Genomic DNA, 57671 nt, shown 5'->3' with positions numbered 1-57671 from the left:
TGGTAGCGTCCCCCGCCACCAGTTTGGCCCCCACCACGCCGACTTCCTGGCGCATGCCGTGGTTGAGCATCTGCTGCAACCAATCGTTATCGAGCACCGCAGCGCCTTCGTCCAGCCACAGCAGGAAATCACCACGGGCCTGCCCGGCGGCCTGGTTGCGCATTTGCACAGGCGCCATGCCGGCAGGGAATCGCAGGCAACGAATGGCATCGGTGCCAAGCCGGGCAACGTTGTCGAGCCAGCCGTTTATTGCCGGGCCGGCATTATCACGCGCCAGCAGCAGCACCTCGTAGTTTCGATAGGTTGTCTTCTCCAGAATGGTTTCCATGCAGCGCTGCACCCGCTCGGTGCTGTTGCCCTGGAGCAGGATCAGGATGCTGACCGGTGCGTCGCCGGGGGCGCCATAGTCCAGATCATAACGCCCGGGCAGACGAGACCCGATGCGCGCCTGTGCAAAACCGCGGGCATGCAGATGGCGCTGGATGACCCCGCGCTCGTCCGGGCAGTCGCGCAGCGACGGGGCATCGCAGACCAACAACGGCTCGCTGATATGCCCCAGCCCCTCGAAACCGGCAGACTCGATCAGGCGCAGGATGTAATCCAGCTCGAATGCCTGGCCCGCCTCCTGGCGGAAGCCGCCCATTTCCAGCCACACCTGCCGGTTGAACAGCCAGTGGCGTGACAGGCTCGCCGGCAAACTGAGCAGTAGATCAAGGTTTAGATCAGGGCGCAGCACAGCGCCCATTTCTGACCCATCGGAACGCAAACCCTCATCACCATAGACGGCCCGACAGCCCGGCGCCGCCAACAGGTCAAGCGCGGCAATCAGCAAGCCACTTGCAGTGAACTCACTCCCCGCGTCTACCAGCATGAACCAGTCAAATTCACCCGCCTGAGCTGCCTGGTTCAGCTGATCGCTCAGGCTGGCATCGGTCAGACGCACGAAATGCAGCTTGTCCTGCGCCGAAGTCGCGGGAGCCTCGCCCGGCGTCAGCGCCACAATTTTCAAAGTGGAATAAAGGCAGTGATCGCTACCCAGGCTTTGCAGAGAAGCTTTCAATGCATCGGCGCGCCCGTCAGCGTCCACCACGATTACCCCGATCACAGGGCCACCCTGATGGGCGCGCAGACGCTGTTCGATCAGGCGACTCTGCATGGCATCCGGAACGCGTTCGGCCAGCCAGGTTTGCAGTGTCAACGCCTTGGGCTTGCCACCCAGATGCTCCAGCATTTGCTGGCGCCCGCGCTGTACTTCTTCGCTGCCAACGTCGCCATGGCGCGCATACAACTCGCGATAAAGCGCTGGGTAATCTTTCAGTGCCTGCTCGGAGCGTCGTGCAGGTGCATTGTCGTCCCGCCGCATACGGACTTCCACCGTCTCGCTGCGCACATGATGAAAGGCGCTTCGCGCGCTCAGGCGCATGAGGAAATCCCAATCCTCCAAGCCTGCCAGCGACTCGTCGAAGTCGCCCACGGCAAGTGCAAGCGCGCGTGGGCAGGCAAAGGTGTTGATCGGGATGTAGTTGTTTACCAGCAAACGCTCCCGGGAGTAGGCCTCGTGTGGATAGCGTTGTTCACGCGCCACCTCGGTCCGCTTGCCCGCCGCAATCGTTTCCTGAATGAACACTGCATCCGTGTACACCACACTGTCGGGGTGGGTATCCAGCGCTTTGGCCAGTGTTTCAAGGTGGTCAGGCAGGTACAGGTCGTCATCGTCCAGATAAACGACATACCGGCCACGGGCCAGATGCAAAGCGGTATTACGGGCAGCGGCCGGGCCGCGATTGCGGCCTTGGCGGATGTACGTGATCGAGAAATCGTACTCAGCCAGCAGCGACTCGACCGGCTCGCCATTGTCATTGACCAGGATGACGTCAAAGTCCTTGAAGGACTGATGCGCAATGCTGTTCAGCGCATCCTTGAGCAATTGCGGGCGGTTGAAGGTTGTCAGGATAACAGAGAACAACGCCTGCTCTTGCTGCCGCGCTTGTTCTTCCAGGCGCTCGCAAAGCCGGCGTGCCCGGGCCCCCAGCTCGGAACCCTGCTCGTCAGGATACAGATCCAGACGCCGCTTGAGGTGCCCGGCCACCTCGCGCTCACGCCCGTGAAGATGATGCTGCGCATTGCGCTCGAATACCCCCTCGACAATGGCAAGGTGCCCCATCAATGGCTCGCTGGAGGCATAAAACCCGCTCGAATACTGCGCACCATGCCAGCGATAGCTGACACCCGGCATATCGACGTAGGCGAAATCGGGGTAACGCTCCGCCATCTGCACGACCATTTCCCAGTCGCCGGCACCGTAGCTGTTGCCTGGATTCCAGACCCGGCAAAAAATCTCACGCCGGTAGATGACGGCCGAAGGCGTCATGTAGCTGTCGTAGATGAGCAGATCAGCGACTTCATTACGCCCGCCGACATAGTCGCCATTGCGGTAGCCGGGGTGACGAGGCTGGTTCAATGCCTGCCCCGAACCATCGACCCAGCGAATGCCGGTATAGCCAACCGCCACGTTGGGCTGGCTCTCCAGCGTAGGCAACAGACGCGACAGATGGCCCGGATTGAAATAGTCGTCGGCGGAAAGGAACGTGAAGTAACGCCCCTGCGCGATACGCAGGCCATTTCGCCAGTTGTAACCCGGGCCGTAATTGTATCGGTTACGGATGTATCGCACTTTCGGGTTGCCCGCGAATGCCGCCATTACCTCGGCGGTATCGTCCGTGGAAGCGTTGTCCAGCACCAGGATCTCGATATTCTCCACACCCTGATCGAGCACCGACTGAACACACTGGGCAAGATAGCGCCCATAGTTGTAGGTCGGAATAACGACACTCAGCAGCGGCTCGAACTGCCGTACGGCAGCAGCATCATCAGCGATTGCAGTGGTGACTTTATAGAGCCAGAAGTCCGCCGAACAATGGTAATTCCTGGAATGGTCGCGGTCTTCAGCTTCTCGCGTCAGTGGCCACGCTTGCGCATCGGATCCGGGCGCATCGGGAAGTTTCAAGTAATCGATGTGCACCCTCGAAGTACTGACAGGCTCTCCCTTCGCCGGAATCAGAACCTTGCTGAAGCAGGTATCGTCCTGTAGCGCCCCAAATTGCTCGGAAGAACGTAGCAGCAGATAACGCCGCACCTGTGACGGCAACGCGAACAAGGCATTGGCTTGACGAGGGTGGGCAATCAGAAAGACGCCGTCGCACTCTCCGGCGGCTTCGGTAGCTCGCTCGAACACCAGCCCATTGCTCAGGCCATAGGCCGCCAGGGGCTGCAGCGGCAATTGCCGTTGTAGTTCTTGCCAGTGCGCATCGGACAGCAGGAAGGCCTGCTCATCGTCCAGGCAAAACCCGGCAACCAGCACTCGCCAAGGTTGCCCGGTACAACGCCCACCCGCGATCAAAGCCCAATTCGTCATGCTGTCACTTCCCCCAAAAAATGTTGCTCGCTTGCGTCAAGCGACACGGCGCCTGTCGGCACGAAGCCTCTATGCCCTGAATCACGCAGATTCCGTCAGCTCTTTCCACGACACGATGCGTGCCGGCGCCGTGAGATGTTGGCGGACAAGCGCTTCGATGTAATGTTCATGGTCCCGCTCGGAGCTGATGATCACGACATCGTCCTGTTCCACTTGCTCACTCATCCAGGCCAAGGGCTGGATGGGCACGCCGAGCATTTGCGTGCCCTGGCGATTGAGGTTGGAGTCTATACAGGCGACGACCTGTCCACCTTTGTTTCTGGCTTCAAGAATCAGCAATGCGGCGATGAAGGCGCTACCAAAGATGATGATCCTGCGCCCCTCCAGGCCGGCCAGAATGCTCGAGCCTGGGTTTTCAACGGTTTTGCGCGTCCATTTCAGAAGTTGCCGGGTAGCGCTGGCATGCCCGGAAACCGACAACTTGTCCAGCGGGCACACCTGGTCCCCCAGCAACAGAAGCTGGGCTAGCAGGAAGACTGGCAAGCCCGCCAGAAAGGCGTCGGGGGCTTGCTCCAAGTTGCGCAGCAGGCTGTCGGCCGTTTTACCAATCTTCTTCAGAATGTGCTTGTCGATTGCCTGACCCACCTGGGTGGTAATGGCTTCCTGAATCGCGAAGCGCGCCACGTAGGCATCAAAATGAAGGGCCTCTACCTCCAGACCAGGCACGCCCCTGGCAATGTGCTTCAGGTCTCGATAGAGAGCGACCCCTGGTAGCGACAGGCTTGCCACATGGGAGAACTGCCTGGTGTGCAGCCGACGGCGCAGCAACGGCTGATCGAGGAAGCCGATAGCATGCCGGCGGTTGATACGCGCCGGCATCAGCACGTCCTCGATGCCTGCCGTCTCCAATGTTTTCTTGTGGGCAGCCGCGTCGCCGAGGCACGCGTGTACCGCATAGAAGCTGGGCAGTACGGCCCGCTCCAGCATCACGCCGCTGGGCATAGGCCACAACCGCTCCTTGAGAAAACTGCTGATGTATTCCCCTGGAGCGAAGACTCGCTCCGATTCAGGCAGGGTGTGCTCGCCGACTAGCGCATCCCCATCCTGATCAATGTCACTGACGCGAGTCCACACCAGCCGCACTTCTGGATGGCAATCCATGAAACGCATCTGCCGTTCAAGCATGTCTCGCTCCATGACATCATCGTCATGGGTCACGATCACCCGTCGCCCAAGGGCAAGGTGATAAGCCGAACGGCAGTTGAACTCCACACTGGAGATGTTGCGGGAATTCCTGACGTAGCGGATTCGCGGGTCCTGCAAGCGCAGGATAAACTCCGCAGTCCCGTCACTGCTGCCATTGTCGAGTACCAGCAGCTCGAAATCCTCATAGCTCTGGGCCAGGACGGCAGCGATGGACTGCTCGAGGTAGTGCAGTCGATTGTAGGTCAGCAGCGCAACGGTCAGCGACGGAATGGCTGGGTTCATGGCAACGACCGCACCAGATCAGGGATCTCACGGTGCTTCTGCCCGTGGAGAAAGACAAAGTTGGTTTCCTGGGTTTCCTCGTCAATGCCAGGGCACGGGCGTAGCCCCTCTTCGCTCAGGGTGTAAGCCTGGTAGCCAAGACCATCGAGCCGCTCCACCACCTCGTTAGGGTGGTAATCGAACTTCCTGGCCCACTTTCTCAACAGCTCGATCAGAATCACCGGTTTGTGTTGAGCGAGCATCGCCTCGCCACCCTGGATCACCATCAACTCCGCCCCTTCCACATCGCACTTGATGATCTGGGGCGCCAGCTCATGCTGCGCGCAGAAGCTATCCAGCGTCGTGGCCGGGCAGGACACCTTCTGCAGGCTTTCCTGGCGGCCCGGTTGCCCGGCCAGGACCTGGGAAGTGGCGCCGGAGCAGTTGGGCGTGTAGAGAAACTCCAGCGTCGCCTGCTGGTTTGAAAAGGCCAGCCGGTGCGCCTCTATGTTGAACAAGCCGTTGTGGCGGATGTTGCGCTCGAGAATCTCATAGGTATGGGGGATTGGTTCGAAGGCGTGAATCCGCGCCGACGGGCAATGCCGAGCCAGCGCCAGGGCATACCAGCCGCAATTGGCGCCGATGTCCAGAATCACCGCGTTTTCCTGGGTGATGGCTTTGAGGAACTCGGTTTCCTGTGTTTCATAGGCACGGAAGTTCATCAGGGTACAGGGCACCAGGTGCTGGTCCTGGGGATCCAGAAACAACTCGACCTGCTGCGAGCGGGAACGCACGAAGATGCCCTCTGGCAGAATGCGCAAAGACTCCACATCGGTACCGGCGATAAACTCAGGGTACTCGAACAGGCTGGCGTGCCGCGCGTGAATGGCCTCGATGTAATCCTGCTTGGCAGAGCCCCCGGCCTCATAGGCCGTACGGATGTGGTTGAGCGTGTTCATCGGCATTACCGGGCTCCGGTTGCGAGGCTGAGGATTCTGCCGCGCCAGTGATGTTGCTGGGTCAGTGTGTCGCGGATCTCTGCAGCGTAAGTGGTACTGGCAATGAAGACCGTGGCCCCCTGGTGCTGCGCCAGCTCATCGGGGCCGGTAATGGTCACACCGAGCAGGGATTTGCCCTGCAGGTTCCTGTTCCGGTCGACGATGCCGCAGACGTTGGCCTTGCCCAGCCGGGTATCGCAGAGCAACCGGCTGGTAAGCGCGCCAGCGCCCCAGATCAGCACCGGCTCAGCACTGGCCTCCAGTTGCTGGGCCAGCGCTTCCACCGGGCGCAATACCTGCCGTGAAAGCTCGACATAACTGAGCAGGCTGGCAGCCGCCACAGCATCAACCGTGAAACGCTTCGCTGCCGGGCTGGTCTTGCGGTACATGGCCAGCAGGTAATGGTTGTCGTAGAAATCGTTGTGCTGGGAGATCACCGTCACTTTCTCGAAGCCGTTAGCCGCCAGCAGGTTGTCGAGGCTGGCAGCACTGAAGAAGTTGATGTGTTCCAGTGCAAACTCGAGGAAGGGCTCAGCCGGCGGCGTCTTGCCGAAGGCTTCGGCATCGGGAACAGCGATGAACAGATAGCCGTCATCCGCCAGCAGCGCCGCAATCTTCGCCAGGCTGTTGCGCAGGTCGGCAATATGCTCCAGCACGCCGCAAAGACTGATCAACTGGAAGCGCTCTTCAGTGACGAAAGCATCCACGGTCGCGCTTCTGATCTCTACTCCGTAGATTTCGTGCGCCAGCTTGGCTGCAGCTGGGCTGGGCTCCATGCCTAGTAAGCGCTGGAAGCCTGCCTGTTTGAAATGTGCAAGGAAATGACCCATGCCCGAACCGATATCGAGAATGCGAGCGTCGCTTGCCAAGTCTGCATGTTGCTGGACGAAGTGGAAGAAATCGCCATGAATACGTGCCAACCCGGGCGGCAGGTCGGTATGCAGGTGATGCTCGACGTTCTGATAGAACTGATCGAGCGCCGACTGATCCGGAATGTCGCTGGCGTAGGCAAAACCGCAGTTGCGACAGGCCACCACATCGTAATGGACTGCCTGGGGAAGCCCCGGGAACAGAAAATGCTGACGGTGCAGTTGCTCCGGATGGCTTGCGCCACAAATTTCACACGCTCTCATATCGCCTACCCTGAACTTTACGAACGGCCTTGCCAAAACGGAAGACGCAACAATAACTGGCCAAAAGAGCGGTCTTAGCCCGCCTGTGTATTGAGGCGAGAACGGTACCAACTTTGAGAAATATCACGGATCTGGGCAAGCCTCACAAAGGCCTCGTCCGGAATCCCGGCGCAAATGGCAAGTTGCTGTTCCAGGTTAAACATTTCTTCGGGTGAGTAACGGGGAACTCGCTCCTCGCCGGCCACCTGCACGTCAGGCGCGGGCTCCCAGCAGTCAATAATCGAACCCGCTGCATCGATATTGCCGTCCAGCCCAAGCGCGCGCAGCGTCTGAACGAATCGCGCATACGCGTCCTGATACTGCGAAAGCGTTGCGGTGTAGTCACAGCGTGACAAGAAGAAGTTGATATCCATTGATGCGGGCAGTTCATGTTCCGCCACAAACGGCAGTGAAAAAAACTCGCACATTTCCCGCACCCTTGAATCGTGCGCAATGAAAACGGCAGGTTTTCCGGCATGGATCGCCGGCGTCAAACCGTGCATTCTGGCCCCGAACACAAAATCCATCGACCCGAGGAATTCCTTCCACAGGCTGTAGTTTGTAAAGTAGCGAACGCGCTTTTTTTTCAACAAGGCAAGCACAGGCGCCAAGTCTTTATAGAACCGCCGCGCCGCATGGATATCGGCCCCGCTGACCTTCCCGGGGTAATAGAGCGCCTGCGCAAGCAGGCCAAAGACCTGCTCGACATAGTAATAATCCTGCTCACTGGCCAGGCGAAGAAAGTCGTCGATCCGGCTATGCCGATTGCCCTGGTAGTTCGAGTAGCACACCGCAACCTTTTCAGGGTTGCTCGGCACCTCCATCAAGGATGTGCGCAGCGCAGGGCCATTCAAGTAGAGGGATGGGCAGCCTAAGGGAACGGCATTCTTGATCCCGAGGCTATTCAGCACGTCCGCTGAATAATAGCCGCGCGTCCCCACCACCGGCGATCTATCGGCGATCACACTCAGATAGCGGACCACCGCAGGGGAAAGCTGCTTGTGGAACCCGGGCTGATAATCGTACTCCCTGGCTTGAATGGATTCGCCAAGACTGAAAAAAGGAATCTTCAGTTTTTCGATAAAGTCCGTGACGTAGGCGTAAGGATAACCATCCTGGTCATACGGAGGCGGCGCAATCCTGCAAGGGATGAAAAATATCACCTTGGAAAATCGCTCATTGACCTCTTCTGCGGTCATCCGAAAGTTCCAGGCCTCAAAATTGCGCCCCGAAGTCAACAGCGCGCCGGCATGGGCGTAAACAATGTCCCCAATATTGATAAATTGGGAATGATACTGGTAATTGGCCCCTGTCTTTCTAATCCCCTCAGGCGGGGGGAGGTAACCAATCAGAGTCGGACGCGAATCGGGAGCGTTCATGTATTGGCCTGCAAGAGTCTGGTTAAACCCACATCCAGAGATGTGAGTGGCGCCCACCCCAAAGCGCGGATCTTGTCGATATTGAAATGCCCAGCGCTTCTCACGGCGGGCGCCGGACCACTGCGCGCCTTCGGCCTGACCATGAGCTGCCCTGCCTTACCGGCTGAGGCAATCAACTTTTCGGCCAATTCCAGGATGCTGGTTTCCTGCGTTTCACCAACGTTATAGGCATGGCCTGCTTCACCCTGAAACAGAATGTGGAACAGCCCGAGCACGGTATCGGAGACGTAGCAGAACGGACGCGAGGCGCTTCCATCGGAATCCAGCTGGATATCCCGATTGTGAAGTACATCGGCAAGCAGATCGGAAATCGCCCGGCCATCATCCAGACGCATACCCGGCCCATAGCAATGGGAAATTCGCGCGATCCTGGCATCCACACCGTACTGGGTGTGGTAGGCCCGGCACAGGGTTTCGGCCAGGCGCTTGCTCTCGCCATAGCAGGCCCGTGGAGCCAACGGGTCTTCACGGCCAAAATCACCTTCCGCGATCGCATCGGTTTGCCAGGGATTGTCGCCGTACACCGCACCGCTGCTGAGGAACAGGAAACGTGCCTGCTTTTCCAGGGCCAGCTCAAGCAGTGCCCCGGTGCCATCGGTATTGGCGCGAATCGTATCGACCGGGCGCTGCAGATAGTCCTTGGGGCTGGCAGGGCTGGCGGCATGGATGATGAAATCCAGTGGCGCAGCAAGGCCGCAGGGCTGGGTGACATCCTGGATCAGAGGCGTCACTTCACCAGGCATATCCAGCCAGGGCATGCGTTGACGCAGTTTTTCCAGGTCCCGAGCCAGGGCATACACATGCAGGTTCGCCTGGGGCTGAAGGCGATTGAGCCAGGCCAGGGCCTCGACTACATGCCCCCCGATAAAACCCGAGGCGCCGGTGACCAGGATGTGACGACCGTACAGGGCCTCCCAAGGCAACGGGGCGGCGAGAATACCGCTCAAATCCCCGCCGAGAATGGAATCAGGCGTCTTCATAGATGCTATCCAGACCGATGATACGCTGCGCTGCAATCCCGAGGTTGAGCAGGTGCTGACGGATTTCTGCGGCGAAGCGGATGGAGCAGATGACGATGGGTAATTCCGCATGCGCTTGCGGGTCGTAGGCACACACCACGTGTTTACCCAGGCGTTGCCCCCATTTCGCTTCGGATGAGTCCAGCAAGGCGTGGATATCCAGCGACTCGGCTAACGGTGCCAGGTAATTGAGGTAGTCGCCGCCAATTCCGTACACCAGGAACGGGCCGCCGGTTCTTTCACGAAAACGCTGCAGCAGAAGCTGCTCGCGGCGCTCTGCCCCAAGTTGCAGGCGGGCGACGATGCGGATCGAGTCCGGGTAGACCGGTGATTCGTAATGCCCCACGGACACCCCATCACAACTAAAGCCGCAACGTGCAAGCAGCAGGGTCAGCGACGCCGGGGTGAACTGGTGCAGGTGCTCGAGATTGCGATCACTGGCCAGCAGCGGATGCCCCGCCTGGTTCGGCACCTCGATCAGCACACGCCCGTCTGCACCAAGAAGACTCGACCAGGCCGCAAGCTCCTGCTCGGGTCGGGCGATATGCTCCAGCACATGAAAGGACACGATCAGCTGGTACGGCGCTGCCTCGATCTGGCTGGTCGGCGTATGGAAGACGCGGTCAAGCTTCTGCTCGGCCAGCACCCTGTCTTGCGACAACTCCACACCCTCATAGGTGACGGCAAAGCGCGCCTTGATCTCACGCCCGAGTTCACCTTCCGCACAGCCGACTTCGAGCACACGCTCCCTGCCCGTCTGCAGCAAGTCAGAAACCGCAGCGACGCGCTCACGCATCTTGCGCTTGAACCAAGGTGTGTTCAGATCGTTACGTGCAACCAGGGTTTCATAGTAGCCCGCCTGGTCCATCGGCAGCCGCCAACGATGCCCGCACAGCCGGCAGGGTGTGTACGCAGGGCTGGGCAACTGCATCTCGATGGATCCGCAGCAGGGGCATGCACTGGCTGTCGTGGTTGTCATCATGCGCGCACCAGGCGTTCCAGCAACTTTTGCGGCGAAGGCAATGGCTGCTCATGACTGGCAAATTGACCATAACCCCAAGCGACGGGCCAGAACTCGACACCATTGGCAGCCGCTGCACGACCGTCTGCGACGGTATCGCCAATGTAGAGAGCCGATTGCGCTGCAATGCCGCCATCCTCCAGCAAGGCAGCGATCATGCCGGCCTTGTCCGAATAGCGATCAGGGTAGGAGTCACTGGCATACACTTCGCTGAACAGCCCTTGCCAACCTAATGCCGCAATGATGCGCTGGGTTGGCAGCAACCGCTTATTGGTCGCGATGGACAGACTGAAGCCCTGCTCATGTAGCTGTTCCAAGGCCGCCTGGCACCCGGCATAGGCGGCCGTTTCCAGGCAGGCTTCGGCGTCGTAGATGTCCTTGAACGAAGCGCTCAGGGCATCCAGCAATGCTGCGTCGCTACTACCGCTGAGTGTCGCCAGCGTCTGGCGCAAGGGTGGCCCGATCAGGCTGGCGTCTATGGGGCACATGGCCTGCAGGCCGTGTGCTTTCAGCACACGGGCAAAGCAGGCCAGAATGGCCGGCGCGGAGTCAACCAAGGTGCCGTCGAAGTCGAACAGGACGTGGCGCTTCATCACTTGACCTGCTGCCGAACCTGGCGCGATACCGGGGCGATGTTGCCAGCCATTTCTTCCTCCAGTACCGCCAGCGGCAGCAAGGGCGACATATCCTCCAGCGGCATGGAGGTCATCGAACCATCGGCCTGCGGAATCGCGGCGACTTTCGGGCTCAATGCCTCATCCTTCATCAACAGGACTTCCAGAATCATCGGCCGCGGCATTTGCATGGCCTCGGCCAGGCCCTGGTCCAATTCGGCGGCATCGCTGATACGCTTGAACGGCAAATGGTAGGCACGCGCCAGTTCTTCCAGGTCCGGCATCCACAAGCCTGCTTCAGGGCCTGTGCCGACATAGCGGCTTTCGAAGTAGTTGCGCTGGGTATTGCGGATCGAGGCATAACCGCCGTTGTTCATCACCACCAGGCAGATCGGCAGGTTGAAACCGCGAAGCGTGGCCAGCTCCTGAATATTCAGTTGCAGGCTGCCATCACTCTCCACCGCCACCATCGGCTTGCAGCCGTTGGCGAAGCAAGCACCAATCGCAGCTGGCAGGCCGTAACCCATCGCACCCAGACCCGAGGTCAGGAATACACGCTGGCCTGGACGATTGCGGAATACGGTGTAGAACACTTCGACCGCCAGCCCGGAGCTGCCGGTGCTGACCAGCGTATTTTCCGGCACTGCATTGGAAAGCGAGTCAGCAAACTGGAAGTGGCTGATCGGCCCGCTGGCGGCGAAGGGCTTGCCGTCGTTGACGCCATAGCGTGACTTCCAGTCGCGGCAACGTTCCAACCATTGTGGCCGGCTGAACGAAGCACCTTTCAGAGAAGCAGCCAGTGTGTCGACGAAGCTGGCGGCGTCGCAGGTAACGGCGACATCGATATCCATGTCGAGCTTGGCGATCTCGTTGGCATCCACATCAACGACGATCTTGCGTGCATTGCGCGCAAAGTCTCGTGGTGCATAGGCGGTGATGATGTTGTCCAGACGACAGCCGAGGGTGATCAGCAGGTCGGCATTCTGTACCGCGAAGTTCGGTGCACGCAGCGCTACCACACCTGGCCGGCCCACATACAATGGGTGCTCATGCGGCAGCAGGTCCATTGCATTCCAGGTCGTCACCAGCGGCACGCCCATGGACTCGATCAGATCACGAAAGGCTGCGGCCGCGCCGCTCAAGCGAACACCATGGCCGGCGAGGATCAGCGGTCTCTCGGCACCCTCAAGCAAGCTGCGGATCTGCGCCAGCGTTTGCGCCTCCAGCGCTGCAACGGGTGCAGCGGCCTCGTCCCACCCCACCAGGTTGTCGGGATCGATCGGCGCGCCCTGCACGTCCAGCGGTACGTCGATCCACACCGGGCCGGCACGGCCGTCTCGTGCCACAAAGACCGCGCGCTCCAGCTCCCGGCGAATGTCTTCTGGCTGCTGGATGGTTACCGCGTACTTGGTGATCGGCTCGACCACACTGACGATGTCCACTTCCTGCACGCCTTTCTGCCGCAGGGGCGCGCCACGCAGCAGGTCGGCACGCTTGACCTGGCCGGAGATGACCAGCAACGGCACCGACTCGATCCACGCGCCCGCAACGGCAGTCACGGCGTTGGTCGCACCCGGGCCGGTGGTGACCATGGCCACACCGATATTCTCATTGATACGGCAATAGGCTTCGGCAGCAATCGCGGCGGCCTGCTCATGGTGGCAGGCCACTACATCCAGGTTGGGGTGCTTGCCGACCGCGTCGTTGAGGTGCATGGCACCTCCGCCCGGCAACAGGAAGACGTGCTCCACCCCCAGATCGGCGATGAAGTCAGCAATGTAGTCAGCAACACGATAGGGGGTAGGCACGTCAGTCCATCCAATAGCTCAAGAGGGTTTTACGGTCGCGATTGGCATTGATCGCTTCGTCGGTATAGAACGAATCATTGCTGAAATGCGTGGAAGACAGCTCTTCGATGATTGCCCCTTCCTGACTGTGGAAGGCATGGCGAACACCTGGCTCGACAGTGACCACATCGCCCGGGCGGCAGGCACGACTTACACCGTCCAGCTGCAGCGTCAGCTCGCCATGCAGGACGTGGAAGGTCTCTTCCTTGCGCTGGTGATATTGCTCCGGGTGCTGCTGACCCGGCAGGAGCATCAGCAGCTTCTTGCAGTAACCCCTGTTGACCACCGTGAGCATGGTCAAACCGACCTCGTCGAAATGATCCAGGCCATAGTGGTGGGATATTTCCAGGTCGACCCGGCCCGGCACCACCACGTGGCTGCTGCTCAGCTGCGCCCGAACGCGCTGGACAATCTCCCAGACCTTGTCACGCACATCGCGCCGCGTGCTGTTCTGCGTGCTCAGCGCTGCATGCTCGGGAATATCCGCCTGGGCTGTGAAGGTGGCGTATTTCGACCAGTCATTGGCAGTGATCTGCCCATCCTGCGGCGGGAAAGCGAAATACACATCGTCTGCCTGTACCACCTCGCCCGCGGCAATGGCCCTGCGCGCAAATACGCCACGACGCAGGGAGCGCAGGCTGGCGACTTCACTCTCGTTTACCGGCAAACGCTGCTCGCCTTCACCGCAGAGCAGCAAGGCATATTGCGCGGCTTCCAGCCAGCGTCGAACCTGCTCCGGGCTTGCCGAATAGGCGTTGAGCGGGAACTGCTCGGTGGGCAAGCCGACGTGCTTTTCGAAAATGCGCGCGCCCTTGGCGAGTGCAATCTTGACGATATCGGTATTGTCCGGATTTTCATGCGTTGAAAAGCCCACGCGCACACCCGGATAACGCCGGCGCAGAAAATCCACCTGCGACAGATGCATGTTGGCATCGGCGGTCGGGTACTCGCCTACACAATGCAGGATGGCGAAGTTCTTTTCCCGATGGGCAAGGAAACTGACCAGGCGATCGAGCTCTTCCAGGGTCGATCCGGCAGTGGAAACGATCAGCGGATGCTGAGTCTGTACCACGCGTTCCAGCAATGGCCAGTCGCTCATGGAGCAACTGGCGATCTTGATCGCATCCAGCTGCTGCTCTTCGATCACCTCCACCGATGCCTCATCGAACGGCGTGGACAGGCAGAGGAAACCGTTGGCACGGATTTCCGCCACCAGGCTATCGAACTGCTCACGGGACAGGCGCGTCTCGCTGAAGCGCTTGATGTACTTCACATCGTCACGGCCACGCATCGCCGGGTGAATGAAGGTGTCCAGATCACGGTATTGCAGCTTGAAAGCGAAGCGGAACGGAAATGCCTTGCACACCTCGGCAAAGGCGCGGATCAGCGCCACGCCATGCGCCACATCGCCCATGTGGTTGTTCGCCATTTCCAGGATGAACAGCGGTTTGTCGAACAAGGTACCCGCGCTGGCGGTAGGGGTGCTCATCATTGGGATCCTCGGTTGAGCCAGGCTTCGATGTGACTGGCCGCATGTTCCAGGTGGGCGTCGCTCAAGCCCGGCCACAGGCCGATCCAGAACGTGTCGTTCATGATCTTGTCGGTTACCGGCAACTCGCCGGAAACCCGGTAGTTCAGCCCCTGCATGTAGGGCTGGCGGGTCAGGTTGCCGGCAAACAGCAAGCGTGTGCCCACGCCCTGTTCATCCAGGTAGCGCACCAGCTCGACGCGGTTGATTCCACAGCCATCGCGCAGGGTGATCGGATACCCGAACCAGGAAGGGTCGCTGTCGCGGGTGGCCTGCGGCAGGATCAGTTTGTCCGCACTACCGGCCAGTCGGTCGCTGAGCCAGGCGAAGTTGCGCTTGCGCGCGGCAACGAAATCATCAACCCGGTCCATCTGCGCCAGGGCGCAGGCGGCCTGCATGTCGGTGATCTTCAGGTTGTAGCCCAGGTGCGAGTAGGTGTACTTGTGGTCGTAGCCGTGCGGCAGGTCACCCATTTGCCAGCAGAAGCGCTTGCTGCAGGTGTTGTCCTCGCCCGGCGCGCAGTAGCAATCGCGGCCCCAGTCGCGGTACGACTCGATGATGCGCTTGAGCAACGGCGAGTCGGTAAACACCGCACCGCCCTCGCCCATGGTGATGTGGTGCGCCGGGTAAAAGCTGAGGGTGCCGATATCGCCAAAGCCGCCAACCATACGGCCCTGGTAAGTGGAACCCAGGGCATCGCAGCAGTCTTCGATCAGCCACAGGCCGTACTTGTCACACAGGGCGCGCACAACGCCCAGATCGAAAGGGTTGCCCAGGGTGTGGGCCAACATGATGGCCTTGGTCTTCGGGCCGATGGCCGCTTCGATCAGCGCCGGGTCGATGTTGTAGGTGCCCATCTCGACATCGACGAACACCGGTACCGCGCCGAACTGCAGGATCGGGTTGACGGTGGTGGGGAAGCCGGCAGCAACGCCGATCACCTCGTCTCCCGGCTTGATCGCCCGGTCGCCGAGGCGTGGCGAGGTCAGTGCGGAAAACGCCAGCAGGTTTGCCGACGAGCCGGAGTTGGTGGTGAGTACACAGCGACGCCCCAGGTACTTGGCCAGGCGCTTCTCGAACGCCTCGTTGAAGCGGCCGGTGGTCAACCAGCCATCCAGCACGGCCTCGGTCATGGACTGCAACTCGCCGGCGCCGATCACCTTGCCGGAGGGCGGCACGCTGCTCTGCCCTGCGACAAAAGGTTTGGGTGCCATCTGCAGCTCGGCATAGCGCCCGACCAGTTCGGCAATCTGTTGGCGCAACTGCTGCGCCGTACTGTCACTCATGGGTTCCGCCTTGGTGAGCCGCGATCTGCTCGCGGGTAACGATGTTCATGTCACGCCCTGCGCGCCAGGCCAGGTGCCAGTCCAGGGTATGTTTCAGGGTGTCATCCAGCGACCAGCGCGGCAGCCAGCCAAGCTGTTGACGTGCTTTGCTGGAATCGAGCGCCAGCAGGCCGGCTTCATGCGGCTGGGCATCGCCGGCAATCGACCAGCGCGCCTCGCCGGGCCAGCGCTTGGCAAGCCGCTGGACGATGTCGCCGACAGTGGCCAGCCCTGCGCTGTCAGGGCCGAAGTTCCAAGCGGTTGCGTGTGCCTCGGCATCCGTGAGCAAGCCCTGCGCCAGTTGCAGGTAGCCCATCAGCGGATCGAGCACGTGCTGCCAGGGGCGTGTGGCATGGGGATAACGCAGGACCACTTCTTCCCCGCCCTGCCAGGCGCGGAAAATGTCCGACAGCAAGCGCTCGGCAGACCAGTCCCCGCCACCCAGCACATTGCCGGCGCGCGCCGTTGCCAAAGCCACGCCGGCGGAACGCAGGAAAGAGTCGCGGTAGCTTGCGCACAGCAGTTCGACGCAGGCCTTGCTGCTGCTATAGGGGTCGAAGCCGCCCAGGGCATCCTGCTCGCGGTAGGGCCAGGGCCACTCGCGGTTGTCGTAGCACTTGTCAGTGGTCACCACCAGCACCGCACGTACCGAGGGCGTGGCACGCACGGCCTCCAGCAGGTTCAGCGTACCCATGACGTTGGTAGCGTAGGTGTCGGCCGGCGCCCGGTACGACTCGCGCACCAGCGGCTGAGCCGCCAGGTGCAGCACCAGTTCGGGTTGGAAATCCTGCAGGCCACGGGCCAGGGCCGAGGCATCACGGATATCGGCGAAATCACCTGGAATCTGCTGTTGCAGTTGCGCGACCTGCCACAGCGATGGCGTAGTGGCGGCAGGCAAGGCGAAACCGCGCAGCTCGGCGCCAAGCTGGCGCAGCCACACGGCCAGCCAGCCGCCCTTGAAACCGGTATGCCCGGTCAGCAGGACGCGGCGCCCTGCCCAGAATGCCGGGCTCAACGCCATAGCTGCCATGCTGCGTCGCCGTTCTTCCAGTGTGTTTCAAGCAGCGTGCGATCACGCAGGGTATCCATCGGCTGCCAGAAGCCACGGTGCAGGTGGCTCATCAACTGGCCGTCTTCGGCCAGGCGGCGCATGGGCTCGTCTTCCCAGGTAGTGGCATCGCCCTGGATGTATTCGAGCGCGGCCGGTTCGAGCACGAAGAAGCCACCATTGATCCAGCCACCGTCGCCTGCCGGCTTTTCCTGAAAGCCGCGCACCTGCTCGCCGTGCACATCCAGGGCGCCGTAACGGCCCGGCGGTTGTACGGCGGTAACCGTGGCCATCTTGCCGTGCTGGCGGTGGAATTCGATCAGGCGCGGAATATCGACGTCGGACACACCGTCGCCGTAAGTAAGGCAGAAGGTTTCATTGCCAACGTAATCGCGAACTCGCTTCAGGCGGCCACCGGTGGCGGTGTTTTCACCGGTATCCACCAGCGTCACCCGCCATGGCTCGGCGTGGCGGTTGTGGATATCCATACGGTTTTCCGCCATGTCGAAAGTGACGTCCGACATGTGCAGGAAGTAATTGGCGAAGTACTCCTTGATCACGTAGCCCTTGTAGCCCAGGCAAATGACGAAGTCGTTGATCCCGTAGTGCGAGTAGATCTTCATGATGTGCCAGATGATCGGCTTGCCGCCTATCTCGATCATCGGCTTGGGGCGCAGGTGGGATTCTTCGCTGATGCGTGTGCCCAGCCCACCGGCCAGAATGACTGCTTTCATTGTACTGTTGGTCCGCATTGGTCGGAGGGGCGGCGACAAAAAACTGGCCCTTGGCCCTTTATGCTAGGCAAAGCAAAACGCATGCCTGCTTTAGGATCGCACTGGGTGCGAAATCGGTTTTGTTACTGGGGAGTTTCCGAGAAGGCTCAACCCACGCCGGGGCCGGCCCTGACCGACTGGCGAGCGGGGAAGAATAAATAATGGAGGGAATTTTGCTTGCCTCTTCGCGGGTAAACCCGCTCCCACAGGTGTCGCGCAATACTTAAAACTTGCGCCATTGCTGCGGGAGCGGGTTTATCCGCGAAGAGGTCATTTCAGGGGTGCCACCAGGCGTCAATCCTCCGCCTGGTCCTCGCCACCCTGGCGGCTCATGCCGTACTTGCGCATCTTCTCGACCAGGGTGGTACGGCGAATACGCAAACGTTCAGCCGCGCGGGCAACGATACCGTTGGCATCGTCCAGCGCCTGCTGGATCAGGCCCTGCTCCAGGCTACCGAGGTAGTCCTTCAGGTCCAGGCCTTCAGGTGGCAGCATCGCAGGGTTGCTGAAGTTTGGCGTGTGGCCGTTGATGGCCACGCGTTCTTCCAGATCGCTGCGCAGGCTGTCGACCATCTGCTCGTCTTCGTCATCAACGTAGCGGAATTTCTTCGGCAGCTCGGACACGCCAATCACCCCGTACGGGTGCATGATCGCCATGCGCTCGACCAGGTTGGCCAGCTCGCGCACGTTGCCCGGCCAGCCGTGCCGGCACAGCGACATGATCGACGCGGAGTTGAAACGGATGGAACCGCGCTTCTCGTGCTCCATGCGCGAAATCAGCTCGTTCATCAGCAACGGGATGTCTTCCACCCGCTCACGCAGCGGCGCCATCTCGATGGGGAACACGTTCAGACGGTAGTACAAGTCTTCGCGGAAGGTGCCGTCCTCGATCATGGTCTCGAGGTTTTTGTGCGTCGCAGCGATGATGCGCACGTCGATGCTCTGGGTCTTGTTGCTACCCACACGCTCGAAGGTACGCTCCTGCAGCACACGCAGCAGCTTGACCTGCATCGGCAACGGCATGTCGCCAATTTCGTCGAGGAACAGCGTACCGCCATTGGCCAGCTCGAAACGCCCGGCGCGGCTGGTGATCGCCCCGGTAAAGGCACCCTTCTCGTGGCCGAACAGTTCGCTTTCCAGCAGCTCGGCCGGGATCGCGCCACAGTTGACGGGTACAAACGGCGCTTCGCGGCGCTTGGAATGGTAGTGCAGGTTGCGCGCCACCACCTCCTTGCCGGTGCCCGACTCACCCAGGATCAGCACGCTGGCGTCGGTATCGGCCACCTGCTGCATCATCTGCCGCACGTGCTGGATGGCACGGCTGGTGCCGACCAGGCTGCGGAACAGGTTAGGCTCGCGCTGACGGCCGCGCTCGCGCGCCTGGTCGTACATCTCGCGATAAACCTGGGCACGGTGAAGTGAATCCAGCAACTGGCTGTAGCTTGGTGGCATTTCCAGGTTGGAAAGCACCCGGCGGCGAAGGTCTTCCGGGAACTCCGCAGAAGAAATTTCACCTAATAGCAGCACCGGAAGGAACTCATCCCACCCGGCCACTGTCTTAACGAGCCCAAGGAGATTGCCCGGAGCGTCTACGCTGCCGATGAGCACGCACAATATTTCACGGCTCGAAGACAACGACTCGACCGCTTGCTGCCAGTCATGGCTCGAGCAAGCGAGGTTTTCTTCACCGAGGAAATTCAGCACCACCGCCAGATCGCGGCGGCGCGCGCTGTCGTCATCAATCAGCAGAATCTTGGTTTCACGCCACATGCAATAGCAACTTCCCTAGTCATATCGCCGCCCTGCAGGGGCATGCTCGACATCATTCCGACTGAATGGTCAGTGTTCGGACGTCTGGAATTCGAGAACAGACACTAGTAAAGTCAAAAAGGCCCACACAGTCAAATTTATGGCGCCTTTTGTCAAGTTGTGCGCATCTTAACTGAACAGATGGTAAACCTTCGAAGCATTTTTCGCTTGGTTGATCTGCATCATCTCTTCGGCAATTGCCTGGCGTTCCCCGGTTGTCACGTCGATCAGGTTGCGGTAGACCAGCAGCACCCCTTCCAGCTTCTCGCGCAGCAACGCCTGGTCCACCGCGTGGGTTTCCAGCACCTCGTCGATGCAAGCGCGGCACGCCACATCCAGCTTGGCAATGGCTTCCCAGTCACGCTCGCTCAGGGCGCCGACCAGGGCATCACAGGTGTCATCGAGGCGTTGCAGTGCGGTCACGGTAATCTCCTTGCCGTCAGCTGGCAGGCTGGGCGTCGGCAATGCCGTCCCAACCGCTTTTCACGGTAATCAGCAGCTGGGCAACTTCGTCGATAATGCCGGCATCGTTGTCGACATTGGCCTGCATGAGCCGATTAGTCATGTAGACATAGAGCGCGTCGAGTTTCTCGACAGTCTCCGGGTTTTCACTTTTTTCGGGCTGCAGGCCGTCGCGAAGGCCGATGATGATGTCGATCGCCTTGCCGAGCATCAGGCCCTTTTCCGCGATGTCGCCACGCGCCATGGCACCCTTGGCCTGGGCCATGCGATCGAGGCCACCTTCCATCAGCATCTGCACCAGGCGGTGCGGCGTGGCTTCGGAAATCTGGGCATGGGAATTGACCTTCTGGTACTGACGAAGGGCTCTCATGGGATTCATCTTGCGACCTCGTGACGGGCAGGCTTAAGGGAGAGATATTCCTTGTATCGGGCAGGCAGTGAAAAACTTTACCGGCCGATGACATGAAGCCGGGCATCATGCCCGCACTTCATGCAATGTTCACGTTTTAATCGTCACTGCTCGACTTGTTCAGCGCATTAAGGGTACTGAGCACGGAATTCTGCTGCTGGCGCAGCTGGGTGACCAGCGTATCCATGTTGTTGTACTTGTCCTGCAGGCTCTTCTGCAGGGCTTCCATCCGGGTATCCAGGGTGTCCTGCTCGCTCTTGAGCTTGGTCAGGCTTTCAGTCAGGACCTTGGAGCGCTCGGCCAAAGTACCGGTACTGGCTTTGGCAAACGGCTCGGTCACCTTTTGCAGGCGCGCCAGCAGGCCATCCTTGCCATTGAAGATGCTGGTCAGGTCCGCGGCATTGGTGGAGGCAACCTTGTCCCATTTCTTGTCATCCAGGCTGAGCGCACCGCCATCCTGGGCAGAAGTGACACCAAAGGCAGCGAGCGATTTCAAGGTACCGTTGCCCGACACCGCATTGAGCTCTTCACGAATGGAGGACATCAACGTACGCATTGTGGCATCACCGGTCAGCGCCGCCGACGTCATGGTGCCATCAGCGTTTTTGGTGACCTTGGTTTCAGCATTCATGACTTTGAGCAGGGCGTTGTAGGTATCAATGAAACCCTTGAGGCCCGACTTCAACGTAGTAGAGCTGGTAGTCAGCGAAAGTACCGTCGCTGTTACCTCGCCACTTGTCGCGTTTTTAGGCGACGTACCCACCAGCTTGATGTTGAGACCACTGACGGCATCGGTGATGTCGTTGGTCTTGGACTTCATGGCAATACCGTCCAGCGTGTACTCGGCGTCCGCCGGTTCATCGACAACGGTATAGCCAGTATCAATGCCCGAATTGCCCGAAAGGGTGATGTCGGAGTCGTCACCCATTTTGGTCGAGGTGATGATCAGACGCGAACCCGTGGCGTCGGTCAGTACGTTGGCACTCAGGCCTGCCGTACTGAACTGACTGTTGATGCTATCGCGCACCTGCTGCAGCGTTGCGCCAGCAGGAACACTCAAATCGTAGGCCTTGCCATTCTGGGTCATGGTCAACGTGGTCGGACTGCCAGTGGCGTTGACTACAGAGCCGGCGCCATTTGCGTAGACCTTCGTTGACACCTTCGACGCAGTCGCCAGCTTGTCGACAATCAACTTGAACGAACCGTTGGCAGCCCCGGTACCCATGGTGACGGTGGCAACCTTCTCATCCGAAGACTTCAGGCTAAGGCCACCGAAACTGTTGGTGTCGGTCATGTTGGTCAAGGCGCCGCGGAAGGCATCCAGCGCCGACTGGATCTTGCCGATAGAGGACAACGTGGTGGTTGCCTTCAGCGTTTGGGTATTGATCTGCGCCTGCTTCGGCGCCTTCTGCGCGGCCACCAGGGAATCGACGATCGCCTGGGTATCAATGCCCGAGCCAATACCGCTGACTGTTGTACCTGCCATCATTGCTCTCCTTGTTCAGTAGCTGCCGGATCCTTGGCGGATAAATCCATCAATCGGCCGACAGCAACAAAAATCATGCCAGCCTATGCCTGATCATCGAACAGCAGGCTGCTGGCTTCACTGAGGCTCTGCGCCAATTTCAGCGCAGTTTCCGACGGAAGCTGCCGGATCACCTCACCGGACTGGGTGGCAATTACCTTGACCACAACCCGACCAGTGGAATCATCAATGGAAAAATCCAGCTGACGCTGGCTTGACTGGACGAAATCACGGATCTCGCCAACCGCTTTTTCCAGGTCTTCGCGCGAGTGCGGCTGGTTATCGGGGGCCGCAGCGTCCTGCACCTTGGCAGGCAATGCCGGATCCCGATCCCGATCAGCGACTGGCGCCTGGGGTAACACCGACGGATACACCTGGCTCAGCTTGACACTCATGTCCATGTTTCGAACTCCTCATGTCAAAAAGGGTGAAAGGGCACGTAAACGCGCCCTTTCACCCTTTACTCAGGCGCCTGAATTACTGGAGCAGTTTCAGGACCGAAGATGGCAGCTGGTTAGCCTGCGACAGGATCGCAGTCGAAGCCTGCTGCAGAGTCTGCTGCTTGGTCAGCTCGGCAGTTTCCGAAGCGAAGTCCACGTCCTGCACGGTGGAGCGGGCAGCGGTGGAGTTCTTCTGGATGTTCTGCAGGTTGTCGACGGTGGTTTGCAGACGGTTCTGGGTAGCACCCAGGCCCGAACGGACGCTGTCGATCGAACCGATGGCCTTGTCGATAACGGCCAGAGCGTTCTGGGCGTTGGTGGCCTCGGTGACATCGGTGTCGGCGATGGTGGTCTTGGCCGAAGACTTGGAAGCTGAACCGAACAGGTCAGTAGCGCCAGTACCGGTTGCACCGTTAGCCACCGAGTAACCTTTGGCAGAGTCCAGAGAAATCTGGCCAGTAACGGTCGATTTGTCGTTAACGGTAGCGGAAAGCGTGGTCAGAGTACCTGGGAAATCACCGTTGCCGTCGCGTGCCCCCACCGAGATGGCGTCTGCGCCGGCCTTGGAGGTGAAGGCCAGGTTCTCGCCAGTGTCCGACTTCACCGACAGGCTCTTGGTCGATTCGTCGTAGTTAACGCTGATACCCAGCTTGGCGGCGTTGGACTTCAGCTGATCAGCCAGGCTTGCGGTGTCAGTAACACCGATGAAGCTGACGGTGCTACCGCCTACAGTCAGGTCAAAGTTGGCTGGAGTAGCTGCAGCGCCACTGGCAACAGCCAGTTTGACTTCGGTGCTGGCAGTAGCAGTCAGGCCACCGATGGAGCCATTGAGTTTGGCAGCGATGTCTTTGGCCGAGGAGCCCGCATCATAGCTGACGGTTTTGCTCTGACCGTTGCCAGTGACAACCAGATCAGCTGCGGCCACACCGCTGGCGCTAGGCGCGATAGTGCCCGACTTGATCTGCTGCGAGCCGATGCTCTTGGCCGAAACGTTGTCCAGCGCCAGGTTGATGGTTTCGTTGGCGTTGGCGCCGACCTGGATGGCCTTGGTGCCGTACGAACCGTCCAGCAGCTTCTGGCCACCGAAGGTGGTGGTTTCCGAGATACGGTTCAGCTCAGCGGTCAGAGCCTGGTATTCGTCGTTGTTCGACTTACGGTCGTCGTTGCTCAGCGAGCCAGTAGCCGAGGACAGGGCCAGGGTACGCATTTTCTGCAGGATGTCGGTCGAAGCCTGCATTGCACCTTCAGCGGTCTGAGCGATCGAGATACCGTCGTTGGCGTTCTTCACAGCCTGGCCCAGGCCATTGATCTGGCTGGTCAGACGGTTGGCGATCTGCAGGCCGGCAGCGTCGTCTTTAGCGCTGTTGATACGCAGACCCGAGGACAGACGCTGCATCGAAGTGGTCTGAGCGTTGCTAGCCTTGGTCAGGTTGCCCTGGGTGGTGATCGACGCAATGTTGGTGTTTACAGTTAAAGCCATGACGAAATCCTCGTTGGATGGGTACTGCGGCTTCCGGCCTTGGCAACCGCCGGACTGGCCTAGAGAACCTTCGTAATAGTTATCGTCGGGTGCGCGGGATGCTTGAGGGGTTTTTCGAAAAAAAAATGCTGGCATGGGGCCAGCCCCGAGAAATCAAGGGGTTAAGGGCAGTTTATTGGCGTCAAAAACCACTCCAAATCCAGCTTAATTTCACCAGCCAGCCACTCCATCTGTGGGAGCGGGCGCGCCCGCGAACACCGGCAAAGCCGGTGCCATCCACTGAGTCGCCTTCTTCGCGGGCATGCCCGCTCCCACAGAAAGCGGCGCCAAGCCACAGAATTTTGCAGGCAAAAAAAAAGCGCCGGGCGGGGGCCGCCGGGCGCTTTTGGGGACTGCTGGGGGATCAGTCGCGGTACAGGATGGCCGAGCCCCACGACAGGCCCACGCCAAAGCCGCTGATCGCCACACGCTTCCAGCTGCCGTCGAGCATGTGCTTCTGCAGCAGCAGCGGCACACTGGAGGACACGGTATTGCCGGTTTCCAGCATGTCCTTCACGAACTTCTCCGGGTGCTGCTCTTCAAAGCGCCGGGCCACGGCGTCGACAATCGCCGCACTGCCCTGGTGGATGCAGAAGGCGTCGATATCGGACGAGGTCAGGCCGCTGGCATCCAGCAGCTCGTGCAGGTGCGCCGGCACCTTGACCAGGGCGAAGTTGAACACTTGGCGGCCGTTCATGAAGAACTTGCCGTCAGTGACTTTGAGGTGCTCGGCACCGGAGCCGTCAGTGCCAAAGCGCGCCTGGCCCAGGTTCCATACCGCGTCTTCACCCATCCAGGTGGCTGTGGCGGCATCGCCGAACAGCATGGTGGTGTTGCGGTCTTCCGGGTCGACGATCTTCGAATACGGGTCGGCCGTGATCAGCAGGCCGTTTTTCAGCCCTGCCGCTTCCATGAAGCCTTTGATCGCGTACAGGCCATACACATAGCCGGAGCAACCCAGCGACACGTCGAACGCCGCCACGCGGGTCGACAGGCCGAGCTTGCTCTGGACGATGGCGGCGGTGTGCGGCAGGCCTTCTTCATCACCGTTCTGGGTGACCACGATCAGCGCATCGATCGACTGCGGATCAAGGTCAGGGTTGCTGGCAAACAGGGCCCGGGCGGCTTCTACGCACAGGTCGGAAGTTTCCTGCTCTTCGGCCTTGCGCGGCAGGAACGACGCGCCGATCTTGCCGAACATGAACTCTTCGTCCTTGCCGAACTTCGCACCCTGGACGTAGTTGTCCAGGCCAGCGGTAGGCACGTAACTCGCAATGCTTTTGATGCCAATCATTCTGGCTTCCCAATGAAAACAGCCAAAGACCACCACTCGATGAATTGAGGGCGCCAAATACCGGGGCGCGTCACCGCCAGAGGTTGAAGGCAGGGCTCACCTGCGCACCGGTAACAAAATGCTGCAACAGCTGCTGCATAGAATACAGGGAAGATGATCGTTTTGACTCATTGGTCACATTGAAATGCTACGAAAGCCGTGCCGAGGGTGTGAGAAACCGGAATTTTCGCGGGCATGAAAAAGCCGGGGCCGCTTTGCGCCCCGGTTTCAGCAAGACAGATCAGAGCTTGTTGAACAGGCTCAGCTGCGAAATGCGCGAGAAGGCCAGCTGCGAGGCCTCCAGCATGGCCTGCTGCAAGGTCAGGGTGATGGCCGCCTGCGACATGTCGGTGTTGCCGATGGCGTTCTGGGTGGTCTTGTTGGCCAGGCCCAAGCTGGTGTTCTCCTGGCGCTGGATCTCCAGCGAATTGCCCCGGGCGCCGATCGAACCACGAGTGATATCGACCTGCTCACGGGCACTGGCGAGGTTGGCGATCGCCGAGGCCGCCGCATCCTTCAGCGCATTGGCCTGGCCTACACCCGTTACCGGCGTATCCAGCGCAGCACGCAACTGGCTGAGGGTTTCCAGCACATTCTGGTTCTGGTGCGTATTGGCGGTAACCGCGAACTGGTCACCCGCCTCCGGCGAACCGCTCACCTGATACGTGACACCCGCCACCGTCAGGGCTGGTGCGGTGTAGGTACCCGTGGCTACTGCCTTGCTGTCAGCCGTCAGCGGCTGGGCGTAGAGCTCGTAGGCGCCAGGCCCGGTGAACTTGATCACAGCCCCATTGCTGGGGAAGGTGCTGCGATAAGCCGCTTCGTCGGTCACGCTGCCGCTGGTGACCTGGGCGCTGGAGGTGTTGCTGGCGTTGCGGGTGGTGTTGAACGAGTCCGGGCGCGCCGCCAGGGAAAACTCGCGCCCTGCCACCGCGGCGTCGGCATCGGCGCCCTCCTCCACGGTAACGGTGATTTCAAACTCGACGCCACGCAGGGCAATGCTGTTGGCGCCTTCGGTCTTGCTGTCGAAGGTACCGTTGGTGGCGGTTTCAGAGGTGATGTCCCTGCCACTTGCATCGGTGATGGTGTACTGGGTCGCGCTGGTGAAGGTCAGCTTGTACGGCTGGCCGGCAGTAAAGCTGTTGTTGTAGCTGGTACTCGAGGTCATCAGGCCAGACGATACCCCGACCACGCCATCGTCAGTGGCGGGCACCACCAGGGTCGACTGCGTGCGGCTCTTGTTGCTGGCGGAATCGAAGATGGTGAAGCCGGTGTCGTTGGTGGCCAGATTCAGGGTGTCGGACACCTGCAGACTCAGCTGGGTCTGGTCACCGTTGTAGCTGTAGGTGCCGTCGGAGTTGCGCACATAGGGTGGCGTGGTGCTCTTGGAGCCGCCGAACATGTAGTCGCCGTTGGCATCGCGCGAGTTGAGCAGGCCGAAGATGTTCGCCTCGATCTCTTTCAGCTCGGTACTGATGGCCACACGGTCAGAGTCGGTAACCCCTGGGCCGCCAGCACGGATCGCCAGCTCGCTGGCGCGCTGCATGGCGTCGTTGATGGTGGAGAGTACGCTCTCCTCCTGCAGCAGGGCGTTGCTCACCGTGTTGATGTTGCCGCTGTACTGGTCCAGCAGCGACTGCTGCTGTTGCAGCAGCAGCAGACGCGCCGCGCCGACCGGGTCATCGGCCGCGGTCTGGATGCGAATACCCGACGTGACCTGATCGTTGGTCTTGTTCATGGTGGAGAAGTTCTTGGAGTAGCTACTGGCGCTGGCCTCATAGAACTGAGCAGTGGAAATACGCACGAGAGTCTACTCCTTACAAGGCATTGATCAGGGTGCTGAAGGTTTCTTGCGCCGCCTTGATGATTTGCGACGAAGCCGTGTAGTAGTGCTGGAATTTCACCAGGCTGGCCGCCTCGTCATCGAGGTTGACGCCAGATACCGCGCTGCGGCTTTCGCTGGCGGACTTGAGTACCGCCTCGGTCGCCGTGGTGTCGATGGTCGCCTGGTTGGCTTTGGCACCCACGCGCTCGACCAGCGATGCATAGGCCGACGTGAAGCTGGTGCCACCGCCGGAACCGGTGTTCACCGTCGACTTGGTCTGCAGGCCCAGCAGCGCCGTGGCGTTGCGGTTGTCGGCCTTGCCGTCGGCATTGAACGACAGGGTAAAGCTGTCATTGGCCGCCGGGCTGCCGCCGATGGTGGTCTCGACGCTGAACGTGCGCGGGTTGCCGCTGCCATCGAGAATCGGCTGCCCGGCAGCATCCAGCATTGGCACAGCCACCGACAGCTTGTTGTCGGTACCCGGGACCACGCTACCGGTGCCGATCTGGGTGCCCTTGGCATCGAACAGCTTGTAGCCTTGGGAGCCACCACTGGCGGCGTCGAACACTACGCGCACCGGCATCGAGTCGCGAATCGACTGCTGGATCAGTGCGGTGTCGGCACCGCCATAAATATCCAGCGATTCGCCCAGCGTGGGCTGGGTGATGGTGCCGGTACCGCTGTTGCCACTGCCTGCCGCCGCACTGATCGGCCCGGCGAAGGCCAGCTTGTTGGCATCAGTCAGGGTGGTGGTGATGCTGCCGGCTGCCGCACGGGTAGGGATCACCTTGAAACTGTCGCCGGCCGCCAGGCCACCGCCTTTCAGCGACAGGCTGAAGCCGTCGATCACCGGCGCCGGGTCGGTGCTGAGGTCGAAGCTGCCCATGTCGGTGCCGTCGGAGCGGCGCACGCTGTACTGGTTGGCGCTGGTGAACTTCACCTCGTAGTCGTAGGTGGTCAGCGCACCACTGTTGGCGATGGTCACGTCCAGGTTGCCGGAGCCGGTGCTGTTGTTCGACGAAGCCAGGCTGCGCTGGGCAACGGCAGTGGCGCTGTTGATGCTGGAGAACAGCGAGCTGCCAAACTGGCCATTGGCATCCAGGCCCTGCCCCAGCTGGCTGTTGATGCTGTCCGAGACCACCAGGGCAACACGGCCCAGCTCGTTCATGGACGGTATCAGCACGTCCTGGCGGTAACGCACCAGGCCGCCGATCGCGCCACCGGTCACCACCGAGGTCACGTCGGAGCTGAACGACTCATAGTTGATGCGCAGGCTGGCCTGGCTCTTGTCGGCAGTACCAGGCTGCACCGACAAGGTGTTGGCCTTGTTGCCGGTAACCAGCGACTGGCCGCTGCCCAGGTACACGTCGTAGTTGCCGTCACGTTCCTGTACGGTCACGCCGACCAGCTCGTTGAGCTGGCGCACTGCTTCGCTGCGCGCATCCAGCAGGCTGTTGGGCGTGTTGCCGGTGCCCGAGGCCGCCGCGATCTGCTTGTTGTACTCGGCGATGCTGGCGGTGAGCTTGTTGACCTGGCCAGCCATGGTGTCGAGCTGGGAGTTGATCGTTTCGTTCTGCTGGGTCAGCTGAGTGCTCACCGCGTTGAAACGGTTGCTCAGGGTTTGCGCCTGGGTCAGCAACAGCTGCCGGGAGGCAACGTCACCGGGCTTGGCCGCCGCCGTCTGCAGGGCCGAGAAGAACGCGGTAAGGACCGAGCTGATACCGGTATCGCGGTCGGCCAGCAGCTTGTCGATGCTGGTGATCTGGTCCTGGAAGGCAACCGAGTCGGCCTGCAGCGAGGTAGCGGTCTGCAGCTGGTTGTCCAGGTAGGAGCTGTAGATGCGGCGCACGTCCGCCAGCGTGGTACCGGTACCCAGGAACCCCGCGCCGATGTTGTGCGAGGGCCCCGCCGCCTGAACCGTCTGCTGGCGCGAGTAGCCACTGGTCGCGGCGTTGGCGATGTTGTTACTGGTTACCGACAAGGCCGCCTGGCTGGCACTCAGGCCACTCAGGCCGATGGAAATCAGGCTCGACATGATTTAGTCCTTTTATAGATTCGTGGTTCTGCCAGCCATGGCGTATTGCGGGGTTGACTGCATTTGCTGGGCGATGCTGATGATCTTCTTCGCATAGCCCGGGTCGGTCGCATAACCTGCCTTCTGCAGCTCTCTTGCAAACTGCTCAGGGTTATCGGCCGAGTCCAGCGCATCTTGATAGCGAGAATTGCCCTGCAGCAGGTTCACCAGGTCGTGGAAGCTGTCCTGGTACGAGTCATAGCTGCGGAACGCTGCGGTTTCCTTGACGAACTGGCCATCGCGGAACTCGCTGGTGATCGCCCGTGCCTGCTCACCCTGCCAGTTGCCGGTGGCCTTGATGCCGAACAGGTTGTGGCTGCTGCTGCCATCGGTATTGCGCATCACCGATTTGCCCCAGCCGGTTTCCAGCGCGGCCTGGGCCACCAGGTAGCGTGGGTCGATACCAATGCGCTTGGCCGCTTGCTCGGCCATCGGCAGCATGGTGGCGACGAATTCGTCACTGTCGGTAAAGGCCTTGTTCGGCGCCAGCGGCGGCTGGGCCACGGCGCGGCCGACAATGCGCAGGCCGTTATCCGGCACAGCGAAGGCTTTGGCCACTTGCTGGCCGTCACGGGCCGGCACAGCGGCGTTATTGGCCGTGGCGGCCGACGGCACGATGCCAGCCAGCAGGCGGTCGGTAAGCTTGCTCGGCAAGGCCAGGCGCCGCGAGTTGAGCGCAGCGACGTCGTTGCGGGTAGCGGTCGATTCCGTCGCATGCACCGGCTCCGCCACCCTGTTGCCCCACAGCGCCGGGCCACTGCCGTCGGCACGCGGGAACGGGCTGGTGTTGATCGACGCACTGCGGCCCTTGGTCAGCTGGCGCACCAGCACATCCTGCAGACCGATACCACCACCTTCGCGGGACATGCTCACGGCCAGCTGCTGGTCGTACATGTCGCGGTACTGCTTGACCGTTTCGGTGTTCATCGGGTTGTCATCAGCCAGCACGTCGCTGGCCTTGCGCGAGGCCTTGAGCATTTCGCTGATGAACAGCGACTCGAACTCCTGGGCCACCTTGCGCACGTTGGCTTCGCTGTCGCGGTCACCGTGCTTGAGCGCACTCAGGCGGTTGAGGTCGGTGTAGGCGCCGCTGTCGGCACTGCCGGAAACCTGGCTTTTGATGTTCATCCGCGCCGTCCTCAGATCACGATCAGGTCGGCCTGCAAGGCGCCGGCCTGTTTCAGGGCTTCGAGAATGGCCATCAGGTCGCCGGGCGCTGCGCCCACCTGGTTCACCGCGCGGACGATCTCATCCAGCGTGGTGCCCGGGCCGAACTTGAACATCGGCTTGGCTTCCTGCTCGGCGTTTACCCGCGAGCGCGGCACCACGGCCGTCTGGCCATTGGAGAAGGCCCCCGGCTGGCTGACGATCGGGTCTTCGGTAATGGTCACGGTCAGGCTGCCGTGGGTCACCGCTGCCGGCGACACCTTGACGTTCTGGCCGATGACGATGGTACCGGTACGCGAGTTGATGATGACCTTGGCCACCGCCTGGCCCGGGTCGATTTCGAGGTTTTCCAGGATCGACAGGTAATCCACGCGCTGGCTGGGGTCCATCGGCGCACTGACCCGCACCGAACCGCCGTCCACAGCCTGGGCCACACCCGGGCCGAGCAGGTCGTTGACCTTGTCGACGATACGCTTGGCGGTGGTGAAGTCGGGGCGGTTGAGGTTCAGGGTCAAGGTGTTACCCTGGTTGAAGCCGCTCGGCACTGCCCGCTCGACACTGGCCCCCCCGGGGATGCGACCGGCCGACGGAACGTTGACGGTGATCTTCGAGCCGTCACGGCCTTCGGCGTCAAAGCCCCCCACCACCAGATTGCCCTGGGCGATGGCGTAGACGTTGCCGTCGATACCCTTGAGCGGGGTCATCAGCAGGCTGCCGCCACGCAGGCTCTTGGAGTTACCGATCGACGACACGGTAATGTCCACCACCTGGCCGGGCTTGGCGAACGCCGGCAGGTCGGCATGCACCGACACTGCCGCGACGTTCTTCAGTTGCACGTTGCCGGAGCCGGCCGGCACCTTGATGCCGAACTGCGACAGCATGTTGTTGAAGGTTTGCAGGGTGAACGGCGTCTGGGTGGTCTGGTCACCCGTGCCGTTCAGCCCCACCACCAGGCCGTAACCGATCAACTGGTTGGAACGCACGCCAGAAATGCTGGCGATGTCCTTCAGGCGCTCTGCGTGCGCACCGAAGGCACAGGACAGGAGCAGGGTTGCGGCAATCAGCTGCCTCACGTTGAACATGGTCATCCGTACTCAGAAAGGCCAAAGCGGGCTGATGAAGAAGCGGTCCAGCCACCCGGGCTGGCTGGCATCGGCGAACGAGCCGGTACCGGAATAGGTGATGCGCGCGTCGGCCACACGGGTGGACGGCACGGTATTGTCGGTGGCGATGTCGTCGGCGCGGATCATGCCGGCAATGCGCACCAGCTCTTCGCCGGTGTTCAGGGTCAGCCACTTCTCGCCGCGCACGGCGATGATGCCGTTGGGCAGCACTTCGGCCACGGTCACGGTAATCGAACCGGTCAGGGTGTTGCCTTGGGTGGCCTTGCTGTCGCCCTTGGTGGCGCGTTCGCCGTTGTAGCCGGCCTCCAGCGACAGGTCACCGCCACCGAACGGGTTATTGGTGTTCGGTGTGCTGCCGAACAGCGAGGTCAGGCCGATGTCGGCCTTGCTGTTCTTCTGGATCTGCGAACCTGCGTTCTTGCTGGCCGACGTTTTCTCGTTGAGGGTGATGGTGATGATGTCACCCACCCGGAACGCCTTGCGGTCGCTGTACAGGTTCTGCTCGAAACCGGCCTGGTAGATGGAACCGTTGTTGGCCGCTGCCGGCAACGGGGTGCGCGGCAGTACCGGCGCGTAGTACGGGTCGTTGGGCTTGGGCGTCGGGCCGACGCAACCTGCCAGCAACACCGCCCCCCCCAGGGCGAACACGGACAACAGACGATTCATGGTGCATACCTCACGGGTGTAACGAAGCGACAGGGCTTAGAGCTGTTGGGTCACGAACGACAGCATCTGGTCGGCGGTGGAGATGACCTTGGAGTTCATCTCGTAGGCGCGCTGGGTGGTGATCATGTTCACCAGCTCTTCCACGGTGCTGACGTTGGAGTTTTCCAGGGTCTGCTGCTGGGTGGTACCGAAACCGTTCAGGCCCGGGGTGCCCACTTGCGGCGCGCCACTGGCGGCAGTTTCCAGGAACAGGTTGTCGCCGATGGCCTGCAGGCCAGCCGGGTTGATGAAGTCGGCAGTCTGGATGTTGCCGATCACCTGCGCTGCAGGGTTGCCGGCCGTGGTGATCGACACGGTGCCGTCCTGGCCGACGGTGAAGGTTTGCGCGTCGTTCGGCACGACAACGGCAGGCTCCAGGGCGTAACCGTTGGCGGTGACGATCTGGCCGTCGGAGTTCAGGTGGAAGGTGCCGTCACGGGTGTACGACACCGTGCCATCCGGCTGCAGGATCTGGAAGAAACCACGGCCGTTGACGGCCATGTCCAGCGGGTTTTCGGTGGTCTGCAGGCTGCCGGCGACGAAGCTCTTCTGGGTGCCGACAATGCGCACACCGGTACCGACCTGCAGGCCCGAAGGCAGCTCGCTGTCCTGGGTGGACTGGGCGCCGGGCTGGCGGCGGATCTGGTACAGCAGGTCAGCGAACTCGGCACGGTCACGCTTGAAGCCGGTGGTGGAGACGTTGGCCAGGTTGTTGGAAATGACCGTCAGGTTGGTGTCCTGGGCGGACAGGCCGGTTTTAGCGACCCAAAGAGCCGGAAGCATGTAGTTTCTCCTCGTGCGCCTGTTTTACGGCACCCGTTCAAAAGTGATTAGCCGATTTGCAAAACCCGAGCCATGGCTTCGTCGCCTTCCTTGGCCGTGTTCATCATCTTGACGTGCAGTTCGAACTGGCGGGACAGCGCCAGCACCGAGGTCATTTCCTCGACAGCGTTGACGTTGCTGCCTTCCAGGAAGCCCGCCACCACCCGCACGTTGACGTCGGCGTCGGCCGGCTGGCCAGAGGTGGTGTGGATCAGACCGTCCAGGCCTTTGGTCAGGCCTTTGGTGTCCGGGTTGACCAGCTTTATGCGGTCGACCTCGGCCATCACCCGCGGGTCTTCACCCATGGAGCGAATGCTGAGGGTGCCGTCGGCGCCGACCTCAACCTTCTGCTCCGGCGGGATGGCAATAGGGCCACCGTTGCCGATCACCGGCATGCCGTTGCCGGCACGCAGCACGCCGAGGGCGTCGATGTTCAGGCTGCCGGTACGCACGTAGGCTTCACTGCCGTCCGGTGCCTGCACAGCGATGAAGCCCTTGCCGGTCACGGCAACATCCAGGTCACGACCCGTCTCGACCAACGGGCCTTCGCTGAAGTCGGTGGCCGGGCGCTCGGTCATGGCAAAGGCGCGCGCCGGAAAGCTGTCGCCGAACACCGGCATCGAACGCGCCTGTTCCAGGTCACGCTGAAAGCCGTTGGTGGAAATGTTCGCCAGGTTGTTGGCGTGGGCCTTTTGCGCCAGCGCGTTCTGGCTGGCGCCGGTCATGGCCACATAAAGCAACTTGTCCACAGTATCTCCTCTGCGCGTCGCTGCCGCGCTGTCACTGGGCAGGTTCGAAGCAATAATCGAACCAAGTCTGAAACCGCCTGTTTACGGGGGTTTCAGCGCGGCAAGGGGCAACAAACGTCAGTTTGTCGGCGGATGTTTGCCGCCTGCGGCAAGGGCTTGTCAGAAGGTGCGGCACGCGGCGTTGTTGTAGGGGCCGGAATGGCGGACCCAACCCTCCCCCGGATTGCTGGCCGAGCACAGGTAGCGGCCGGTGGCCAGGCTTTGCCATTGGTAGAACGGGGCGGGAGCGGCCGAGAGCGGCAAGGCCATGGCCAGGAGGGCGGTAAGCATTAGCCGTTTCATGGGTGTGAACCTTGAAGAACCTGGGGCCGCTTTGCGGCCCATCGCCGGCAAGCCAGCTCCCACAGGGAATTGCAACCTCCTGTGGGGGCCGGCTTGCCGGCGATGGGCTGCAACGCAGCCCCAATTACAGACAAAACCACACTAGCAGGCGACCATCAGGTCATCTGGATGATGGTCTGCATGAGGGTGCTTTCGGTGGAAATGGTCTTGGCGTTCGCCTGGTAGTTGCTCTGCGCCTTGATCAGGTTGACCAGCTCGCCGGTCAGGTCGACGTTGGAGTCTTCCAGTGCGCCGCCGGTGATCTGGCCCAAGGTACCCGTGTCCGGGGCGCCGATCACCGGCACGCCCGAGGCGTAGGACTCTTTCCAGTTGGTGCCACCAATCGGGGTCAGGCCCTGCAGGTTGGCAAAGTTGGCGATAGCCACCTGGCCGATCACCTTGTCCTGGCCATTGGTGAAGTTGGCGAACATGTTGCCGCTTTCGTCGATGGTCAGGCCCGACAGCTCACCGGTGGCAAAGCCGTCCTGGCTCTTCGCGGTGGTGGCGGAGGCGGCGTTGTACTGGGTGGTACCGAGCATGTCCAGGTTCACCCCCGCAACGTTGGCGGTAGCGCCGTTGGCACCCCATACACCGGCGGCGTTCTTCTGTGCCGGGATCCAGTTGCTGAGGGTGAAGGTCTTGTTGGCGGCGATGGTCATGCCGCCGGCTACCGGACCTTCCGTCATCGAGGCGGTGTCCAGGGTGCCGTCAGACTTGAACGGCAGCTTGTTGGACAGCGGCGTGGTCGAGGTCGGATCGGCCGGGTTGCGCCCGTCGATAGTGGTGTACATGGTCCAGGAGTTGCTGGTGGCGTCCTTGACGAAGTACTGGTTCAGCTGGTGCGCGTTACCCTGGCTGTCGTACACGTCGGTATTGAACGTGTAGTTATAGGTGCCGGTATTGGTCGGATCGAACGGCGTCTGGGTGGGTGCAGTCGCGGTGGAGTTGAGGTTGACGTTCTCGGAGATGCGACCGGTCGGGTTCGGCGTCAGGTTCGAGGTGTCGATCTGCAGGTTGGTCAGCACACCCTGGATGATCTTGCCATTGGCATCCACTGCATAACCTTGCAGGTTGGCCCCCGACGAGCTGACCACGTAGCCGTCCTTGTCGCTGTAGAAGGCACCGGCACGGGTGTAGATCTTCGAGCCGTTGTCGTTCATCACGAAGAAGCCGTTGCCATCGATGGCCATGTCCAGCGCCTGGCCGGTGCCATTGATGTTGCCCGGGGTGAACATCTGCGACACGGCGGCAGTCTTCACGCCAGTGCCCACCACGTTCTTGCCGGCACTGGTGCCGCGAATGGAGTTGGAGTACTGGTCGGCGAACTCGGCGCGCGACGACTTGAAGCCGGTGGTGGCAACGTTGGCAATGTTGTTGCCGGTAACGTTCAGGGCCTTGTTTGCTGCATAGAGGCCGCTAAGGCCGATATTGAAAGACATGTGTAACTCCTGTCGTTTTGCTCAGGCCCTAGATGCCGATGCTTTGGATTTTGGAAAGCGCAACACTGCCCAACCCGGCCAGGTTGAGTGTCATCTCCGAACCGTTGGTGCCCATGGTCACGCTGGTGACCGAGGCGGGCAGATTGGTGGTCATGGCCGTGGCCGTGCCATCGATCGAAGCAGTGGCCTTGAAGGTGTAGGTACCGGCTGGCGCTGCTTCGCCGTCGTCGTTCAGGCCATCCCAGGTAAAGTCGATCTTGCCGGCTTTCTGAGTACCCAGATCGAGGGTGCGCACTAGCTTGTCGTCCTTGTCGTAGATGCCCACCGAGGTGGCGGTGCTCGACGACGTCAGGTTGACAGTGCCTTTCATATCCTTGCTGGTGTCGACCACGGCCTTGTCGGTCTGGACAATCACATTGCGCCCGACCAGCGACGAAGCCTGCAGCGCCTGGGAGGATTGCAGCCCAGCCGCGATGTAGGTCACCGAGTCATTGAGCGACTGCATGCTCTCAAGGCTGCTGAACTGCGCCAGCTGCGCCACGAACTCGCCGTTTTCCTGCGGATCGAGCGGGTTCTGGTTCTTCATCTGGGTAACCAGCAACTGCAGGAAAGCATCTTTGCCCAGCGCGCTGCCGGCAGCACCGGTACTGCTGTCGGTCTTCGACGTCTGCTTCTGCAGCGATGTCAGGTACGCGCTGCTGACGTCAGAGGTTGAATTGGTAGTGGTCATGTCGGCTTCCTATCACTGCCCCAGGGTCAGGACTTTCTGCATCATGCTCTTGGCCGTGTTCATCAGCTCGGCGTTGGTCTGGAACGCACGGCTGGCGGAGATCATGTCAGCCATCTCCTCGACCACATTGACGTTCGGGTAGTAGACGTAGCCGTCCTTGTTCGCTGCCGGGTGGTTTGGCTCGTAGCGAGCCTCCAGGGTGCTCTGGTCTTCGACGATGCCTTTAACCTGCACGCCCTGCCCTGCTTCACCCTGGTCGTCGAACAGCGACTGGCTGGTGCCAGCCTGCGCATCCTGGAAGGTGGTGGCGAACACCGGGTGGCGAGCGCGGTAGGTCTGATCGATGCTCGACGAGACGGTTTCGGCGTTGGCAATGTTGGAAGCCACGGTGTTCAGGCGCGTGTTCTGCGCGCTCATGCCGCTACCGGCAATGTTGAAGACGCTGGAAAGGGACATGGTCATTCTCCCCGCAGGGCCGATACCAGCCCCTTGAATTTGCTGTTGAGCAAGGTGAAGCTGGCCTGGAAGCCAATGGCGTTTTCGGTGTAGTTCGATTGCTCGATCTGCGCGTCCACGGTGTTCTGGTCAATCGATGGCTGCAGCGGCGTGCGGTACTTGAGGGTATCGTCGGCCGCGATGGCGAGGCCTTCGGCTTCGATGTGGCGGCTATTGGTGCGGTCCATGGCGAAGCGGCCGCTTTGCTGCTTGTCGCTTTCGGCGGCCAGCACAGAGGCGAAGTCCATGTCACGCGCCTTGTAATTGGGCGTGTCGGCGTTGGCGATGTTGTTGGCCAGCACTTCGGCGCGCTGGGCGCGGAAGCCCATGGCCTTTTCGTGAATACCAAGCGCCTTGTCGAAGCTGATGCTCATGTCGGGGAAACCTTCAGAGGTTGACCGGAATTTCGTTGAGCAAGGTATAGCAAGGGCTGTGCCAATCATTGCAAAGCCCGGAAACATGGGCTTTCGAGGTGGCGTGGTGTCAGGGTGATGCCAGAAAAGCGGCAAAGACCTTCCGCCTTGGGCGGCGAAAGCGGCAATTGCCGGGCGGCAAAAGCGGCAAAACAAAAAATTGACGTCAGACTATCTGAGATCCATACCGGCCTCTGTAGGAGCAGCCTTGTGCTGCGAAGAGGCCGGTGAAAGAACAGTTGATCAACTGCGCTTGCACCGGCCTCTTCGCAGCACAAGGCTGCTCCTACAAGGACCGCGCCTGTGTCTACTTGGCCTGGTAGATGATCCCCGGGCTGCACTGGACCATCTGGTAATGGTCCGGCAACCCGTTCAGCGCCTCCGAGGCGCCAAGGAACAGGTAGCCACCTGGCTTCAGTGTGCTGTGAATGCGCAGCAGGATGTCGCGCTTCACCTGTGCCGAGAAGTAGATCAGCACGTTGCGGCAGAACACGATGTCGAACTTGCCCAGGCTGGCATAGCTGTCAAGCAGGTTGAACGAGCGGAACTCGACGCGGCTGCGAATCGCCGGCTTGACCGCCCAGCGCCCCGCCCCCTTGGGGTCGAAGTAGCGTTGCAGGCGTTCCTGGGACAAACCGCGGGCAATGGCCAGGCTGTCGTACTCACCGGTCTTGCAGTTGGTGAGCATGGTGCCGGACAGGTCGGTGGCAACGATCTGCGCCCCCATCTTCAACTGGCCAAGGTTGCTGCGCTCGAACTCGTCGATTGCCATCGAGATGGAGTACGGCTCCTGCCCCGACGAACAGGCCGCCGACCACATGCGCAGGCGCTGGCCGGGGTTGTTGCGGATGAACTCGGGGATCACCTTGTTCTTCAGCACTTCGAACGGGTAGGTATCGCGAAACCACAGGGTCTCGTTGGTGGTCATGGCATCGACCACCTGCTCGCGCAACCCACTGCGCGGCTGGGCCTGGATGCGCTGCACCAGCTCGCCCAGGCTCTTGATGCCCTGTTGTTCCATCAGCTTGTTGAGACGGCTGGAAACCAGGTACTGCTTATTTTCGCCCAGCAGGATGCCACAGGCTTTCTCCAGGAATACCCGGAACTGTTCGAAATCCAAATTACCCGTAGACACTACTGCCGCCTCTTTTCAATCACTGGTGCCGGGGGCTTGCCCCGGCTGCTTCAATGCGCTGCCTTGATCCGGTCGACCACCCGCTGGGCCAGGTCGTCCGGCTTGAACTTGGCCAGGAAGTCATCGGCGCCGACCTTCTTGACCATTGCCTGGTTGAACACCCCGGAAAGCGAAGTATGCAGGCAGATGTGCAATTTTTGCATGCGCGGGTCGCTGCGGATCTCCGCCGTTAGCGTATAGCCGTCCATTTCCGGCATTTCAATGTCCGAGATCATCATAAGGAACTCTTCTTCCGGCTTTTTGCCCTCATCCACCAGCTGACGCAGGTAGTTCAGGGCCTGACGGCCATCATTGAGTGCCACGACTTCCACCCCCACGGTCTGCAGGCAGCGGCTGACCTGTTTGCGCGCCACCGACGAATCATCGACGGTCAGCACCCGCATCAGCACCGCCTTGTCCTGCACCTCGGCATCGATCACCCCGGCCGACACCGATTCGGACGACGGCGAAACCTCGGCCAGCACCTTCTCCACGTCGATGATTTCGACCATGCGGTTGTCCACCCGGGTGACCGCAGTCAGGTAGTGGTCACGGCCGGTGCCCTTGGGTGGCGGATGGATCTCTTCCCAGTTCATGTTGACGATGCGCTCCACCGAGTGCACCAGGAAGCCCTGGGTCTTGGTGTTGTACTCGGTGATGATCACGAAGCTGTTGCGTGTTTCTTCCTGCAGCGGCCGTAACCCGGTGGCCATCGACAAGTCGAGGATCGGGATGGTCGCCCCGCGGATGTTGGCAACGCCACGCACCACAGGGTGCGCCTTGGGCAGCAGGGTCAGCGCAGGGCATTGCAGCACTTCCCTGACCTTGAACACGTTGATGCCATAAAGCTGTTCGCCATTGAGGCGGAACAGCAGCAATTCCAGGCGATTCTGCCCCACCAGCTGCGTGCGCTGGTTGACCGAATCCATAACACCCGCCATGCCAGACTCCTTAATCTTTCAGCCTTTCGTTGCAACTCAAGTTACGAGTCGGCACGGGCTTTGCTTTTTTGAGCGTCATGCATACGAAAACGACATTTTTCCGACGATTGACGCGCCTGCTGACTGGCTCGCTGGCCACGCTGTGCCTGCTGGCGCCCGGCGTTCGCACGGTAGCGGACGCGCTTACCTTGCCTGAACAGCTTATCGGTGTCACCCAAGGGTTTCTTGAATTCACGGTAGAAGATTACCTGGCCACCACCCAGACCCCCGGCCGCTATGAAATCCAGGTCAACCCGCTGGACCCCCGCCTGCGCATGCCGTTGTGCAGCCAGCAGCTGGACGCCTCGCTGGAAAGCCCTTCCCTGCCACTTGGCCGGGTAACGGTACGGGTGCGCTGCGACAGTACGGCCCCGTGGACGGTGTTTGTCCCGGCCACGGTGCGGCTGTTCCGCGACGTGGTGGTGGTCACCCGTCCACTCAAGCGCGATAACACGGTGGGCGAAGGCGACGTGGCCCTGCGCGAGCGCGATGTCGGCACCCTTGGCCAGGGTTTTCTGACCGAACTGGACCAGGCGGTGGGCATGAAGATGCTGCGCCCCACGGTGATCGACCAGGTGCTCACCCCGCAGCATCTGGAGCAGGCCGAGGTGGTGCGCAAGGGCGACCAGGTGGTGATCATCGCCCGTAGCGGCAGCCTCAGCGTGCGCATGCCGGGCGAAGCCCTGAGCAAGGGCGGCCTGAGCGAACAGATACGGGTACGCAACCTGAACTCCAAACGGGTGGTCAAGGCCCGGGTTACTGGCCCGGGCCAGGTCGAGGTGAGTATGTAGCCAGCCACAGATTGCGCTGGCAGTGAGGAACCGCATTTCCTAAACTGTGTCAGAGAACGGGTTCGCGAGCTTGCTGACAGGCGGCTATGCATTTGTGCCTAAAGTTTCTTTCGGGTTGGCCGAAAACAAGGCAAGCGTCCAAATACCCAGAGGTTCCTGATCATGGTCATCGACTTCAGTCGTTTGAATAACTCTCCGTCCGTCACGGGCGGCGTGCGCGGCAATACCGCGCCCGGCAGCGCCGAAAAACCGGCCGCCAGCCAGGAAGCGGCCACCAGCACCAGCGCCAGCGGAGAAGCGGTACACCTCAGCCAAGAGGCACAGCAGTTGCAGAAGATCAGCGACAAGCTGCGCGACGAGCCAGTCGTCAACAGTGCCCGTGTGGCCCAGTTGAAACAGGCGATCGCCGACGGCAGCTATCAGGTCGATGCCGGCAAGATCGCCAGCAAACTGCTCGATTTCGAAGCCCAGCGCTGACCGTTCGGCGCGCTGACTTCACGGACGCTAGAAAAGCCAAGAGTTAGCCATGCACGACACCACCTTGCTGCAACTGATCGAAGATGACATTGCCCCGATGCAGGAACTGCTCGACCTTCTGAATAAAGAAGCGATCGCCCTGCATGGCCGCGACATGCCGCTGCTGGAACAGATTCTGGCGCGCAAGCAGTCGCTGATCATCTTGCTCGAGCAGCATGGCCAGCGCCGCAGCCAGTTGCTCGGCAGCCTGGGCCTGAGTGCCGATCGCACTGGCGTGCAAGCGGTAGCCGCCCAATCGCCCCATGGCGAAGCGATGCTGCAGCGGCTCGACATGCTGTCGAAACTGATGGATGACTGCCAGCAGGTCAACCAGACCAACGGCCGGATCATCCAGGTGCAGCAACACGTCACCAACAACCAGATCAGAATCCTCATGGGCGGCGACTCGCCGTCGCTCTACGACAGCCGCGGCAGCACCTCGCTGCTGGCCAAGCCACGGGCCCTCAGCCAAGTGTGATTTTTCTATCAAGGCACGGAACATACTGGCAAAATGCCGTAACTTGCGTGTGTCGCTTTTGCCTGGAGAACGATAAGCCGTGTTCAATGAAACCGAAGCCCCGCAACCGCCAAAGGTGCTGAACACCCCCTTGGAGATTGCGGCCAACTTGCGGCAACTGCAGGAAAGCCACGACCCCCTGATCATCACCTTCCATGACCGCAGCCAGCGCTTCCAAAGCTACGTGGTGCACGTGGACCGTGAAAGCAACACCCTGGCACTGGACGAGATGATCCCGCGCGACGGTGAAAAATTCATCGAAAACGGCGAGCACTTCCGCGTTGAGGGCTTCCACGATGGCGTGCGCATCGCCTGGGAATGCAACCACGAGCTGAAGATCAGCGAAGTCGACGGCCACCGCTGCTACAGCGGCGCCATGCCTCAAGAGATGACCTACCACCAGCGCCGCAACGCCTTCCGCGCCGCGCTGAAGCTGTCGCAACTGGTCGACATCATCCTCGATGGCACCCACCTGAAGGGTAACGGCGCCCTGCGTGGCAAGCTGCTGGATATCTCGGCCACCGGCTGCAAGCTGCGTTTTGAAGGCGATGTAGAAAGCCGCCTGCAACTGGGCCAGGTGTACGAGCGCTTCAAGGCGGGTAACCCGCTGGGCCTGGTGGACACCATGGTCGAACTGCGTCACCTGCACTATGAAGAGCACATCAACACCACCTTCGCTGGCGTGCGCTTCCATAACCTGAGCGGGCAGGCACAGCGCAAGATCGAGAGTTTTGTGTACCAGCTGCAACGCGAGGCGCGGCGGTTCGACAAGGACGATTATTGATCGTCGGCCAAATGCAAAAACGCCACCTTTTCAGGTGGCGTTTTCATTTGTGTTCTTCCAGTGCCGGCCTACATCGATTTGCTGACCTCACTCTCCGGCTCAAGGCCCTTCTCAGCGCCCTTCTCTTCCTCTTCGGTGTCTTCCGCCGCCACCGGCGCCTGCATCACGTCCTGCACGGTCTGCTCATCCACCCGAGGGTCCAGCGCTGCCGACAAGGGCGAACCGGCCGCCGGCATCGCCACGTGGCCCAGCGGTGCATCCTGCACCTGGTGCAGCCCGGTAACCGCTTTCGGCCGAATGCGCCACACCAGCACCAGGGCGAAGAACACGAAGAACGCATAGAGCATCTGCGGGCCCAGCACTTTCATCAGCACGCCCGCCGCCAGTGGCCCGATACACGCGCCCACGCCATAGGTCACCAGCAGCATGGCCGTCAGCGACACCCGCCGCTCGCTTTCCACGTGGTCGTTGGAAAACGCCACCGCCAGCGGGTACAGGCAGAACTGCAGCAACGAAATCAGGAAGCCGATACCGAACAGCATCTCCAGGGGCACACTGGGCAGTATCGCCAATGGCGCAGCCGCCAGCGCCAGGCCTATTGCCACGCTACGGATCAGCACCGCCCGGTCGTAACGGTCCGACAACCAGCCCAGCGGCCACTGCACCAGCAGGCCGGCAAAAATACAGCTACCCATGAACAGACCGATCTGCTCGGTCGCCATCCCCTGGCTTGAGGCGTACAAAGGCGCCAGGCCGTAGAACGAGCCGACGATCAACCCCGAGCCCAATACCGTACTGAGCGACTGCGGCACGCGCTTGATGAAGAACTTCGGTTCCATCGGTGCCGGGCGCAAGGGCGCCGGGTGAATGCGCCGGGTCATTGCCACCGGCACCAGGCACAGGGCAAAGCACATCGCCACCAGCATCAGCAGCTCCGGGCCAAGCTCAGGGTGCACCACGAGGATCAGCTGGCCGAGCACCAGCCCCAGGTACGAGGCGATCATGTAGCCGCTGAACACCGCACCGCGGTGTTTCACATCGGCCTGCTCGTTGAGCCAGCTCTCGATGACCATGTACTGGCACATCATGCCCAGGCCGACGATCATCCGCAGCCCGACCCAGGCCGGTAGCCAATTGGTCAGTCCATGCCCCAGCACCGCCGCACCGACGATACCGGCGCAAGTGGCATAGGCGCGAATGTGCCCGACCCGGCCAATCAGCCGGTGGCCGACCTTGCCGCCGACGGCCAGGCCAAAGTAGTTGGCCGCCATCAACGCACCCACCCACAGGCTGTCGACATTGTCGGCCGCCAGGCGCAGGGCCAGGTAGGTACTGAGCAGGCCCGAACCGATCAACATCATCAGCGCGGCGAAATACAACGACTGAAACGGCTTCCATACATTTCGCATACGTACCGAGAAGCTCCCTGGTCAGGTGGCGGTAGGTGCTAGCAGCATAAGGGCAAATGCCGGTCAGTGCAGGCCCCCGCCAGCAAAATGCGGTGGCGGGGACGTGTCCGGTGCAGGTCGTGTCGCGATCAGGCCTGTGCCGCCAGCACCCGGCGCTCCCACGGGGTGATCTCGTCGTAGAAATCAGTCAGCTCCAGGGTTTTGCTGGCGATGTAGCCTTCGATGAACTCGCTGCCGAACAGTTCCCGTGCCAATGCGCTGCGCTTGAGCCGTTCGAGCGCGGCATGCAGGGTACACGGCAGGCTAAGGTGCTCGGGTACTTCAAACTCGCCCTGAATGGCCGGCGAAGGTTGCAGGCGCTGCTCGATACCGTGCAGCCCGGCAGCCAGGCTGGCGGCGATGGCCAGGTATGGGTTGGTGTCGGCACCGGGCAAACGGTTTTCGACCCGCCGCGCTGCCGGTGCACTGGCCGGAATGCGCAGGCCAGCGGCGCGGTTGTCCTCAGACCAGCAGGCATTGTTTGGCGAGGCATAGGGGTGGCACAGGCGCTGGTAGGAATTGACGTTGGGCGCGAACAGCGCGGTTAAGTCGGCCATGCACGCCTGCAGGCCGCCGATGAAATGGTGGAAGGTGTCGGTCGGCTGGCCCTGCTCGTCGCTGAACACGTTACGCCCGCTGCCGGCCTCGACCAGGCTCTGGTGAATATGCATGGAGCTGCCGGGCGTGCGCGCCAGCGGCTTGGCCATGCACACCACGGTCAGCCCATGCTTGAGCGCCACTTCCTTGAGCAGATGCTTGAACAGGAAGGTCTGGTCAGCCAGCACCAGCGGGTCGCCGTGCAGCAGGTTGATCTCGAACTGGCTGACGCCCATTTCGTGCATGAACGTGTCGCGCGGCAGGCCGAGCGCGGCCATGCAGTGGTACACCTCTTTGAAGAACGGGCGCAGGCCATTGTTGGAACTGACACTGAACGCCGAATGGCCAAGCTCGCGACGGCCATCGCTGCCTACGGGTGGCTGGAACGGCTGCTGCGGGTCGCTGTTGGGGGCAAAAACAAAGAATTCGAGTTCGGTCGCCACCACGGGCGCCAGCCCCAGGGCCGCGTAGCGGGCGATGACCGCCTTGAGCTGGCCACGGGTGGACAGTGCCGAGGGCCGGCCATCCAGTTCAATGGCATCGCAGATGGCCAGGGCGCGACCGTCGCTGCTCCAGGGCAGGCGATGGACCTGGCTGGGTTCGGCCACCAGCGCCAGGTCGCCGTCGTCGCTGCCGTAGAATTTCGCCGGCGGGTAGCCGCCCATGATGCATTGCAGCAACACCCCCCGGGCCATCTGCAGGCGGCGGCCTTCCAGAAAGCCTTCGGCGGTCATCACCTTGCCGCGCGGGACGCCGTTGAGGTCGGGGGTGACGCATTCGATTTCATCGATGCCCTGAAGCGGAGCGGTGCTCATGACGCTTGTCCTTGTTGTTGTACGCTGACAACAACATAGGCTGGGGGTGTTTAAAATATCAAGCACCTACGGGGCACGCCGGGATCCGTAGGAGCAGCCTTGTGCTGCGAAGAGGCCCGCATGGCCGCTGCTTCTCTACTGGTGCTGATGGCCTCTTCGCAGCACAAGGCTGCTCCTACAGATGGGCTACTCGCGCAAGGTCATGCCATTGGCCGGCAACGGCAAGGCGGTCTTGTACCGCACCTGCTTCAAGGCAAAACTCGAGCGGATATTGGCCACCCCCGGCAACCGCGTCAGGTAATCGAGAAACCGCTCCAGCGCCTGGATGCTCGGCAGCAGTACCCGCAACAGGTAATCCGGGTCCCCCGTCATCAGGTAGCACTCCATCACCTCGGGGCGCTCGGCGATCTCCTCCTCGAAGCGGTGCAGCGACTGCTCCACCTGCTTTTCCAGGCTGACATGGATGAACACGTTTACATCCAACCCCAGCGCCTCGGGTGACAACAAGGTCACCTGCTGGCGGATTACCCCCAGTTCCTCCATGGCCCGCACCCGGTTAAAACAAGGCGTGGGCGACAGGTTGACCGAGCGTGCCAGCTCGGCGTTGGTGATGCGGGCGTTTTCCTGCAGGCTGTTGAGAATGCCGATATCGGTACGATCGAGTTTGCGCATGAGACAAAATCACCGGTTTTTTGTGTTTATGCGGAATGTTTATCTGCACCGCTCGGCAAAGGCAATCAACTTGAGAGAAAAATTCTCCTGCCGGGCCACTAAGATGTAGATGACGCTGACCTACCAGTCACAAGCAGGTATTCAGCGGCGGCCGCTTCAGAGCTCACAAAAACAAATACCCGAGCGAGCGTAAAAAGCATGAACGAGTACGCCCCCCTGCGTTTGCATGTGCCCGAGCCCACCGGCCGGCCAGGCTGCCAGACCGATTTTTCCTACCTGCGCCTCAACGATGCAGGTCAAGCCCGTAAACCCCCTGTGGATGTCGATGCTGCCGACACCGCCGACCTGTCCTACAGCCTGGTCCGCGTGCTCGATGAGCAAGGCGACGCCCAAGGCCCGTGGGCTGAAGACATCGACCCGCAAATCCTCCGCCAAGGCATGCGCGCCATGCTCAAGACGCGGATCTTCGACAGCCGCATGGTGGTTGCCCAGCGCCAGAAGAAGATGTCCTTCTACATGCAGAGCCTGGGCGAAGAAGCCATCGGCAGCGGCCAGGCGCTGGCGCTGAACCGCACCGACATGTGCTTCCCGACCTACCGCCAGCAAAGCATCCTGATGGCCCGCGACGTGTCGCTGGTAGAGATGATCTGCCAGCTGCTCTCCAACGAGCGCGACCCGCTGAAGGGCCGCCAGTTGCCGATCATGTACTCGGTACGCGAGGCTGGCTTCTTCACCATCAGCGGTAACCTGGCGACCCAGTTCGTGCAGGCGGTCGGCTGGGCCATGGCTTCGGCGATCAAGGGCGATACCAAGATCGCCTCGGCGTGGATCGGTGACGGCGCCACCGCCGAGTCAGACTTCCACACAGCCCTCACCTTTGCCCACGTTTACCGTGCCCCGGTGATCCTCAACGTGGTCAACAACCAGTGGGCCATTTCTACCTTCCAGGCAATCGCTGGTGGCGAGTCGACCACCTTCGCCGGCCGTGGTGTAGGTTGCGGCATCGCCTCGCTGCGGGTTGACGGCAACGACTTCGTCGCCGTATACGCCGCCTCGCGCTGGGCCGCCGAACGCGCCCGCCGCGGCCTGGGCCCAAGCCTGATCGAGTGGGTCACCTACCGCGCGGGCCCGCACTCGACCTCGGACGACCCGTCCAAGTACCGCCCCGCCGATGACTGGAGCCACTTCCCGCTGGGCGACCCGATCGTCCGCCTGAAGCAGCACCTGATCAAGATCGGCCACTGGTCCGAGGAAGAACACCAGGCCACCACGGCCGAGTTCGAGGCTGCTGTGATTGCCGCGCAGAAAGAAGCCGAGCAGTACGGCACCCTGGCCAACGGTCACATCCCGAGCGCCGCCTCGATGTTCGAGGACGTGTACAAGGAAATGCCCGACCACCTGCGCCGTCAACGCCAGGAACTGGGGGTTTGAGATGAACGATCACAACAACAGCATCAACCCGGAAACCGCCATGGCCACCACTACCATGACCATGATCCAGGCCCTGCGCTCGGCCATGGATGTCATGCTTGAGCGCGACGACAATGTGGTTGTCTACGGCCAGGACGTCGGCTACTTCGGCGGCGTGTTCCGCTGCACCGAAGGCCTGCAGAACAAGTACGGCAAGTCCCGCGTATTCGACGCGCCAATCTCCGAAAGCGGCATCGTGGGCACCGCCGTGGGCATGGGCGCCTACGGCCTGCGCCCGGTGGTGGAGATCCAGTTCGCCGACTACTTCTACCCCGCCTCCGACCAGATCGTCTCGGAAATGGCGCGCCTGCGTTACCGTTCGGCCGGCGAGTTCATCGCCCCGCTGACCCTGCGCATGCCGTGCGGCGGTGGCATCTACGGCGGCCAGACGCACAGCCAGAGCCCGGAAGCGATGTTCACCCAGGTGTGCGGCCTGCGTACCGTCATGCCGTCCAACCCGTACGACGCCAAAGGCCTGCTGATTGCCTCGATCGAATGCGACGACCCGGTGATCTTCCTGGAGCCCAAGCGCCTGTACAACGGCCCGTTCGACGGCCACCACGACCGCCCGGTAACGCCGTGGTCGAAGCACCCGCACAGCGCCGTGCCCGACGGTTACTACACCGTGCCGCTGGACAAGGCCGCCATTACCCGCCCCGGCAATGACGTGACCGTGCTCACCTACGGCACCACGGTGTACGTGGCCCAGGTGGCTGCCGAAGAAAGCGGCGTCGATGCCGAAGTGATCGACCTGCGCAGCCTGTGGCCGCTGGACCTGGACACCATCGTCGAGTCGGTGAAAAAGACCGGCCGCTGCGTGGTGGTGCATGAAGCCACCCGTACCTGCGGCTTCGGTGCCGAACTGGTGTCGCTGGTGCAGGAGCACTGCTTCCACCACCTGGAGGCGCCGATCGAGCGCGTCACCGGCTGGGACACCCCCTACCCTCACGCGCAGGAATGGGCGTATTTCCCAGGGCCTTCGCGGGTAGGTGCGGCATTAAAAAAGGTCATGGAGGTCTGAATGGGCACGCACGTCATCAAGATGCCGGACATTGGCGAAGGCATCGCACAGGTCGAGTTGGTGGAATGGTTCGTCAAGGTCGGCGACATGATCGCCGAGGACCAGGTGGTGGCCGACGTCATGACCGACAAGGCTACCGTGGAAATCCCTTCGCCGGTCAGCGGCAAGGTGCTGGCCCTGGGTGGCCAGCCAGGTGAAGTGATGGCGGTCGGCAGCGAGCTGATCCGCATCGAAGTGGAAGGCAGCGGCAACCATGTGGATGTGCCTCAGGCCAAACAGGTAGAAACGCCCGCCGCCCCTGTGGCAGACAAGCCAGAACCGCAGAAAGACGTAAAACCCGCTGCGTACCAGGCACCCGCCAACCACGAAGCTGCGCCCATCGTGCCGCGCCAGCCGGGCGACAAGCCGCTGGCCTCACCGGCTGTGCGCAAGCGTGCGCTGGATACCGGTATCGAACTGCGCTATGTGCACGGCAGCGGCCCGGCCGGGCGCATCCTGCACGAAGACCTTGACGCCTTCATGAGCAAGCCGCAGAGCGCCGCCGGGCAAGCCCCCAATGGCTATGCCAAGCGCAGCGACAGCGAGCAGGTGCCGGTGATCGGCCTGCGCCGCAAGATCGCCCAGCGCATGCAGGACGCCAAGCGCCGGGTCGCGCACTTCAGCTATGTGGAAGAAATCGACGTCACTGCCCTGGAAGCCCTGCGCCAGCAGCTCAACAGCAAGTACGGCGACAGCCGCGGCAAGCTGACGCTGCTGCCGTTCCTGGTGCGTGCACTGGTCGTGGCGCTGCGTGACTTCCCGCAGATCAACGCCACCTATGACGACGAAGCGCAGATCATCACCCGCCATGGCGCGGTGCATGTGGGCATCGCCACCCAAGGTGACAACGGCCTGATGGTACCGGTGCTGCGCCACGCCGAAGCGGGCAGCCTGTGGGCCAATGCCGGCGAGATTTCGCGCCTGGCCAACGCTGCACGCAGCAACAAGGCCAACCGCGAAGAATTGTCGGGCTCGACCATTACCCTGACCAGCCTGGGCGCCCTCGGTGGCATCGTCAGCACCCCGGTGGTCAATACCCCGGAAGTGGCGATTGTCGGCGTCAACCGCATGGTTGAGCGGCCGGTGGTGATCGACGGCCAGATCGTCGTGCGCAAGATGATGAACCTGTCCAGCTCGTTCGACCATCGCGTGGTCGATGGCATGGACGCCGCCCTGTTCATCCAGGCCGTGCGTGGCCTGCTCGAACAACCTGCCTGCCTGTTCGTGGAGTAAGCATGCAACAGACTATCCAGACTACCCTGTTGATCATCGGCGGCGGCCCTGGCGGCTATGTGGCCGCCATCCGTGCCGGGCAACTGGGCATCCCTACCGTGCTGGTGGAAGGCCAGGCGCTGGGCGGTACCTGCCTGAATATCGGCTGCATTCCGTCCAAGGCGCTGATCCATGTGGCCGAGCAGTTCCACCAGACCTCGCGCTTCGCCGGGCCGTCGGAACTGGGCATCAGCGTTGCCTCGCCGCGCCTGGACATCGGCCAGAGCGTGGCCTGGAAGGACGGCATCGTAGACCGCCTGACCACTGGTGTGGCCGCCCTGCTGAAAAAGCACGGGGTCAAGGTAATTCATGGCTGGGCGAAGGTGCTCGACGGCAAGCAGGTCGAAGTTGATGGCCAGCGTGTCCAGTGTGAACACCTGTTGCTGGCCACCGGCTCCAGCAGCGTCGAACTGCCGATGCTGCCACTGGGCGGGCCGGTGATTTCCTCGACCGAAGCCCTGGCGCCGAAAGCCCTGCCGCAGCACCTGGTGGTGGTGGGCGGTGGCTATATCGGCCTGGAACTGGGCATTGCCTACCGCAAGCTGGGCGCGCAAGTAAGCGTGGTGGAAGCGCGTGAGCGCATCCTGCCGACCTACGACAGCGAATTGACTGCCCCGGTGGCCGAGTCGTTGAAAAAGCTGGGCATCGCCCTGCACCTGGGCCACAGCGTCGAAGGTTACGAAAACGGTTGCCTGCTGGCCAACGACGGCAAGGGCGGGCAACTGCGCCTGGAGTCCGACCAGGTGCTGGTGGCCGTCGGCCGCCGGCCGCGCACCAAAGGTTTCAACCTGGAGTGCCTGGACCTGAAAATGAACGGCGCCGCCATTGCCATCGACGCGCGCTGCCAGACCAGCATGCACAACGTCTGGGCCATCGGCGACGTGGTTGGCGAACCGATGCTGGCGCACCGGGCCATGGCCCAGGGCGAAATGGTCGCCGAGATCATCGCTGGCAAGGCACGCCGCTTCGAGCCTGCCGCGATTGCTGCGGTGTGCTTCACCGACCCAGAAGTGGTGGTAGTCGGTAAAACCCCGGAGCAGGCCAGCCAGCAAGGGCTGGACTGCATCGTCGCGCAGTTCCCGTTTGCCGCCAATGGCCGGGCCATGAGCCTGGAAGCGAAGAGCGGATTCGTGCGCGTGGTGGCACGGCGGGACAACCACCTGATCCTGGGCTGGCAAGCCGTTGGCGTGGCGGTTTCCGAACTGTCCACCGCGTTTGCCCAATCGCTGGAGATGGGCGCCTGCCTGGAGGATGTGGCCGGCACCATCCATGCCCACCCGACGCTGGGTGAGGCGGTACAGGAAGCGGCATTGCGCGCCCTGGGCCACGCCCTGCATATCTGACACTGAAGCGGCCAAGGCCGATTTGGCCCGCTGCGCCGAGAGGCGCTGCGGGTCTTTTTTCATCCAGGCACTGATCCCCATCACCTGCGCGATCCCTTGTCGGACCGCGTCAGGCTATGGGGCTATGGCATTCTTGCCGGCCGCCTTGGCCCGGTACAGCGCCTTGTCGGCACGCGCCAGCAGCGCATGCTGGTCCTCCCCTTCCTGCCATTGCACCACGCCATAGCTCAGGGTCAGCCGGCAATCGCCCACCGGCTCCAGCTGCTCCATCACCTGGCGCAAGCCCGCCGCCACATCCAGCGCCTCGCCCAGCGTGGTCTGGGGCAGCACGATGACGAACTCATCGCCACCCCAGCGCGCCAACACGTCGAGCTCGCGCAGGCAGGTACGCAAGTTATCGGCCACCAACACCAGCGCCGCATCGCCACGGGCGTGGCCGTAGCGGTCGTTGATCGGTTTGAAATCGTCCATGTCCATGGCGATCAGCGACAACGGCTGACGGAATCGCTGGGCGCGTTCGCACTCCGTCTGCAACGACTTTTCCAGCCGATAGCGATTGGCAATGCGGGTCAACGCATCGCGCTCGGCCAACTCGAGGTTTTCGTCCAGTTGCCGCTGCAACTGCTGGTTCACCCAGGACAGCTCGCGGGTACGCTCGGCCACCTGGCACTCCAGCGACTGGTTCTTCTGCTCCAGCTGCGCCACCAGGCGCTTGCCGGCGTCGATGTTGCGGTGCGCCCCGAGCATGCGCGCCACCGAACCGTCTGCGTTCTGGCCGATGATGTAGCCGCTGTCTTCGATCCAGATGTAATTGCCATCCTGGCAACGGCAGCGGTATTCGATGAGGTAGCGCTCGTTGCGCTTGTTGATATAGGCCTCGAAATGCGCCATTACCCGCGGGTAGTCCTCGGGGTGGATCACACTTTCCCAGGTCAGTACCGAGTTGGCCATGGAGTGGCTGGCGTAACCGAGCATGGCGTACCAGCCGGGGTTGCGATAGACGTAGCCGGTGTTGGCATTCCAGTCCCAGATGCCATCACTGATCAACTCGAACAAGGTGTGCAATTGCTGTTCACTGAAGCTGGCGGGTGCCGGCCTGGTTTCCTGATTCATGGACGCTCTCCCTGATGCCCAGCAACTGCGCTCCGGTCAAGGGGCTGCCGACAGTGGTGGTAATTGCCGCAGGCGGCAAGATCATGCCTTGGACAGGCAAGCATATGCCCGCCAGCGCGCAACCGAAATAGCGCCAAAGGCCTGATTTCGACCGGCACAGCGCTGGCATGGCTTTTGCGCTGGGTAGCTGCCAACGCTATTTCCAAGGAGGAAACATGATAATCGCCCCTAACGGCGTCAGCTGGCAGCCCACGCTCCATCAGCCTCGGCACGCCAACGATGAGCAGACAGTGGCCGAGATTGCGCCAGCCGGCACGCCAATAACCACCGCCAACACGGCGACCCAACAGCAGCGCCAAGGCAACACCGCTCAGCAAAACGCTGAGGATGCTCGCGAAGAAGCCTTTGCCAAATTCAAGGTGATGCTGCAAAACCTGGGTTCTGCGACCACCGAGCCGGTGATCGGAGAACCACTGCCACCCAAGACTGCCCGGCAGGAGTTTCACGACTTCATGTCCAAGTCACCCGGCGAGATGATCAAGGAAAAACTGCTGCGTGAAATAGGCCTGACCGAAGAAGAGTACGACGCCCTGCCGCCAGAAATGAAAGCAAAGGTCGACGAGTTGATCGCCCAGCGCATGAAAGAGGACATCGAGCGCAAGATCGAGGAGAAAGCGCAAGAGCAGCTCGCCAAGGCGGACGGCCTGGATGAAGAGCAACAAGCGGCCGGCACGGCATGAGGGAGTGGCGGCGGTCGGTAGCGAAAGTGCCGCGGGTCGTGAAAGGCTCCCCAACCTGACCCGTTTGAAGGCGCCCGGCGGTGTCGATGTTCAGGTGGTGCATGGCTTGGTCAACTGCACCGCTACCGGCGCCATAACCGATCTCAGGAAAAATCGGCAGGATGTTGTGCAGAGAATTCGTTTGAGGTCCTTGGCCTTATTGTCCAGGGTGGCAGGCTGGTAGCCATTTGCCACGCGTGGACGCAGGCGCATGACGATGCCTGCGTTGGGGGACGTTGTCAGGTCCCCCCAACAATAAGAGAGGACAAGGAAATGCAATCCAACAGTTTGAAGCAAAGCCTCAAGCAGCGGCACATCACCATGATCGCACTGGGCGGGGTGATCGGTGCAGGCCTGTTCATGGGCTCGGGCTCACTGATCGCATCGGCAGGGCCTGCGGCCATCCTGTCGTATTTCATTGGTGGCCTGGTGGTCACCCTGGTCATGTTCATGCTGGGCGAAATGGCCTGCCGCAACCCGGATGCCGGGTCGTTCTCGACCTACGCCAACACCTGGCTCGGCGACTGGGCCGGGTTTGCAGTCGGCTGGCTGTACTGGTTCAAGTCGATGATGACCATCACCCTGGAAGCAGTCCTGCTGGGCGCCATCCTGCATGACTTCCTACCCTGGCTGCCGATCTGGGCAGGCGCCTTCCTGATGCTGGTGACACTGATGGCCAGCAACGCCTACTCGGTGCGTTCGTTTGCCGAAGTGGAGTACTGGCTGGCGGCGATGAAGGTCGCCACCATCCTCATCTTCATGCTGCTGGGCATCTCGATCCTGCTTGGCCTGCACCACGACATTCCGTCGCCTGGCCTGGTCAACCTCACCGCCCACGACGGCTTCATGCCCAACGGCCTGTCGCCGGTAATGGCGGGTGTCATCGTGGTGATCTTCTCGCTGGGCGGCAGCGAAATCGCCGCCGTGGCCGCAGGTGAGTCGGAGAACCCGCGGCAGAACGTGATCCGCGCGATCAAGAGCGTGATCCTGCGCGTGATGCTGTTCTACGTCGGCTCGGTGTCGATCCTGATCCTGTGCCTGCCATGGACCGACAAGGCCAACCTGGCCTCGCCCTATGTTTCGCTGTTCAGCCTGGCCGGGTTCGGTGGTGCGGCGGTGGCCATGAAACTGGTGTTGTTCGTCTCGTTCATGTCGGTGATGAACTCGTTCATGTTCTCCAACTCGCGCATGCTGTTCTCGCTGAGCCAGCGCGGGCACGCGCCCAAGCTGTTCTCGCGCACCAGTGCCAAGGGCGTGCCGATCAATGCATTGCTGCTGAGCCTGTCGATCTGCACGATGATCCTGACCGTGCACTTTATCAGCGCCGGCGACCTGTTCATGACCCTGGCCAAGAGTACCGGCAGCCTCGTGATGGTCGTGTGGATCTTCATCATCATCGCCCACGTGGCCATGCGCTGGAAAACCCGTCATGAAGCGATCGACCCCAAGGCCTTCCGCGCCTGGCTGTTCCCGTACGCCAATATCGTTGCGCTGTTCGCCTTGCTGGCAGTGATCGGCACCCAGGCGTTCGAACCGGCGTCGCGTTTCCAGTTCTGGTTCACGGTGCTGACGGTGGTGCTGGTAGTGGCGGGGTACTTCCTGACGCGCAAACGGACGGCGGCGGCTGCACAGGAGGCGGAGGCAAAAACGGGAGAAACAAGAAATGGCGTCCCAGGCAGGAATTGAACCTGCAACCTTCCCCTTAGGAGGGGGATGCTCTATCCAATTGAGCTACTGAGACGCTACGACCGGCAGCGAGCGCTGCGCAGCGGGATGGCCAGCATGTTAACCAGCATGCTGGCGTTTGTCATGCACCTGCCGGGCTTTTTCGCGTAATCCTTTTCTGGCACTGCTACACCGGTGGCAGAACCCCTTCATCGCGAAGCAGCCCGAACAGGGCTGCGACCGCTGCCTCCAGGGTTGTCGAGTTGTCCAGCACATGCACTGAAGGATCGGGCGGTGCCTGCAAACGGGCGCTGCGAGCCAGGCGCTGCTCGATTTCCTCGGCGTTTTCGCGGCCACGGGCCAGCAGGCGCTGACGCAGCACTTCGGGCCTGACCTCGACCAGCACCGCCAGCAGGTCCGGGTAACGCTGGCGCGCTTCGGCCAGGTAGGCCCGCGAGCCATTCACCAGCACTGCCCTGCCCGCCGCCATCCACTCGTCCACCTGCTGCGCAATACCATAGTCCAGGCCGTTGGCGCGCCAGTGCATGGCAAATGCGCCCTGCGCACGCAGGGTCTCGAACTGCTCGGGCGTAACCCCATGAGCGGCTTCGCCCTTGGCTTCGGCCGAACGGGTAATGACGCGACGGGCAATTTCTACCCCGGCGGCCGCCAGTCGCTCACGTGAAGCGTCGATCAGGGAATCTTTCCCCGAACCCGACGGTCCTATCAGAAATATCAACCGGCCTGACCCTGATCGACGGTCGCTTGCGTCATGTTGCATAGCCACTATGCTCTATGAAGGGAAACCGCCGCATTCTAGGTGTTTTCCTTGCCTTTTGCTGCGTTTTACCAGTTTTTGACGGCAAAAGACTGACGGTTGGGCAAGCCGGAGCATGTAAAACTTTTCAAACCAGTGCTCATTTCTGATAATTGGTACTGGCAGAAAGCCTTTATCCGGCTCACTATTTGTCACAGAATTGACGCCAAGGAAACGGCGATGATGAGGCAAGATGAGCACCCATTTTTACTGCCGGTTGAACATTTTGTCGTCGCCACGGTCGTACTTCCACCCCGTGCGGCCAATTTGAGAACCGCTTCCCCTGAACCAAACTCCGGTCAATTTATATGCGCCCAATGAAACAGGCTATTTATTCGAGCCGCACCGCTGACAAGTTCGTCGTCCGCCTGCCAGACGGGATGCGTGAGCGCATTGCCGAGGTAGCGCGAAACCATCACCGCAGCATGAACTCCGAAATCATCGCGCGCCTGGAACAGAGCCTTATCCAGGAAGGTGCGCTGGGTGACGAGCTGAGCATGCGCCTGGACAGCCCTGAGCTGTCGCTGCATGAGCGCGAGTTGCTGCAGCGCTTCCGTCAACTGTCCCACCGCCAGCAGAACGCCCTGGTGGCCCTCATCGCTCACGATGTGGAAATGGCCGCTGACGCTTCCTGAGGTCTGCAGCGAACATGAAAAAGCCAGCGTAAGCTGGCTTTTTTGTGGCTGGCCTACGGCAACGGCATACGCCATTGCAGGACCACTGTGGGAGCGGGCAAGCCCGCGAATCAGGCGACGCGGTGGATGGCACCGGCTGCGCCGGTGTTCGCGGGCATGCCCGCTCCCACAGGGAAAGATCGGTTTACAGCAGGAACAGCGTAGCCAGGCCGAGGAAGATGAAAAAGCCGCCACTGTCGGTCACGGCAGTGATCATCACACTCGCCCCCATCGCCGGGTCGCGGCCCAGGCGGGCCAATGTCATCGGGATGAGCACGCCCATCAGCGCTGCCAGTAACAGGTTCAGGGTCATTGCGGCGGTCATCACCAAACCCAGTGACCAGCTGCCATACAGCCAGAAAGCCACCGCACCGATCACTCCGCCCCACACCAGGCCGTTGATCAGCGACACTGCCAACTCCTTGCGCATCAGGCGGCTGGTATTGCCCGGCGACACCTGGTCCAGCGCCATCGCGCGGACAATCATGGTGATGGTCTGGTTACCCGAGTTGCCACCAATACCCGCAACGATAGGCATCAACGCAGCCAACGCCACCAGCTTTTCGATCGAGCCTTCAAACAGCCCGATAACGCGGGAAGCGAGAAAAGCGGTAATCAGGTTGATCGCCAGCCATGCCCAACGGTTGCGGAACGAGCGCCAGACCGAGGCAAAGATATCTTCCTCTTCACGCAGGCCCGCCATGTTGAGGACTTCGCTCTCGCTCTCCTCACGGATCAGGTCGACCATTTCGTCGATGGTCAAACGGCCGATCAGGCGCCCGCCTTTGTCTACTACAGGTGCCGATACCAGGTCATAACGCTCGAAAGCCTGCGCTGCATCATAGGCATCTTCCTCGGGCTGGAAGGACACCGGGTCGGTCGCCATGACCTCCGCTACCTTCTTCTCCGGGTCGTTGACCAGCAAGCGCTTGATCGGCAACACCCCCTTGAGGATGCCGTCGTAATCGACCACGAACAGTTTGTCGGTGTGGTTGGGCAGCTCTTTCAGGCGGCGCAGATAGCGCAGCACCACTTCCAGGCTGACGTCTTCGCGGATGGTGACCATCTCGAAGTCCATCAGCGCACCGACCTGCTCCTCGTCGTAGCTCAGCGCCGAGCGCACACGCTCGCGTTGCTGGGCATCGAGGGTTTCCATCAGCTCGTGAACAACGTCGCGCGGCAGCTCTGGGGCCAGGTCGGCCAGCTCGTCGGCGTCCATTTCCTTGGCGGCGGCCAGCAGCTCGTGATCGTCCATGTCGGCGATCAACGATTGGCGAACCGAGTCGGAAACTTCAAGCAGGATGTCGCCATCGCGATCCGAGCGCACCAGCTGCCAGACCGTCAGGCGGTCTTCCAGGGGCAAGGCTTCGAGGATATAAGCGATGTCGGCGGGGTGCAGATCATCGAGCTTGCGCTGCAGCTCGACGAGATTCTGGCGGTGGACCAGGTTTTCGACCAAGTCGTTGTGCGCGCCTTCCTGGCGGTGCGTCAGGTCTTCGACCACACGCTGGCGTTGCAGCAGTTCGACCACCTGGGCCAGGCGATCCTGCAGGCTTTCTTGCGCTTTTTTTACTTCTACTTCAGTCATAGGCGAACTCCACTCCCAGCAGCGGAGCACGCCGGGAGAATCAATCGGTCAGATCTTTCTGTATGAATCGTGTTAGCGAGTAACTACTGGGTAAGTCCATGGTGGTTTTCCACAAGCCCCGGCGGGGCTGACGGGCGCAATCATACACTGCTAAAGCTGTCAGATCGCTTAAATTTTTGGCCAGAACAATCGTTTGCGCGATAAAGCTGGGACAACGCATGAAGCTATCAGTGCGACGGCGGCTCTGGCGTTTAAAGCACATTTGTTGTGTGCGTAGATGTGTTTGCGATGCCTGATCGAATTTGGCGCCGCACCAGCGGCCTCAAGCTACACCACAAACATTACAGAAGAGCTTAGATCGACATGGCCAACAATTCAGTGGCGCAGAAAAACAAAAAGCCCGCTCAACTGAGCGGGCTTCTTGATGGGATATGGCGGACTCAGCAGGATTCGAACCTGCGACCGCTCGGTTCGTAGCCGAGTACTCTATCCAGCTGAGCTATGAGTCC

The 57671-nt window shown here is 61.3% G+C and carries 52 protein-coding genes and 2 tRNA genes (1 of these 54 running past the window's edge); 12 read left to right on the top strand and 42 right to left on the bottom strand.

Annotated features, from left to right (window positions below; translation table 11 throughout):
• From SB765_RS22890 to SB765_RS22725, 34 genes are all read right to left on the bottom strand, one after another.
• Window positions 1-3415: the 5' portion of a glycosyltransferase gene (locus SB765_RS22890; RefSeq protein WP_410931990.1), read on the bottom strand. The gene continues 1448 nt to the left of window position 1, outside the view; the window shows 3415 of its 4863 coding nt (coding positions 1-3415); its start codon is at window positions 3413-3415; its stop codon lies off the left edge, out of view.
• Window positions 3416-3496: 81 nt separating this feature from the next.
• A complete protein-coding gene (locus SB765_RS22885; protein ID WP_341796430.1) occupies window positions 3497-4903 on the bottom strand; it encodes a glycosyltransferase family A protein in 1407 nt (468 codons plus the stop codon).
• A complete protein-coding gene (locus SB765_RS22880; RefSeq protein ID WP_341796431.1) occupies window positions 4900-5847 on the bottom strand; it encodes an FkbM family methyltransferase in 948 nt (315 codons plus the stop codon). Before SB765_RS22880 ends, SB765_RS22885 begins: the two co-directional genes overlap by 4 nt.
• The gene (locus SB765_RS22875; RefSeq protein WP_341796432.1) at window positions 5847-7013 is read right to left on the bottom strand and encodes a class I SAM-dependent methyltransferase; all 1167 of its coding nucleotides are present in this window, start codon (window positions 7011-7013) and stop codon (window positions 5847-5849) included. The genes SB765_RS22880 and SB765_RS22875 overlap by 1 nt, the downstream gene beginning before the upstream one ends.
• Window positions 7014-7087: 74 nt before the next feature.
• Window positions 7088-8431 carry a polysaccharide pyruvyl transferase family protein gene (locus SB765_RS22870; RefSeq protein ID WP_341796433.1) on the bottom strand — a complete coding sequence of 448 codons (1344 nt, stop codon included), beginning with the start codon at window positions 8429-8431 and terminating at the stop codon, window positions 7088-7090.
• Window positions 8428-9507, bottom strand: a complete 1080-nt coding sequence (locus SB765_RS22865; RefSeq protein WP_410931989.1) for an NAD-dependent epimerase/dehydratase family protein — start codon at window positions 9505-9507, stop codon at window positions 8428-8430. Before SB765_RS22865 ends, SB765_RS22870 begins: the two co-directional genes overlap by 4 nt.
• Complete coding sequence (locus tag SB765_RS22860; protein ID WP_341796435.1) at window positions 9458-10441, bottom strand: class I SAM-dependent methyltransferase; 984 nt, start codon at window positions 10439-10441, stop codon at window positions 9458-9460. The genes SB765_RS22865 and SB765_RS22860 overlap by 50 nt, the downstream gene beginning before the upstream one ends.
• 47 nt (window positions 10442-10488) lie before the next feature.
• Window positions 10489-11124: an HAD family hydrolase gene (locus SB765_RS22855; RefSeq protein ID WP_410931988.1), complete on the bottom strand. Its 636-nt coding sequence runs from the start codon at window positions 11122-11124 to the stop codon at window positions 10489-10491.
• Window positions 11124-12953, bottom strand: a complete 1830-nt coding sequence (locus tag SB765_RS22850) for a thiamine pyrophosphate-binding protein (protein WP_410931987.1) — start codon at window positions 12951-12953, stop codon at window positions 11124-11126. The genes SB765_RS22855 and SB765_RS22850 overlap by 1 nt, the downstream gene beginning before the upstream one ends.
• A 1-nt stretch (window position 12954) precedes the next feature.
• Complete coding sequence (locus SB765_RS22845) at window positions 12955-14481, bottom strand: N-acetylneuraminate synthase family protein (protein WP_341796438.1); 1527 nt, start codon at window positions 14479-14481, stop codon at window positions 12955-12957.
• Window positions 14481-15806 (bottom strand): lipopolysaccharide biosynthesis protein RfbH, encoded by a 1326-nt coding sequence (gene rfbH, locus SB765_RS22840; RefSeq protein WP_410931986.1) that lies wholly within the window; start codon window positions 15804-15806, stop codon window positions 14481-14483. The genes SB765_RS22845 and rfbH overlap by 1 nt, the downstream gene beginning before the upstream one ends.
• A complete protein-coding gene (rfbG, locus tag SB765_RS22835) occupies window positions 15799-16866 on the bottom strand; it encodes a CDP-glucose 4,6-dehydratase (RefSeq protein ID WP_410932017.1) in 1068 nt (355 codons plus the stop codon). Before rfbG ends, rfbH begins: the two co-directional genes overlap by 8 nt.
• The gene (gene rfbF, locus SB765_RS22830; protein WP_341796439.1) at window positions 16857-17627 is read right to left on the bottom strand and encodes a glucose-1-phosphate cytidylyltransferase; all 771 of its coding nucleotides are present in this window, start codon (window positions 17625-17627) and stop codon (window positions 16857-16859) included. Before rfbF ends, rfbG begins: the two co-directional genes overlap by 10 nt.
• 333 nt (window positions 17628-17960) lie before the next feature.
• A complete protein-coding gene (gene fleQ, locus SB765_RS22825) occupies window positions 17961-19436 on the bottom strand; it encodes a transcriptional regulator FleQ (protein ID WP_016498533.1) in 1476 nt (491 codons plus the stop codon).
• A gap of 168 nt (window positions 19437-19604) precedes the next feature.
• On the bottom strand, window positions 19605-19898 hold the full coding sequence (locus SB765_RS22820; protein WP_026034449.1) for a hypothetical protein: 294 nt from the start codon (window positions 19896-19898) through the stop codon (window positions 19605-19607).
• Between the two features lie 16 nt (window positions 19899-19914).
• Entirely contained in the window at window positions 19915-20316 is a 402-nt protein-coding gene (gene fliS, locus SB765_RS22815; protein ID WP_016498531.1) for a flagellar export chaperone FliS, read from the bottom strand.
• Between the two features lie 127 nt (window positions 20317-20443).
• On the bottom strand, window positions 20444-21832 hold the full coding sequence (gene fliD / locus SB765_RS22810) for a flagellar filament capping protein FliD (protein WP_410931985.1): 1389 nt from the start codon (window positions 21830-21832) through the stop codon (window positions 20444-20446).
• Between the two features lie 83 nt (window positions 21833-21915).
• Entirely contained in the window at window positions 21916-22272 is a 357-nt protein-coding gene (locus SB765_RS22805) for a flagellar protein FlaG (protein WP_341796442.1), read from the bottom strand.
• Window positions 22273-22348: 76 nt separating this feature from the next.
• Window positions 22349-23791, bottom strand: a complete 1443-nt coding sequence (locus SB765_RS22800; RefSeq protein ID WP_410909955.1) for a flagellin — start codon at window positions 23789-23791, stop codon at window positions 22349-22351.
• A 403-nt stretch (window positions 23792-24194) separates the two neighbouring features.
• Entirely contained in the window at window positions 24195-25124 is a 930-nt protein-coding gene (locus SB765_RS22795) for a ketoacyl-ACP synthase III (RefSeq protein ID WP_043197112.1), read from the bottom strand.
• Window positions 25125-25404: 280 nt separating this feature from the next.
• Window positions 25405-26967: a flagellar hook-associated protein 3 gene (locus SB765_RS22790; RefSeq protein ID WP_341796444.1), complete on the bottom strand. Its 1563-nt coding sequence runs from the start codon at window positions 26965-26967 to the stop codon at window positions 25405-25407.
• A gap of 13 nt (window positions 26968-26980) precedes the next feature.
• Window positions 26981-29023 carry a flagellar hook-associated protein FlgK gene (flgK, locus tag SB765_RS22785; RefSeq protein ID WP_410909954.1) on the bottom strand — a complete coding sequence of 681 codons (2043 nt, stop codon included), beginning with the start codon at window positions 29021-29023 and terminating at the stop codon, window positions 26981-26983.
• A gap of 12 nt (window positions 29024-29035) precedes the next feature.
• Complete coding sequence (flgJ, locus tag SB765_RS22780; RefSeq protein WP_341796446.1) at window positions 29036-30190, bottom strand: flagellar assembly peptidoglycan hydrolase FlgJ; 1155 nt, start codon at window positions 30188-30190, stop codon at window positions 29036-29038.
• An 11-nt stretch (window positions 30191-30201) separates the two neighbouring features.
• Complete coding sequence (locus SB765_RS22775) at window positions 30202-31311, bottom strand: flagellar basal body P-ring protein FlgI (protein ID WP_041167972.1); 1110 nt, start codon at window positions 31309-31311, stop codon at window positions 30202-30204.
• Window positions 31312-31323: 12 nt separating this feature from the next.
• Window positions 31324-32019 carry a flagellar basal body L-ring protein FlgH gene (gene flgH, locus SB765_RS22770; protein WP_016488460.1) on the bottom strand — a complete coding sequence of 232 codons (696 nt, stop codon included), beginning with the start codon at window positions 32017-32019 and terminating at the stop codon, window positions 31324-31326.
• A gap of 36 nt (window positions 32020-32055) precedes the next feature.
• Window positions 32056-32841, bottom strand: a complete 786-nt coding sequence (gene flgG / locus SB765_RS22765) for a flagellar basal-body rod protein FlgG (RefSeq protein WP_016498523.1) — start codon at window positions 32839-32841, stop codon at window positions 32056-32058.
• Window positions 32842-32888: 47 nt separating this feature from the next.
• Entirely contained in the window at window positions 32889-33629 is a 741-nt protein-coding gene (locus SB765_RS22760; RefSeq protein WP_019471397.1) for a flagellar basal body rod protein FlgF, read from the bottom strand.
• 159 nt (window positions 33630-33788) lie between these two features.
• Entirely contained in the window at window positions 33789-33971 is a 183-nt protein-coding gene (locus tag SB765_RS22755) for a hypothetical protein (RefSeq protein ID WP_016498521.1), read from the bottom strand.
• 155 nt (window positions 33972-34126) lie between these two features.
• A complete protein-coding gene (gene flgE, locus SB765_RS22750; RefSeq protein ID WP_341796447.1) occupies window positions 34127-35449 on the bottom strand; it encodes a flagellar hook protein FlgE in 1323 nt (440 codons plus the stop codon).
• A gap of 28 nt (window positions 35450-35477) precedes the next feature.
• On the bottom strand, window positions 35478-36179 hold the full coding sequence (flgD, locus tag SB765_RS22745) for a flagellar hook assembly protein FlgD (RefSeq protein WP_341796448.1): 702 nt from the start codon (window positions 36177-36179) through the stop codon (window positions 35478-35480).
• 12 nt (window positions 36180-36191) lie between these two features.
• Window positions 36192-36635 (bottom strand): flagellar basal body rod protein FlgC, encoded by a 444-nt coding sequence (gene flgC / locus SB765_RS22740; protein ID WP_016498518.1) that lies wholly within the window; start codon window positions 36633-36635, stop codon window positions 36192-36194.
• Between the two features lie 2 nt (window positions 36636-36637).
• The gene (gene flgB / locus SB765_RS22735) at window positions 36638-37048 is read right to left on the bottom strand and encodes a flagellar basal body rod protein FlgB (RefSeq protein WP_016498517.1); all 411 of its coding nucleotides are present in this window, start codon (window positions 37046-37048) and stop codon (window positions 36638-36640) included.
• A 346-nt stretch (window positions 37049-37394) separates the two neighbouring features.
• Window positions 37395-38222, bottom strand: a complete 828-nt coding sequence (cheR, locus tag SB765_RS22730; protein WP_016498516.1) for a protein-glutamate O-methyltransferase CheR — start codon at window positions 38220-38222, stop codon at window positions 37395-37397.
• 50 nt (window positions 38223-38272) lie between these two features.
• A complete protein-coding gene (locus SB765_RS22725) occupies window positions 38273-39202 on the bottom strand; it encodes a chemotaxis protein CheV (protein ID WP_016498515.1) in 930 nt (309 codons plus the stop codon).
• Between the two features lie 77 nt (window positions 39203-39279).
• Here SB765_RS22725 and flgA point away from each other — a divergent pair, with 77 nt between their 5' ends.
• From flgA to SB765_RS22705, 4 genes are all read left to right on the top strand, one after another.
• Complete coding sequence (gene flgA, locus SB765_RS22720) at window positions 39280-40032, top strand: flagellar basal body P-ring formation chaperone FlgA (protein ID WP_341796449.1); 753 nt, start codon at window positions 39280-39282, stop codon at window positions 40030-40032.
• Between the two features lie 162 nt (window positions 40033-40194).
• On the top strand, window positions 40195-40509 hold the full coding sequence (gene flgM, locus SB765_RS22715) for a flagellar biosynthesis anti-sigma factor FlgM (RefSeq protein ID WP_059394767.1): 315 nt from the start codon (window positions 40195-40197) through the stop codon (window positions 40507-40509).
• Window positions 40510-40558: 49 nt separating this feature from the next.
• Window positions 40559-41026, top strand: coding sequence for a flagella synthesis protein FlgN (locus tag SB765_RS22710; RefSeq protein ID WP_019471387.1), 468 nt, complete (start codon window positions 40559-40561; stop codon window positions 41024-41026).
• A gap of 79 nt (window positions 41027-41105) precedes the next feature.
• A complete protein-coding gene (locus tag SB765_RS22705; protein WP_341796450.1) occupies window positions 41106-41849 on the top strand; it encodes a flagellar brake protein in 744 nt (247 codons plus the stop codon).
• 68 nt (window positions 41850-41917) lie between these two features.
• Here SB765_RS22705 and SB765_RS22700 read toward each other — a convergent pair whose 3' ends face one another.
• The 3 genes from SB765_RS22700 to bkdR all read right to left on the bottom strand — a co-directional run bounded on the left by SB765_RS22700 (window position 41918) and on the right by bkdR (window position 45381).
• A complete protein-coding gene (locus tag SB765_RS22700; RefSeq protein WP_341796451.1) occupies window positions 41918-43258 on the bottom strand; it encodes an MFS transporter in 1341 nt (446 codons plus the stop codon).
• Window positions 43259-43386: 128 nt separating this feature from the next.
• Window positions 43387-44628 carry a glutamine synthetase family protein gene (locus SB765_RS22695; RefSeq protein WP_410932016.1) on the bottom strand — a complete coding sequence of 414 codons (1242 nt, stop codon included), beginning with the start codon at window positions 44626-44628 and terminating at the stop codon, window positions 43387-43389.
• A 267-nt stretch (window positions 44629-44895) separates the two neighbouring features.
• Window positions 44896-45381, bottom strand: a complete 486-nt coding sequence (bkdR, locus tag SB765_RS22690) for a Bkd operon transcriptional regulator BkdR (protein WP_012273540.1) — start codon at window positions 45379-45381, stop codon at window positions 44896-44898.
• A gap of 198 nt (window positions 45382-45579) precedes the next feature.
• Between bkdR and SB765_RS22685 the strand changes: the two genes are divergently transcribed.
• Genes SB765_RS22685 through lpdA form a run of 4 tightly spaced genes read left to right on the top strand, consistent with a single transcriptional unit; the run spans window position 45580 to window position 50526 of the window.
• Entirely contained in the window at window positions 45580-46812 is a 1233-nt protein-coding gene (locus tag SB765_RS22685; protein ID WP_016498508.1) for a 3-methyl-2-oxobutanoate dehydrogenase (2-methylpropanoyl-transferring) subunit alpha, read from the top strand.
• A 1-nt stretch (window position 46813) separates the two neighbouring features.
• Window positions 46814-47872 (top strand): alpha-ketoacid dehydrogenase subunit beta, encoded by a 1059-nt coding sequence (locus SB765_RS22680; RefSeq protein ID WP_016488476.1) that lies wholly within the window; start codon window positions 46814-46816, stop codon window positions 47870-47872.
• A complete protein-coding gene (locus SB765_RS22675) occupies window positions 47873-49144 on the top strand; it encodes a dihydrolipoamide acetyltransferase family protein (protein ID WP_084967277.1) in 1272 nt (423 codons plus the stop codon). It begins immediately after the preceding gene.
• Between the two features lie 2 nt (window positions 49145-49146).
• On the top strand, window positions 49147-50526 hold the full coding sequence (gene lpdA / locus SB765_RS22670; protein WP_341796453.1) for a dihydrolipoyl dehydrogenase: 1380 nt from the start codon (window positions 49147-49149) through the stop codon (window positions 50524-50526).
• Between the two features lie 114 nt (window positions 50527-50640).
• Here the strand turns inward: lpdA and SB765_RS22665 are convergent, their stop codons facing one another.
• Complete coding sequence (locus SB765_RS22665) at window positions 50641-51639, bottom strand: diguanylate cyclase domain-containing protein (RefSeq protein ID WP_410931984.1); 999 nt, start codon at window positions 51637-51639, stop codon at window positions 50641-50643.
• 215 nt (window positions 51640-51854) lie between these two features.
• On the opposite strand from SB765_RS22665, the gene SB765_RS22660 reads away from it, so the two are divergent.
• The gene (locus tag SB765_RS22660; RefSeq protein ID WP_410909951.1) at window positions 51855-52379 is read left to right on the top strand and encodes a hypothetical protein; all 525 of its coding nucleotides are present in this window, start codon (window positions 51855-51857) and stop codon (window positions 52377-52379) included.
• Between the two features lie 312 nt (window positions 52380-52691).
• Window positions 52692-54104 carry an amino acid permease gene (locus SB765_RS22655; RefSeq protein ID WP_410909950.1) on the top strand — a complete coding sequence of 471 codons (1413 nt, stop codon included), beginning with the start codon at window positions 52692-52694 and terminating at the stop codon, window positions 54102-54104.
• Here SB765_RS22655 and SB765_RS22650 read toward each other — a convergent pair.
• A tRNA-Arg gene (locus SB765_RS22650) sits at window positions 54083-54159 on the bottom strand. The genes SB765_RS22655 and SB765_RS22650 overlap by 22 nt on opposite strands.
• A gap of 111 nt (window positions 54160-54270) precedes the next feature.
• Entirely contained in the window at window positions 54271-54864 is a 594-nt protein-coding gene (phnN, locus tag SB765_RS22645; protein ID WP_410909949.1) for a phosphonate metabolism protein/1,5-bisphosphokinase (PRPP-forming) PhnN, read from the bottom strand.
• 96 nt (window positions 54865-54960) lie between these two features.
• On the opposite strand from phnN, the gene SB765_RS22640 reads away from it, so the two are divergent.
• Both SB765_RS22640 and SB765_RS22635 read left to right on the top strand, forming a co-directional pair.
• Window positions 54961-55221: a hypothetical protein gene (locus SB765_RS22640; protein ID WP_410909948.1), complete on the top strand. Its 261-nt coding sequence runs from the start codon at window positions 54961-54963 to the stop codon at window positions 55219-55221.
• A complete protein-coding gene (locus SB765_RS22635; RefSeq protein ID WP_003254499.1) occupies window positions 55209-55535 on the top strand; it encodes an Arc family DNA-binding protein in 327 nt (108 codons plus the stop codon). Before SB765_RS22640 ends, SB765_RS22635 begins: the two co-directional genes overlap by 13 nt.
• 184 nt (window positions 55536-55719) lie before the next feature.
• Here SB765_RS22635 and mgtE read toward each other — a convergent pair whose 3' ends face one another.
• Both mgtE and SB765_RS22625 read right to left on the bottom strand, forming a co-directional pair.
• Entirely contained in the window at window positions 55720-57162 is a 1443-nt protein-coding gene (mgtE, locus tag SB765_RS22630; protein ID WP_016498500.1) for a magnesium transporter, read from the bottom strand.
• Window positions 57163-57594: 432 nt separating this feature from the next.
• Window positions 57595-57671 (bottom strand) — tRNA-Arg (locus SB765_RS22625).

The organism is Pseudomonas sp. SIMBA_067, from assembly GCF_046534675.1.
Classification (GTDB): Bacteria; Pseudomonadota; Gammaproteobacteria; order Pseudomonadales; family Pseudomonadaceae; genus Aquipseudomonas; species Aquipseudomonas putida.
The sequence above is the reverse complement of the archived record's forward strand: the minus strand, read 5'-3'. Positions and strand labels throughout refer to the sequence as shown.

Coding starts and splice junctions, on each gene's coding strand:
- mgtE (WP_016498500.1), bottom strand. CDS start 57,162: ATGACTGAAGTAGAAGTAAAAAAAGCGCAAGAAAGCCTGCAGGATCGC.
- flgH (WP_016488460.1), bottom strand. CDS start 32,019: ATGAATCGTCTGTTGTCCGTGTTCGCCCTGGGGGGGGCGGTGTTGCTG.
- SB765_RS22660 (WP_410909951.1), top strand. CDS start 51,855: ATGATAATCGCCCCTAACGGCGTCAGCTGGCAGCCCACGCTCCATCAG.
- fliD (WP_410931985.1), bottom strand. CDS start 21,832: ATGGCAGGTACAACAGTCAGCGGTATTGGCTCGGGCATTGATACCCAG.
- lpdA (WP_341796453.1), top strand. CDS start 49,147: ATGCAACAGACTATCCAGACTACCCTGTTGATCATCGGCGGCGGCCCT.
- SB765_RS22800 (WP_410909955.1), bottom strand. CDS start 23,791: ATGGCTTTAACTGTAAACACCAACATTGCGTCGATCACCACCCAGGGC.
- bkdR (WP_012273540.1), bottom strand. CDS start 45,381: ATGCGCAAACTCGATCGTACCGATATCGGCATTCTCAACAGCCTGCAG.
- SB765_RS22655 (WP_410909950.1), top strand. CDS start 52,692: ATGCAATCCAACAGTTTGAAGCAAAGCCTCAAGCAGCGGCACATCACC.
- flgB (WP_016498517.1), bottom strand. CDS start 37,048: ATGAGCATCAGCTTCGACAAGGCGCTTGGTATTCACGAAAAGGCCATG.
- SB765_RS22860 (WP_341796435.1), bottom strand. CDS start 10,441: ATGCAGTTGCCCAGCCCTGCGTACACACCCTGCCGGCTGTGCGGGCAT.
- SB765_RS22675 (WP_084967277.1), top strand. CDS start 47,873: ATGGGCACGCACGTCATCAAGATGCCGGACATTGGCGAAGGCATCGCA.
- flgJ (WP_341796446.1), bottom strand. CDS start 30,190: ATGAACATCAAAAGCCAGGTTTCCGGCAGTGCCGACAGCGGCGCCTAC.
- SB765_RS22880 (WP_341796431.1), bottom strand. CDS start 5,847: ATGCCGATGAACACGCTCAACCACATCCGTACGGCCTATGAGGCCGGG.
- SB765_RS22665 (WP_410931984.1), bottom strand. CDS start 51,639: ATGAATCAGGAAACCAGGCCGGCACCCGCCAGCTTCAGTGAACAGCAA.
- SB765_RS22855 (WP_410931988.1), bottom strand. CDS start 11,124: ATGAAGCGCCACGTCCTGTTCGACTTCGACGGCACCTTGGTTGACTCC.
- SB765_RS22725 (WP_016498515.1), bottom strand. CDS start 39,202: ATGGCGGGTGTTATGGATTCGGTCAACCAGCGCACGCAGCTGGTGGGG.
- SB765_RS22695 (WP_410932016.1), bottom strand. CDS start 44,628: ATGACCGCCGAAGGCTTTCTGGAAGGCCGCCGCCTGCAGATGGCCCGG.
- SB765_RS22875 (WP_341796432.1), bottom strand. CDS start 7,013: ATGAGAGCGTGTGAAATTTGTGGCGCAAGCCATCCGGAGCAACTGCAC.
- SB765_RS22805 (WP_341796442.1), bottom strand. CDS start 22,272: ATGGACATGAGTGTCAAGCTGAGCCAGGTGTATCCGTCGGTGTTACCC.
- phnN (WP_410909949.1), bottom strand. CDS start 54,864: ATGCAACATGACGCAAGCGACCGTCGATCAGGGTCAGGCCGGTTGATA.
- rfbF (WP_341796439.1), bottom strand. CDS start 17,627: ATGAAAGCAGTCATTCTGGCCGGTGGGCTGGGCACACGCATCAGCGAA.
- flgE (WP_341796447.1), bottom strand. CDS start 35,449: ATGTCTTTCAATATCGGCCTTAGCGGCCTCTATGCAGCAAACAAGGCC.
- SB765_RS22775 (WP_041167972.1), bottom strand. CDS start 31,311: ATGTTCAACGTGAGGCAGCTGATTGCCGCAACCCTGCTCCTGTCCTGT.
- flgD (WP_341796448.1), bottom strand. CDS start 36,179: ATGACCACTACCAATTCAACCTCTGACGTCAGCAGCGCGTACCTGACA.
- fleQ (WP_016498533.1), bottom strand. CDS start 19,436: ATGTGGCGTGAAACCAAGATTCTGCTGATTGATGACGACAGCGCGCGC.
- SB765_RS22795 (WP_043197112.1), bottom strand. CDS start 25,124: ATGATTGGCATCAAAAGCATTGCGAGTTACGTGCCTACCGCTGGCCTG.
- SB765_RS22685 (WP_016498508.1), top strand. CDS start 45,580: ATGAACGAGTACGCCCCCCTGCGTTTGCATGTGCCCGAGCCCACCGGC.
- flgK (WP_410909954.1), bottom strand. CDS start 29,023: ATGTCGAGCCTGATTTCCATCGGCCTGAGTGGCCTGAGTGCCAGCCAG.
- flgG (WP_016498523.1), bottom strand. CDS start 32,841: ATGCTTCCGGCTCTTTGGGTCGCTAAAACCGGCCTGTCCGCCCAGGAC.
- flgM (WP_059394767.1), top strand. CDS start 40,195: ATGGTCATCGACTTCAGTCGTTTGAATAACTCTCCGTCCGTCACGGGC.
- SB765_RS22635 (WP_003254499.1), top strand. CDS start 55,209: ATGCGCCCAATGAAACAGGCTATTTATTCGAGCCGCACCGCTGACAAG.
- fliS (WP_016498531.1), bottom strand. CDS start 20,316: ATGAATCCCATGAGAGCCCTTCGTCAGTACCAGAAGGTCAATTCCCAT.
- rfbH (WP_410931986.1), bottom strand. CDS start 15,806: ATGAGTGACAGTACGGCGCAGCAGTTGCGCCAACAGATTGCCGAACTG.
- SB765_RS22885 (WP_341796430.1), bottom strand. CDS start 4,903: ATGAACCCAGCCATTCCGTCGCTGACCGTTGCGCTGCTGACCTACAAT.
- SB765_RS22845 (WP_341796438.1), bottom strand. CDS start 14,481: ATGAGCACCCCTACCGCCAGCGCGGGTACCTTGTTCGACAAACCGCTG.
- SB765_RS22870 (WP_341796433.1), bottom strand. CDS start 8,431: ATGAACGCTCCCGATTCGCGTCCGACTCTGATTGGTTACCTCCCCCCG.
- SB765_RS22680 (WP_016488476.1), top strand. CDS start 46,814: ATGAACGATCACAACAACAGCATCAACCCGGAAACCGCCATGGCCACC.
- rfbG (WP_410932017.1), bottom strand. CDS start 16,866: ATGGCGTTGAGCCCGGCATTCTGGGCAGGGCGCCGCGTCCTGCTGACC.
- SB765_RS22710 (WP_019471387.1), top strand. CDS start 40,559: ATGCACGACACCACCTTGCTGCAACTGATCGAAGATGACATTGCCCCG.
- flgA (WP_341796449.1), top strand. CDS start 39,280: ATGCATACGAAAACGACATTTTTCCGACGATTGACGCGCCTGCTGACT.
- flgC (WP_016498518.1), bottom strand. CDS start 36,635: ATGTCCCTTTCCAGCGTCTTCAACATTGCCGGTAGCGGCATGAGCGCG.
- SB765_RS22755 (WP_016498521.1), bottom strand. CDS start 33,971: ATGAAACGGCTAATGCTTACCGCCCTCCTGGCCATGGCCTTGCCGCTC.
- SB765_RS22700 (WP_341796451.1), bottom strand. CDS start 43,258: ATGCGAAATGTATGGAAGCCGTTTCAGTCGTTGTATTTCGCCGCGCTG.